The organism is Lysinibacillus sp. NPDC056232, from assembly GCF_042267565.1.
Classification (GTDB): domain Bacteria; phylum Bacillota; class Bacilli; order Bacillales_A; family Planococcaceae; genus Lysinibacillus.
In genome coordinates, this window is sequence record NZ_JBHJTF010000002.1 from 115,343 (window position 1) to 173,013 (window position 57,671).

Sequence of the window (57,671 nt, forward strand, 5' to 3'; positions counted from 1 at the left end):
TCTTTAAGCCTGATGAATTATTTGTATAAAGGTTGATTCATTTTGTGGTTCCGTGCTATATGTTTCAAGAGAGGTGAATGGGTTGGGTTGATTAAAAGAAAATTAGATAATTAAAAGTAATAAATACTAATTCCTTATTCAATTAAACCAGCTAATAGAAGTTAAAAGTTATTCAATAATCGGGCGCGATTATGTAACAAGAATCAGCGCTCGTTTTCTGGTTTGTTGTTTAACCTTTTGAAGCGAATTCAACTGTTGAATTCGCTTTATTATAGAGCGAAAATATCAATACTAATATGCTGCTTCAACGAGGAAAGGGGCTTTCCGCCATTGCATTAAAAATCGAAAAATCCCCCTACCATCCTTGGGCGTTTCTTAAGTTTGTATTCATCAGAACTTCGCACTAGCTCAACAAAGTTTAACGCCGATATTAGGCATACACTCTGCCTTAGGTGAATATCTTAATGGGAAATTACTTTTTAATAAATGGGGTGATACACTTGGGATACTTTGTAACTGTCGAACCAGGCGTCAACGTATTTATCGAGGACATCAATCCAAAGGGAAACAAAACGATTCTGTTTATTCATGGGTGGCCGCTAAACCATAACCAGTTCGAATATCAGTTCAATTTCCTTCCAACGCTTGGATATCGTTGTATTGGAATGGACTGGAGGGGATATGGCAAATCGGATAAACCTTTTAGCGGGTATTCTTTCGATAGATTAGCAGATGATGTCCGCATGGTCATCGAGACGTTACAGCTAAGCAACATAACACTGGTAGGACACTCTACAGGAGGTGCAATCTCGATCCGTTACATGGCTCGTTACAAAGGGTATGGGGTATCTAAACTCGTCCTGGTCGACGCTGCCTCTCCATCTAGCGTTCCAAAAGAATTTACAAATAAAATCATCGTAGATACAAATCATGACCGACCGCAAATGCTGCAAGACCAAACGCGAATTTTTTTCTTTCAGTATATTTCCGAACTGAAATCCGATTGGTTCGTTTTAATGGGATTACAAGCGGCGAATTGGGCGACTTCCGCCATTATGGTCACGCTTAGGGATGAAAATGTTTACAACGATCTTGGTCAAATGGATGTACCCACATTAATTATTCACGGAATTCACGATAAAGTCGTTCCGTTTACTCAAGCTGAGGAAACAAATAAGCTGATCAAAAATTCAACGCTAGTTCCGTTCCAATACAGCGGCCATTGCGCTTTTTTAGAGGAGCGCGATAGATTCAACCAATTATTATCTTCTTTTGCATAACGACTCGGAATAGCAACATTGTCGCAAATAATACGTAAGCGTCAATTAGCCCCCATCATAAATAGATGAGGGCTAATTTGAGGAGCAGGTGAGATTATTCGGGGCTTTACTTGTATAACATTGAGTTGCATATGCAGCTCTTTTTTACTTATTGAACTCCCATGAAAGAACGTAATAATCTTTCATTTTCTGTGGTGTAGCAATGACTTTATGCAACATTTTTTAATTAAGCTCCTCCAATTTTGTAGAGATCCCAATCGTCATTTCTTCTGTTACTTTAGGAAGATAAGACTTTAATACCTCATTAACCAGCGGTCCCAATGCACCACCAGCATTGATCTCAAGAAAGCCTGTTATCCTCGTTTTATTTTTAGCTATTACTTCTGCCAGGAAATAGCCACCGCCTGAAAGTTCCTCATTTAAACCCTTTAAATTAAAAGTAACCCTTGTCGGTTCAATCCATTCTTCTATAGTGGCCATTAGATTAATCTTTTTCTTTATGAATCCGATGTTACTATAAAATTCCCAAGTGGACTGGCGGTTAGTAATTTTTCGGTGTTGAATATATCCAGGAATAAGTGGAGCCCAGTTATCCATATCCTTAACAAAATCCCAAATCTTATTTATCGGTAACTCCACCTCAACCTGATGCGTTCCGCTTGGCATTGATTTTCCCCCTTTCCATCTCAATAGTAAGTACTTTATATATGTATATGTTACTTCCAACAAAGCGGGATTTGTCCCTCGTGCCTGGCTGTATGACAACCAAATAGTTTCTAATCGTAACTGAACTGAATACTATAAAAATACAATTAATCATTTGAGGTGAAATATGGATTTCAATCCTTTATGTTATCTGGGGATAGGCGATTCTCTTACGGCTGGTATCGGGGAATAACGATCTTCAACAATCGGGCGCGATTATGGAACAAGGAAAAGCGTCTTTTTTACGAAAAAAAAGATTGAGTCGAACGTCTTCTTTTGAAATAATTGGTACTAATGAATATGTTAATTAATGGAATAAGATTCGTTAGAAAAAGAATTTTTAAAATATAGGAGGGTCGCCCATGGATAAAAATGAATTAATCTCACTATTCCACAAAGAACTTCGACAAGAGGCTCAAGTAAAAGGTTACATAAGAGAGGAAACAGAACATGTCGTGCGTCACATTTCACAGTTTGGTGAAAAAGGGTTCATTGTCTCATCTAATGTAAACGAAGGCGATGTAAGAGAAATTATTAAGAACGAGTTAAACTATTTTAGTAACCTTGAGCAGGATTTTGAGTGGAAGGTGTATAACTACGACAAGCCTGCTAGTTTGAAAGATATTCTTGAACAAGAAGGATTCACAATAGATGACCCTGAAGCACTAATGGTCATGAAGTTAGATGAACAGCACCCCTTGCTTAATAATGACCGACACTTCAATTTAAAGGAAATAACAGATGAACAAGGCATTCAAGACATTATTGTTCTAGAAGATGCCATCTGGAATGTACCGCATGCTGAGCTGGGAGAAAGACTTTGGAGAGATAAACAGAATAATCCTGAATCCCTATACCTTTATGGAATTTATGAAGATGGTCAGCTTGTAAGTGCAGCTTGGATGTATTTGGAAGAAAACTCCTCCTTCGCCAGCTTATGGGGAGGTTCAACACTACCGTTGTTCCGAGGAAAAGGGTATTATACAGCACTTTTAGCTACTCGTGCAAAAAAGGCATATGAAAATGGGCATCCTTTCCTTACTGTTGACGCCAGTTCAATGAGTAGGCCTATCCTAGAAAAGAGTGGTTTTCTATGTCTTGCATACTCTTATGGCTGCCAGTCAACTTCTACCAAGTAGTAGAGCCTCTTATTAAAAAACTAGCTAATAGAAGCTCATGTGTTATTCCGTTAAAGGGTGCGATTGTTGAATAAGCGTTTCTTTTCTTATTCAACTCCCATGAAAGAACGAAATAATCTTTCATTCTCTGTGGTGTATCGCTGGTTTTTGAGCTACATGGATGGCTAACGGGGTGCGTTAGTTGAAGATTCGCTTTCCGAAATAATCAATCTTTTTTACAAAATAATATTCAAATGTACTAAAAAAGCTCTCATTTTGATCAATGTTTTTTCAAAATGATGGTTTTTCTTCTGTAATTAAGTCAATGTTTGTAGCACCTTCTTAATCAATATTTTTTACAAAGCAACAACAAAAGAGTTCGAACATATTTGATATATATAATATGTTTGAACTCTTTATTTACATATGTTTGAATGTCGTTATCCTAAGATAAACAAATAATAAAGTTTTATAAAAATCATCTCTTCAGTTATCCTTTGAGATGATTTTTTTATTGGACATTTATGTTAAAACTGATGTTTATCTTGTGAAGAATTTCTACCAATCCTTCCACCGTATGGTCCACTTTATCAAACAAACTTAACAATTGACCAAATGATTGCTATTCAACGCTATCATAAAATTGGCGTCAAGAATTTAAATAAATGGAGATTACCGGTGAAGGGAGAATAATTGGGGATTTGTGGTATTATATAGTGAGCGAAGAAACAGAATAAAATTTTCCAACGAGCTTCGCAAACAATTGAAATTACCAATAGGGGGTCCTGCCGACAAAATTTAGAAGGATAAATCAGTTCCTACTTTTATAGAATAGGCTGAAATGGTATTTACTTAGGTTATAGTAACAGCTAGGTTTTAATAGCTGAGAATTAAAAGGAGAGATTTCATTATTTATGTTTAAAATTTTTTTTGGAAAGTGCTTAGTAACTTTTTTTGTTTTACTTTTACTTATTCCTGTTTTTACAAATCAAAGGGCTACAGCTAATTCACTACCTCAAAATGAAATGCGTGCAGCCTGGATTGCAACAGTATCTAATATTGATATGAAGGCAGGTATGAGTAAAACCCAATATACGCAATGGGTTCAAAGTACCTTAGACAAATTAAAAGCTGATAACTTTAATACAGTTATTTTTCAAGTTAAGCCATTAAATGATGCACTGTACCCGTCTAAGCTTGCTCCATGGTCATCGTATATAACAGGCAATACACAAGGGACCAATCCGGGTTTTGATCCATTGCAAATAATGCTGGACGAAGCACATAAGCGAGGATTAGAACTTCATGCTTGGGTAAACCCATATAGGGTCACTATGCCTTCGCAATCTTTGACTAATCTTGCTGCCGATAATGTAGCCCGTAAAAATTCTAATTGGGTAGTGAAATACGGTAAACAATACTATTTAGATCCTGGTTTGCCGGAAGTTCAAAATTACTTATTATCAACCATAGAAGAATTAGTAAGCAACTACGATATCGACGCTGTACATATGGATGATTACTTCTATCCTTATAAAATAAAAGGAGAGACTTTTCAAGATCAACAAACTTTTAAAAAGTATGGTGGCTCATTCAATAATATTGAAGACTGGCGCAGAAATAATGTTAATCAATTAGTAAAAAAGGTTTATGCAAGCATTAAGGCAATTAAACCTCATGTTCAATATGGAATATCTCCGTTTGGAATTTGGCGAAACAAAGGGCAAGATTCTACTGGTAGTAACACGAATGGAATGAGTAACTACGATGATCTTTATGCTGATACAAGACAGTGGATTAAAGATGGAAGTATCGATTATATTGCGCCTCAAATCTATTGGTCCAGAAATCATAAAGCAGCAAATTACTCTGTTTTATTAGATTGGTGGGGAAGGGAAGTTCAAACATACGCAAAAGTCCATCCTGTTAATTTATATATTGGCATGGCCAATCATAAAGTTGGAAATGATTCTGATACTGCATGGAATAATAAGACGGAACTTATCAGCCAAGTAATCGCCAACAGAGCAAATAAAAATACTCAAGGGCAAATGCATTTTTCTCTAAGAAGTATTAACAATAACGCTCTTGGATATGCTTCTTATCTAAATCAGCAACTATACAATTATAAAGCTTTAACACCTACAATTTATTGGAAAGGCTCTGCAATACCTTTATGTCCAACTGATGTTAAATTGAGTAAAGAGTCTTTCGGCATGAAGCTTACTATTACAGATGAAAATAGTACTCAACCAAGGAAATATGTAATATACCGATTTGATGGAACAAAAGAAGGATCATATGAAGACGTTAAAAATATAGTAGACGTGGTTTATAACACACAAGGTAATACTGTTTATGTAGATACTATTGCAAATAATAGTAAAGTATACACATATGGTATAAAGTCTATATCTGCTACAGGTGTGGAAAGTAAAACTGCTTTTGTTCTAAAAGACGGAAATTATTACCGGTAGCAATAGAGCCAACACCTGAAGGGCCAGAGCAACCAGAAAAACCTGTAGATTCAAAGCCTGTTGGTAGAAAATAATTGATCTTTTTTATAAAAACCAATCTTAAATTTGAGGGATAAGAATCCATTTTGATCAATCTTTTTACAAAATGGATTCTTTTTATTTATCGTAAAATGCTTGTGAAGAATTTTTGAACAAACTTTATTTTAAAGCAACATTTTAATGAATTTTTATTAAAAGACTACACTTAATTTTATATGAGTGTCTGCATGTTCTTGTCCGAATTGAAAATAAATTAAGATATGTCAGTGGGTGTCCGGAAGTTCTTGTCCAAAGTGTCTGCAAGTTCTTGTCCATATACAGATGTCCATGTACAGTAGTAGACGAATCCAAGCCCTCCTCCACGCCAAATAATTTTAGTTTACATAATATAAATTATAGGAAGTTATATATCAGTGAAAAGTATACTAATAATAGTGAGACGAAACAGCCATAAATGAACAAATTATCTTTAATAAATATAAAAAAGAATCCAATTAAAAATTCCAACTTGGATTCTTATCTAATTTCTACTTTTGTTTTTTTAATTATTATTTTTAGCTCTTTTTACTTATCCCACTTCACCAACTCATTTTGAGTCCATAATTTAGAAAAAAGTATCGTCCATTCCTTCGCCAGTTCCTCATTCGATAAAGTGAGTAATTGTTCGATATTTTCATAGGCGGAGGCTTCAGTGTAATTATAGGAACCTAGCACAATCATTTGTTCATCAATGATTGCCATTTTTAAATGCATTTTCCTAGATGAAGGAACCTTTACTTCAATTTGATACTGCTGAAATTGCTCCAAAATTTTTACTTGGCTTTTTTTTGTCGCTTTACTGGCATCAGTGATCACTCTCACTCGTACCCCGCGCTCCTTCGCATCAAGGATAGCTTGGGCAATCTTTGGATCTTCTATATTATAAATGGCGATGTCTAACGTCTTATTCGCTCGATTGATTGCTTGAAGTAGCAAAGCTTGTGGATCGTTTGCCATTTGGCTAAAAGCAAAACTAACTTCTCCCTGATTGAAGGCGAACGGTGAAGACTGTTTCTTCATTATTTGATCAAACAGCAAAATATTAACGAGCAAAGAGCCAATGAGTCCTATAAGTAAGACCGCTTTTGAACGGGTCATGGCCACCCCTCCTGTTGAAATTTCTTTACTATTATATAGTATGCACTAAATAAGTCGAAAGGATGTCAACAAGGCGTCTTGCTACAATTTTTCCAACAATTATATTATATAGAATCTCTAGTAAAATGTTTTCTAATTTTGATAGTAGTTATTTGCATCTTGCGAAACATATGATTTTGGGATCCTTATAGTTGAATAAAAAAGAATCCATTTTTACATACTTGATAAAAAAATGGATTCTTCTAAGCAATTTTACATCTAATTTTGCTATACGATTCTTTACCGTTGATCTGGCTACGATCACCCAGATATTTGCTATATTCTTCAAGAGTAAATTGGTTCATGTCTTTTAGAAAAATCTTTGTTTTTACGATCTTTTTAATTAAATCTGTCGGGATTCTAAAATAGCCCATATGTTCTTCATAACTTAATTGATTGAATCACAATATCATTCACAACGACTTCATTTGATAACGGATTAACAGAAATTTGACCAGATAAAAATAATAAATCTCCTACTTGAACTTTAGAGATTATAGTCCGTTTACTTTTGGCATTTTTCATATAAAAAATATTCAGAAAATACAAACTATGCTATAAAATGTTTTCTACTTTTTTCTCATTAGTAATTCCATCATTTTTAATATTTACTTTCCTAGTTAACGCACTAACTATCAAACTTACTAAAATATTTACAGTCAATGCAAGGAAACCAATGTTGATATCTTGTATGTAAGATGGCCAGTTTGGAAACAGCTTACTTAGATGAGCACCTGTAGCTGCTTGCCAACCTACAATCGAGACACCCACAATAATCCCAGCAAAAACACCTTGTACAGTTAAAGGATTTTTCTTCAAAAGGCTACATACAACTGCTGGTACAAATTGAGTAACTAGACCATAACCCATTAAGAATAATAACGTAATTGCTCCACCACCACTAAAAGTAAAGTAAAGTGCAACTAATGCAATCACTGGAACTGAATAGCGAGCAATGATACCAATTTGTTGATCGGTAGTTTGAGGTCGAATAGGTTTTACAACATTTTTCGCAAGTAATGTAGCTGCAGACATCAAAATCAATGAACCTGGTACAATTGCAGTTAATAACCCTGCTGCTCCAATAAAGCCAACGATGACTGGATTAAATGTTTGCGTGGAGATTTTAAATAAAGCTAAATCCACAGCGCCTCCTTCTAACTCTGGAACTTGCAAAATTGCTGCTGCTCCAACAAATAAAATAAATAATAAAAATAATGCATAGATAGGAAGCATAATCGCATTATTTCTTAGTGCATTTCCACTTTTCGCTGAAAAAGTAGCAACAAATGTATGCGGCCACATATAAAATCCTAACGATGTTAACATCATCGTTGAAATATACCATGAGGCGCTAAAACCTGAGTCTGGAAGTGTTAAAAACCCTGGTTTAACAGCTTCAATTGCTTCCCACATTGGTTGAATCCCACCATAATAATGTATAGGTAAGTAGATACCTAGGAATAACACGACTCCAAGAATAAGAAAATCTTTCATTACAGCTGTCCAAGCTGAGCCATGAATTCCTGAAACCATAACATAAGCAATCATTGCAATTGTGCCAATCCAAATTGTTATTTTCGGATCAATCGCTCCATAGGAAGCTTCGGAAACGATAATGCCAAGACCTTTTAATTGAATGATTAAATAAGGAATTAGCGCTACTAACCCTACAACGGCTACGAGTGTGCCGAGAATTTTACTATTATATGCCTTTTCAATAAAGTCAGATTGTGATAATAAACTATGTTTCTTTCCATAAGCCCATATTTTGGGTGTTAACCAGTAAGCAATTACATAGTTCAGCATCGCGATATTGTAAAATGCTACGCCACCTTTTCCGTACATCCAACCACTTACCCCTAAAAATGCATTAGTTGTATAAATTTCACCAGCCATTAATAAGAAAATAAAAATAGATCCGAATCCACGGCCTCCAACACTCCATTGTTCAAGGCTCATATCTTTACCTCTACTTGCCATAATGCCTAAAAATAAAGCAATCACTAAGAAAATTGCAATGATTCCAACTGAAATTATCATATTATTCCGTCTCCTCTTTTGCACTAGGATTTATACGGTGAACTATAATCATTAAACTAGTTCCTAAAAAGATCCATAAAACCATCCAAAATAATAGAAACGGAAGACCCAAAATATAAGGTTCGACACTTTTAATAAAAGGAATTCCTAAAGGCATTCCAAAATATGCAATGCACGAGAGTAAATAGCAGAGCCTTTTTTTTGTCATTTTCCCTATCTCCTTTTTAATCAATTATGCCTCGGCATAATTGTGTCTAGAATCGGCTTTGTGCTTAGGCCTGCACGATGCAGGTCAGTTAGCCGTTATCGCATGGATGCGATGATTTTAGGCTAACATCCCCTAAGAACTCCTTTCCGATTCTGTGACATCCGCCGGAGGCTTTAGGCCAACAGATGTTTTTTGCGCGAAAGCGTAGTGCTAACGCAGCGTCAGCAGCACCGAAGTTGGTCACTCAGTCGTTGCCACAGGACGTGGCGTTCTTAGACTGAGTTCCTCTATTTCAGCTGGTGTTTGGACATCCGCTGAAAGAAGCTTAAATCAGCATTTATCTCACCACCTATAGAGGTTGGAGACTTCTGTAGCTGACGCTTCACTTTCGGTACAAAAGACATTTGTAGCTGACGCTTCGCTTTCGCTACCAAAACACTTGCTGAAAGAAGTTAAATATATTTTATTCATTTATTAATTGCTGGAATCCGTTATCAATAAATAGACTAGTTATATCTCTTTTATCAGGAGTAAAATGAACTTGTTTTTCATTATCTAGAAAATCAATTGTGTATTGTACAGTAGCCGCCACACCTAGTTTTAAAGCATCTTCATCTAGGTCGAAGTAAACATTATGGTGTTCGGCCCCAATCCCTGCTTCGAGGTTTTGTATGCCAACGAATGCAAACACACCTGGGAAGTATTTTTCATAAAACGCAAATGATTCTGATGCCATCCATGCTGGGATTGAATGTAATGCATCTATACCAATTGCATTTTTCACGGCATCCATCGCAATTTGTGCACAATCTTTTTGATTGTAGACAATTAAATCCGATTCTTTAGGTTCTATCATAAATTCATAGGTGCAATTATGCAGGTCACAGACTTTTTCTAGGATTCTCTTAAATTCTTTTGCAGCATGGGCACCTTGGTGATCATCTAAATATCTGACTGTTCCTGAGAACTGTAAACTTTCAGGAATAATATTTGCTGCGGAACCCGAATTAATCGTTCCAATTGAATAGGTAATTGTTTTAAAAGGGTCTAGAGTATTTAACCTCATCGCTTTTAAATTGTTATAAAAATCGGTAAAACAGTCTAATGGAGCAACTGATAAATCTGGTCTTGAACCATGTCCACTTTTTCCTTTTATTAAGACATCAAAAACAAAAGAAGCTGCCATTCTTGGGCCTGGTTCAACAGATATTTTCCCAGTCGGAAGATCAGATTTTAAATGGATACCCCAAATTCCGTCTCCTCCAATTTCGTGTAATCGTTTACAGAGATTATAAATTCCTCCGCCCATTTCTTCCCCTTGTTCAAAAGCGAGAAGCACTCTCCCTTTAATATTGTCTAGGTGTTGAGTTAAGATTTTCGCTACACCTAAGAGCATCGCTGTATGTCCATCATGCCCACATGTATGAGCTGCTTGGTCAGACTCAGAAATTACTACTTTCTTCTTTTTTAAATTATTTTTCTCTTCCTTCATCGGAAGTGCATCTAAATCTGCCCTAAGAATTAAAGTTTTTCCCGGTTTTCCTCCTTGAATATAACCAATAATTCCGCCATTAGGGACCATTTCATAATGAATGCCTAATTTAGTTAACTCCTCTGTAACCACTCTCATTGTTCGCACTTCTTGTAATCCGATTTCAGGATGTCTATGGAGATCTCTTCTTATCTCAATTACATAATCTTCTATTGCTTTTGCAGCTTTTAATGCACTAAGCTCAAATTCAATTGTTTTCATTCTCTATACACCTCTTCCAATTGATTTTTAGATTCGATTTCTTGAAATTCTAATGCGATTCTTTCAAGCGCTTCTTTTATAAGTGGTCTTGGTGATGGGATACAGATTCTTTGGAAGTCTTCACCTTCAATTCCAAACAAGTGACCATCCTCAAGTAACACATTGGCTTTGTTATAGATACGATCATGAACCTCTTGAGCCGGAAGACCATATCCACTAAAGTCCATCCACATCACGTATGTTCCTTCAGGAATCCTAACTTTGACTGTAGGCATTTTTTCAGCTAAGTAATTTTTCACATACGCCATTGTGTCGTCCATATAGTCTGTTATTTGCTCTAACCACTCTTCTCCTTCGTTGTAAACAGCTATCAGGGCTGCAATTGTAAACGGTGATGGTAACTGCATCCCCATTGTGTCACTAAAGTTTTTTCTAATTTCTGGGTTAGAAATAATAACATTTGTACAGTGCAGACCTGCAACATTAAATGTTTTGTTGATCGCTGTGCACGTGATGATATGGTCGGTACTTTTTGCAACTTTTGCAATGGGTATAAATTTTTGTTTTTTTCTAATGAGATCCCCATGAATTTCATCAGCTACAATAATCACATTATTTTCCTCGCATATATCTGAAAGCCTTTTTAATTCCTCGTATGCTAAAATCCTTCCCGTCGGATTGTGTGGGTTGCAGAGAATGAACATTGTTGTATTTTCTTCTTTTGCCTTGGCTTCAAAATCCTCAAAATCAATTGTGTAATACCCTTCTGCGTCATATTTCAACGCATTATTTCGAACAACTCTTCCATGTCCTTCTATCACAGCTGTGAACGGTGGATAAACAGGACGTTGAATGATGATGCCCTCACCAGGTTTAGTTAATGCTCTTACGGCTATATTCAAGGCATGTACTGTTCCAGGGCTGTATACAATCTCTTCTCTTTTGATTGTCCAATCATGTCTTTTTTTAAACCAATGCTGAATTGATTCAAAGTACGCATCTGGAAAAACAGAATATCCAAAAATTCGATGATCAACTGTTTTATGTAGTGCATCTATCAATGGTTGCGGTACGGGTAAATCCATATCTGCTGTAAATAGTGGAATGGTCTCATAGTCATACCTTTCTGTATAACCCATTGTTTTGATTAAATCTTCGCCATCCCATTTTAAGGAATAAGTATTTCTCCGATTAACCACTTCATCAAAATTATATTTCAATGGTCTCCCCCTCTTGTTGTGTCATCTTTCTACTTAATCGCAATTTTCGACACGTTTAGATTAAATTTTTCTCAGTTTAACACCTTAACTGTAAAATCGTCAATATTAATTTCAGAATATTCATAAAATTAATTAGATTCAAAACAAAAGTTAAATATAGATTTCCTATATGTTAAAATGAAGTTAAATTCGCTACCAATTATGGGGATGGTGATGCATTGTGGATAAAGAGAAGGTTTTTTATGAGCTAATGGAAACGATTTACGAGACATCTAGGCTTATTAGTTCATATGAAAATATTCCAAGAAAATATGGCACAGAAGATGAATTGTATATGATAGAAGTTCATACACTCAACTTAATTGGAGATCAAGTAAAAACTACTACTTCTGAAATTGCAGAAATTAAAAATTGCACAAAAAGTGCTGTCTCTCAAATGGTTGATAAACTAATTAAAAAAGGTTTAATAATTAAATATAGAAATGTGGACAATTATCGAGAATTGAATATTGAATTAACACCAAAAGGCAAAATCGTTTATGCATATCATAAAAATCTAGATTTAGAGGAATATCGGAGTCATTTGAAGAACCTTGAGCAATTTACAACTGAAGATTTTCAAAAGTATATAACAATCTTAAACTTAATCAATCAAAGGACACAAAGCGTGCTAAATGACAAAAAATCGAAGGTGTAGTTAATTATCTTTACTACTATACACTATTGGATAATATGGCAGAAAAGGAGGGTCTCAAAGTCTAAATTTGAACTTTGAGACCCTCCTTTTTACGTTATAAAGCTGTCATTTTTGCGCGAATATGGTCATAGCCTTTTTTAGATTCTCTGCCACTTGTTTTCCCTCCTGGTGGCCGCTTCTGCTGCAGTTCCCCCCTCATTTCTTTAAATTAACATAGTATATTTATAATTTTCTGTTGAGCATCTTGGGCTTCAGGGATTGGCATAACAACAAACACATGATTCATTTTAGGATAAACAAAAGTATTGATTTCAATTCCCTGTTCTGTTAGTTTTTCATCAAGTCTTATTGCATCTGGATATAAACATTCGTGTGTTCCTATAAAATGAGTAATCTTCCCAAGTCCTTTTAAGTCACCGTATATTGGACTAATCAATGAGTCTTTTAAATCTTTATCAGCTGCCCAAAGCTTTGTAATGACTTCCATTCCTTCACTAGCTAACATCGGATCCTTTTCTTCATATTCAGATATAAGAGGATTTTTAAAACTCATATCTACACATGCTGATAATAAAATAATATCTTTCGGTTGAGACAAATTGTTCATTTTTAAAAGATGAGCCAGGCCAAGTGCTATATTACCGCCTGCCGAATCTCCCATAATCGTTAATTGATTCGAATTTTCAACAGTTGCAAGCATTTCTTTATATAGGTTTAAAATTTTTGGATACGTATCTTTATAGTTAAAATGAGGTACTTTAGGATAAATGGGAGCAATTATTTTCGCATTCAAAGATTGCGCCATTTTATCTAAGAACCACCAATGGAAATTTAAAGGTTGATTCGTCCAAGCACCCCCATGAATATATAGAATCACTTTTTGTTTCAGGGACTCTTGGTCATTTAATGTGAAAACCTGTATGCCCTCAAATGCCTGCTCCTTAACATCACTTAAAAATTGAACATCATCCCCTATAACAATGGCTTACTATTTTCAGTTCCCATTTGCTCTACAAACTGTTTAGTGTTTTCAATACTAGAAAAACTCTTTTTATTACTTTCGGAAGTTAACCATTTTTCAAATTGAACACTTTCTTCTGAACGTTCTCCGTTATAAATTTCTAGACTCATTTTTGATTTTCTCTCCTTTAAACATTTTTATTGTTCATCTTGTTGTTTCATAACATGGTATGATTTGAAATAGCCTTGTATCGCTATCAAAAGTATTTAACACGTTGGATAGAATGTCTTCATTGAACGAAGGCGTTTAAGATCTATACTGCATCTGGTTACTTTATTTACAGAATAAAGGTTGAACTATGCTTCGAAGTCAAAATAAAAAACCTTTTTCATCTCATAAAAAAAGTGAAAATGGGCCTCCATTTCAACTATTATAACAGACATATTCCCAAAACTTTCCTATTCTATACTTGATAGCCATGCTTCTTTTAATTGTAGTTGCTCAAACTCTTTACGTTTCTGTATGTAATCGACTTACTTCCCTCTTAACTCGAATTTTTATAAACCTAGATACAGAACAAATGTTCCCCACCCGTAAAATTAGCATTTTTCTTGAAAACTTTTTAACAAGTCAACGAGCTAAGCATTCACGCTAACATAATTTTCGTTAGAAAGTGTAGTGCGCACTCCCCAATCATACTAAGCCTTCTATGAGATTCGTGATCCTCAGGCCTGTGCTTTGCCTTCAGCTTCCTTCTGATTCCACGTACCACAGACACCCTTGCTATCGGCTAACCAATGCTGCTGTCTCTCCGCTTCTGAAGCTTCCCCTCTATAATTCCTACGTATGCCGACCGTACAATAAAAAAGAGACGAATTTCTTCGCCCCGATCCATCTTCCCAAACACGATTATCCTTTTATTTAAAGGGAGTCCTCGATTTATTGTATTAATTATGCCTTAACTTCTTTTCTTTCACTATAAACAAGCAAGAAGATCTTTTTATTTGGCTATTTTCTCAAAGATTGTTGCTATTTGTTTGGCTATCTTCTTCTACTAAAGACCCAATAGTTTAAGTACAATGTTTCACAATCTTATTCTATCTTTTTCACTAACCCACCCTGAAATCCCAACAAAACAATAGAGGGACTACTTCTTTTTTGAGGAACCCATCAGTAGGTAAGCAACTATATTTAGTTGTATTTATAAATACTAACGAAATAGTTTCCTTCAGGAAAGTCACCTATATATTCTAAACCATTCCTTGAATAAAACTGTTTTAACTTTTCATTTCCAGCCCAACAGTCTAAATATAGGGTTTTATTTAATTCTTTTGCAAAAAAACAAGCAAATTTTGTTATAGCGGAACCAATGTTTTTTCCTTGAAACTTGGGTGAAATGGCAATTTGAGATAGATACTTACCTTTTTCATCAAGGGAAAAATGTTCCTATTATTTCTTCCTCTACTAATAAAACGTACAAAAAGTTATTCTTTAATTGGTTTATAATTTTATTTTTATCCCAAGGGTATTCCCATTGGTGTATTCCTTTTTGTTGTAAATTTAAAGTAACCTCATTCAATATATACAACAATTGCGAGAAGTCATCGATTTTGGCTAATCTTATATCCACTATTTAGGTCTCCTTTCGTGGTTTTAGTTTTCAACAATTCCGCACCGTTAGTTCAATGAGAAAGATCTGCCTATACTACTCAAAAATCTTCAAGTAAAGCACCCCGTTAGCCATCCATGTAGCGCTAAAACCAGTGATACACCACAGAGAATGAAAGATTATTTCGTTCTTTCATGGGAGTTGAACAAGACGAACACAACCTTTTTACTATATTATCAATTGTATCCTTCTTTATCGTAAGTGTTCCTTGTAAGATTAAGCTTTGGCATATAAGTACCCCCTCCTGCTACCATTTTTTTTGTTTCAACATCATAAATTGCATATCTACCTCTAAATTCTTTTTCTGTGTCTTTAAAGGAATAAAAGAAATAAACTTGCCTATCAGGGCTAACGGTCTGATGGTAGTTGATATCTATATCGGGGTAGGTACGAAGAATATTGCCATCAATAGTTATATAATTTAATCCTTCCACCTCTTTAAACAATAACTTTTTCTTAATATTTACAGATGAGTCGGAGATTTCTTTAAAAATAGCAGTATCCAACTCTTGCTTTAATTTCTGCTTATATCTTTGATGTACAGGATACTTAAGGTCCCTTAATGCCTGATAAAATTCATCTACAGTTTCATCAAAAACTTTTTCCTTATTTGCAGGATATAAATATTCATTCTTATCTGATGGTGTAGTTTGTGCATAAACAGGATTTCCTAATAACATAGAAAGACTGAACGAAAAAATAACCATAGATAAACTGATTAAGATTGGATTTTTCATTTAGGTTACTCCTTTTTAGAAGTAGCGTATCCTAAATGTTCTTTACTATTCTGTCAAGTTAGTATCATCTTGTATCCAATTCAGTGGCCGTTAGTAATAACCATCAATTAATTCAAAACGTATTAATAACAGTCCAACGGGAATAATATTGGTAAAATGGAGGGTTCGAAAGATGAAAAGAATTTTTGTATTAGTATTAATAGCTTTTGCTACCTTGAATTTAACTGGAAATGTTGTTGGAGTCTTTGCTAATAAAGACAACGAAAAATTTAAAGATATTTATGAGAGAAAGGTTCCCCAAACATTCCATTATAAGTATGATTACGATGAACTTTACCAGTTCCTTAATATAAGTGAAAAAGAATACAGGTCTGAATGGAATAACGGAAAAACGATATCTGAAATTGCCGAAAAACGTGATATCTATCCCCAACAATTGATATTTTACCTAGCAGAAAAACAATTTGAAGCACTAGATAAAGCATTAAATAATGGGGAAATTGACCGTTACTTTTATTACGATTATGCTATATCTTATATGAAAAATGATATTATTGAGTTTATCGATCGAAATCCAAATAAATTAGGATTAAAATAATACATTCATTCAAATGATGGTGAAAAAAACTTCCTAAAACCAGGTTAGGAACAAAGCGCCAAAACAAAATACTCAATCTTCAATAGGGTATTTCGATACCTAACTTTGATTTGGGAATGCTTATAAGATTTATTTTGTATACTTTATAAATCTTTGTTGACGAAGCACCCGTAAGTTTAATAAAGTAACTCAATGATATTAACGCCCGTTTTATAAGGCCACTAATGGATTTTAATTGAAGAAGTTAGTCAATTGAAATAGCTATTCTGACTAATATGTCAGGTGTTTCTGTATCTGCTACTTTATTATATATCCCCAACAAATACTGCAAATTATTTTTTTCAAAGACAAAAAAATTAAATAATCGGTCTTCGAAATAAATACCTTTGGTACCATCCTGAAGTGTATACTCCTTACCATTAAAGTTCAGTTTATTTTTGAAGTTCAGTTTATTTTTTGAAGGACGAATGTCAATTTTAAAGATATTTTCTCTTATATCTTTGTTAACAAACCTGATTTCTAAGGAATCATGAATCATTTACATTATAGTTCTTATCTTCAACAAACCTTCCAAATTTATGTGTGAAAGAAATTGAAGGTAATATTTTAGGTAACTTTACATCACTTTTAAAATGATTTTCAAATTCCTTTACTGCTACTTTTACAGATTTATATCCAGCTTCTGTGTACCCCTCCTCAAAAGAAGGTGGAGTATCGTTCGGATTTGCATTTACTGTTCCGTAATACAATCCACAAATAAATATACTAAATACAACCAATAGAAGAGGAATAATTTTATTCAATTTCATCACCCCTAAATTATATTTAGAGTTAGTGTGTCCTGTTCAGTTTACATTAATTCCTTTTTCGACTATCCTGCGACGTTAGTGAAATAAGAAACCCTTTTAACATTAAAGCAAGTGAAAGCAGATCCATAGAAAGTAAAATTAAAGCTTAACAATCATTTTTCACTAAAGAAGTCGATTTGCTAAAAAAGAAATCGACTTTTTGTGTTTATTCAAAAAGACGATCTTAAATCAGTGCATAAAGTTTTTTCAAGATAAATTCACCTCTTTTCTAATCTTCCCGAATTAGAAAAGTGTTATCCATCCTTCTTCAAGTAAACTGCTCCGTTAGTAAAAATACGTATCCATTAGGAACGCTAAGGAATGATTTTTTATGCAAAAAATGACATATCTTAAAGCGGTGTCATTTGTCAGTTGTTAATAATAATTTTTCAGTTTGTCCCTCCCACATTATTTCCACTTCAATTTCATCATCCTTTTGGATAATTTCGCAGTTTCCACAAGTTATATTTTTAAATTTAACGGCTCCAAATTTCAATGGGCTTTCCTCATCGCTACTTCCTTGTCCCAAACTGTTATATTGGATTTTATAGTCTATCGTTTCTGGTGCTTTGTTATCTCCTATATATTTAATACTCCCAGCAGTTTGTTGCTCAACATCGTTTGTAACTACTACTTCATAAAGAATGTCCCAGTTATCTCCACTTCCTGAAAAACTATATCTGTCCCCATCCACACAGCCACTCATTAATAACACTAAAGTAACCAATAGTAAAATCTGTTTCAACACAATCCCTCCTAATGGTTTTTAATATTCGCACTATTATTCATACGTAAGTTTGACGATATCTATTGGCAAATGTTTCTAACTATAACAAAATTTTATTGAACTAACCTGCTCCGTTAGCCATCCATGAAGCGCCAAAAATCAACACTTCACCACAGAAAATGAAAGATGATTAAGTTCTTTCATGGGAGTTGAATAGCAACAATCTTTTCGAAAACAGCCTTTTATTTAAATGTTTCTAAAAAATTGAGTTCTTGTGCTTTTAAGGTTTAATCTATACTGTCCGTGGCTCTTTGATAAGCATTCAATCGGCCTTCCATTTATGTACTATTACAAAATATAAAAAAGTTTGCAACGTCTATAGTCCGTGATTACTCACTTCATGACGTTGCAAACTTAACCGATGACGGTCCTTGAACCATATTTTAAACTTATTGTGTTATGCGTGTACCTGCATTTCCGTCTAATGCAGCTACTGCTTGATCTATTGAACAGATGATGGACTCTTTCCCTAATTTTGCAAATTCGATAGCTGCTTGCATTTTTGGTAACATACTACCTGCTGGGAATTGTCCTTCTGCAACATACTGTTCAGCTTCTGCTACTGTAATACGGCTTAATTTTTGCTCATTTTCTTTACCAAAATTGATATAGACATTTGGTACATCTGTTAACATCATGAAAACTTCCGCATTCACTTGTTGTGCAAGCTTTAATCCTGAACGATCTTTATCAATGACTGCTTCAATACCATGTAATTGACCACTGTCTTCACGATATACAGGTATACCGCCACCACCAGATGAAATCACAATCGTTTCATCAATTAACCGTTTAATTTCATCTATACCATGAATCACTTTTGGTTCTGGTGAAGGGACAACGCGTCTATATCCCCGTCCTGCATCTTCTGCCATCGTAAAGCCTTGTTCTTCTAAACGCTGCGCTTCTTCTTCTGAGAAAAATACACCGATTGGTTTAGTCGGATTTTTAAAAGCTTGATCGTCCTTGTCCACTTCAACCATTGTTAGCAATGTCACCACATTTGTAGCAATGCCTCGTTCTTTAATGTGGTTTTTTAACGCTGTTTCCATCATATAACCAATGAAACCCTGTGATTCTGCGTTACAAACATGGATTGGTAGTGGTTCAATAACATTTTTAGCTGCTTCATTTTGGGCAATAATATTCCCCACTTGCGGACCATTGCCGTGTGTAATGACAATTTTATGCCCCGCTTCTCGAATCTCTACCATATGGCGTGTTGCCGACACTACGTTTTTGAATTGATTATCATAAGTTGCTTCTTGTTTTGGCTGTAAAATGGCATTACCACCCAAAGCAATAACTACACTTTTCCCCATTTCTTTCACTCCTTAGTTAATGACATGTAAATGCCATATAACGTATCCATCCCAGATGATGATCCTACTTCTATAAGCCTGTTCATGCTTTCTAAAGATGGATCATGTTGCAATGCTGTAATCTTCGAACTAAATACACCTTCTATAGCACAGGTTAAGAAACGCTTACTGACAATGGTTGTTAAAGGTTCCTTGATAAGAGCTTTTAGTGTTTCTAGATGTTTATGTTCGATAAAATTTTTAATAAAATGTCCGTACAATATGCCGACTAGTATATCATCACCTGTTGGTGTTAAACCTTGTCCACGTCCAATAAAATAACGGAATGTCTCGTCAAGATTTTGGGTTGGATCTTGTAATCGATTAATCAAGGATAATACACGTGCTCGTTCAAAATCTGATGATTCATATGATGTAAATGAAATGTATTGAAAATTTTCTTTTAATTTATTTATATTTGCATGTTCAAAATCCATATATAACGGTAGTATTTTTACATTAAACACCATTTCGAAGCGGTTATGAAAAAGACGATTATTACGAAATATTAATGTATCGCCTACCTTAATATTGGTCTTTACTGTTTGTCTCGTTTGAGGATCAAGCAAGATCCCGAATGGAAATGTACCATTTTCATCGGTACCAACAAATATCAATTCTCCATCTTGATCAACCATATTTAAACCTTTTTCAAACATACTGTGCACGGTAAAGGTTTTTCCTTCATTTAATAATTGAAGTGCGATTGAACCAACCGCACTTGCTTGTAAAATCATCCCTTAAAGCCTAGCTTTTCAGCATATGCTGTGATAGCTTTCTCAAAACATTCGATTGGCGGATGTACTGTACCGGCACCAATTTGTCCGTACCCCGCAATTTTATGGGCAATACCAGTGTTGATAACTGGTGTGATCCCTGTTTCAACAACTTTCCGTGCATCGATACCTAAACATGCGCCTTTAAAGTCCCAAGTTGGGATAACAAAGTTCGGATTTTCGCTAATACAGATTTCAGTCATTTGATTACTTGTTTCAAGCGCATCATTAAATCCACCCGAACCAACAAAGCGTGTTACTGCAGGTGCTGCAATCATCGCCATACCTCCGACACCGATTGTTTCTGTAATCGCTGAATCACCGATATCTGTGTTTGCATCTTCTGCTGAGTAACCAGTGAAATATAATCCTTGCGGGGTATTAACAGGACCAGTAAACCATTCGTCTCCCATACCCGCAATACGGATACCAAAGTTTTCACCGTTTCGGCACATTGCGGTAACAACTGTACCGTGTTCGATTGTACGTGCTGCATCCATCATCGCTTTACCAGTCGCCATAGCAATATTTAAGAAAAATTGGTCTGTGTCAGCTAAGAATTGGATTACTTCTGTACGTTGATCTTTTTCAACGTCATCTAATGAAGCAATTACTGGAGATAGTTCTTTTAAAAATGCTAGTGAAGCTGCAATATTACGCTGGTGGAACTCATCACCCATTGCAATAGCTTTAGCAATCAATACGTTGACGTTTAAGCCTCCATCAAATGTTTTTAAGGCTTTACTTAATACTGGACCTAATACATCTTTCATCCAGTGTAAACGATTGATGACTTGCTCATTATAAGCGCCGAAGCGTAATACTGCACCAATCCCTTCGTTCATTTGACAATACGCTTCATTACCACTCTCCTTGTTAATAACCACAAGGACTGGCATGTTAGGTGACGTGATACCACCCATTGGTCCAACTGCATTCACATGGTGACATGGAATGAATTTGATCTTATCGTTTTCAAGTAATGCACGTGCATTCTTTTCGTCTTCTGCCCATCCTTCAAAAAGGATTGCGCCAACACAAGAACCTTGCATAGGATCTGTCATGTTTTCATATTTAATTGGAGGTCCAGCATGTAATAACACGTACTCTTCTAATTCAGGAATCACAGATTTAGCAGGTACAACATCAGTTAAAAATGGTGCTGCTGCTATGATCTTCTGGATAACGGCTTCGTTTGCTTCATTGATTGTTTTGTAACCCATTAGATTGTACCTCCTTCATAATAGTTTAAGAATTGAAGTACTTTCATTAACTTCTCATCGCCACCAGCAATTGGACGCCAGTTAAATTGAACACACTCAGAGCCACTGTTTTGAATAGCTTCCGTAAAGCTTTTTAGCCCAATATTGATTACACTTGGTTTCATATTAATGAAGGACATAATTTTCTCATCGACTGCCAAATTTTCTTCTGTATAATCAAATTTTTGTACATCAACGATTGGTTGTTCCACTTTTCCGCCTACAAGTTGGATAGCTGTGCGAACCATTTGGTCGTTTGTCTTACAAATAATTGCGCCACTCTCTTTTAAAATCTCAATTTGTTTATCATAACCTTGGATGTCTTGTGCTGTACCTACAACCGTTGCAAGTACTGCCAGTTGACGACCATCTTGACGTGCACTATCCAAAATACGTCTGATTGTTGGTGCTAGTTCACTGGCCATATCTTCATGACCGCCGTTACCGATCACGTTATCAATCATAATGACTGCAGTTTCAGGGTCGTTCATAGATTTTTCAAGCATTTCGATACGTTTTTCAGGATCAATCATCGGATGTGGTTTACCTTTTGTATAAACATCATCACCTAAATCAATGATTTCATGTATGTCTGTTTTTAAAACATAGCTATCGCTTTTCTCTTCAGTCATTGTATCTTTGAAAGCATCTCTCACTAGCATAGCCGCTTCAGATGCTAATGTACCGCCTGAATAATAACCTTTAATACCAACTTGTGATTCTTTTAAAACAACGTTTACATCAGCTGTTGTCGGTTCAAAATTTGGTTTGTCACCATTTGATAATTGGACAGCTACAACCGCTGCTTCTTCAAGTGTATAAGCATGATAGATGTTCTCTTCTTGGTATGAAGGTTTGTCACCTAAAAATAGTGTTACAACTGGTTTATCAATATTTCTTAGTACGTTTAATACTTTGCGCTGTACTTCCTCTGCAGGTGGTTTAGAGATCACTGTAATGACTTTTACTTTCGGATCTTGGTTTAACGCTTTGATGCTATCTAACATCGTAATCGCACCAACTTCCGTCGATAAATCACGTCCCCCTGTACCAAGAGCGTTTGTAACACCTTTACCATAACGGTCAATAATTGTTGTTACTTCTTGAATCCCTGTACCTGATGCCCCAACAATACCGATATCGCCTTCGTTTACGTTATTTGTAAAAGCAAGGGGTACGCCGTGAATAAGTGCAGTACCACAGTCTGGACCCATCACTAATAACCCTTTTTCATGCGCTTTTTGTTTCAGTTTCACTTCGTCTTCTTTCGAAACATTGTCACTGAACATAAACACATGTAAACCTTCGTTCAATGCGTTTTCCGCTTCCATTGCAGCATATTGACCAGGAATTGAAATTAACGCTAAATTTGGATTGTTCGCAAGCTCCATTGCACGTTGCCAGTTGTGAGCTTCTTGACCTTTAGACGTATTTTGTGAATCTGATTCACCTTTTAAAGCGATCTCTACTTCTTCTTTCACTTCGTCTACTTTTTCTTCTTGATCTGTATCTACAACGATGACAATATCATTTGGCTTTGCTTTTTCTAATTCATCCGTGCCTAAGCCAGAAGATTTAAAAATGTCTTTGTTCGCTGGTGTTCCCATCATGATCGATACTTTGTTTACACCATCAATTGCAGACAACTTGTTGGATAAAAGCATTAACACGATGGAATCTTTATAAGTGTTTTCTTTTATAATTGTGTATAACATGATGATCCTCCAATTTATTATTCTGCAAATCTATTTTTTCCATGATAACGATCGTAATGAACGTCGTCTGACACAAGATAGTTGTAAATGTCGTCTACGATTTCAATACCTTCCTTATCATATTCCTTACTTCTTAATATACCGCGTTCACCTGGATAATAAATTTCTCCATAGCCCTCTGCCGCTGGCTGTGTTTTTAATTCATTGAGCATTGTTGTAATTTGTAGCTTGAAAGCATTCAAATCTGTGAAATAGGCAGGGTTAATGACGATATGAATTTGACCTAAATCGCGTCCTTTAGTTAAGTCTTGATACATAGAAGACACATGTATACCATGTGGGACTCCTAGAAGACTACCTGATAAAATATCTACCATCATCATCAAGCCGTATCCTTTTGGACCTGCAATTGGCAGAAGTGCATGAACATCTCTTGCATTCGTCGTAGGTGCACCAGTAGCATCAACAGCCCATGTATCTGGAATCGATGCATTTTTACTTCTTGCATCTAAGATTTTGCCCCATGCTTGAACAGTAGTCGCCATATCAAATGTAATGATACGGTCATCAGCAGACGGTGCACTATAAGCAATTGGGTTTGTCCCAAAATATGGTTCAGTTCCGCCAAACGGCACGACCATTGGATCTGATTGACACATACTTAGAGCAACCATATCTTGTTCTGCTGCCATTTCAACAAAGTAACCTAAAGCACCACTATGGGAGATGTTTTTCATACCAACAACGGCAACACCTGATTTTTTAGCCATTTCAATCGCTTTTTCCATCGCTTGTTTTGCTATTTGGTGACCTGGACCATTATCCCCATTAAAGACCGCAGATGCTGGTCCTGTTTGTTCAAATGTATAGTTTGGATTGGTTGTAATACCGCCTTTTGCAATTCGTTCAGAATAGTATTCAACACGTACAGCACCATGTGAGTGAATACCTCTATGATCAGCGTATGTTAATACGTCTGCAACATCATGTGCTGCTCCTTCATTTAATCCCGCTTTCATAAACTTTTGCTTCATTAAATTAAATAGTTCTTCTTTAGATACACGCATCTTGTTTACTCCTTATTTAATTAATATTTTGTGTCAGATTCTAAATAATCTAGAATTTATTCTTTTGTAACTAAGATGCCTAATTTATCTTTGGATAACTATCGGAGATACTATACTCACTTTTTATAAATCAATATCTCTGTTTGCATCTTTAGAATAAATGTATGAGAATGGTTCATCTAAACCAATCGCATATGTTGCTTGCGGTACATAAGCGCCCATAAAGATATAATCACCTTTATCAACCGGCATCCATTCGTTGTCTAAGTTGTACATGCCTCGCCCACTTAAAACATAAGCGCCGTGTTCTTGAACGTGTGTTTCAATGTAACCATGTGAAGCACCTGGTTTGAATGAAAGAATATGAATGTTCATGTCATATCCGATTTCTTTTGGTAATAAGTCTTGGATTAATACTTCTTTCATACCTTCATATGCCTCTTGTTCGATGTCGTTCACATTACCTGTAACGACTTCTGGTGTATACCCTTTAAGAGGTTGATAACGTTTTTTGTATAAGAATAAGCGGCTATCTTCACCGTTATTATTATTTTCAAAAGTCAACTGTAAGTGGGGCGGTACATATAAGTACCCACCTTCCGTTAATTCGTATTTTTTACCATCTGCATAAGCATTAATTTTGCCATAAACAACATATACAAATGATTGAATACCATCACCAGCGAAACCAGTTTTGTTTCCGCCTTGATTTTTTACTGTTACTAAGTAATCTACAAATCTTGCACCTAAACGTGGGGATCCTAAGATTGTTACGTCACAATCTTTGAAACCAGGTACAACATTATTAACTAAGCCATCTGGTGTGATTACCGCATAATTGTCTTTTTTAATGACAGAACGTGTTTCTAATAAACCTTCTCTGTATCCTTGAACTTGATTTAAGTAACCCATAAGTATCTGGCTCCTTTTTCATTATTTTTATTCTTTATATGCTAGTTCATAAAGTACATCGCTTAATACTTCAATACCTTTAACAAGGTCTTCTATCTTCGTCTCTTCACTAATGTTGTGACTAATTCCATCAATAGAAGGTACAAACAACATCGCCGTTGGAACAAATTGAGCAAAGATTTGTGAGTCATGTCCTGCACCAGATGGCATCACTTTATATTGATCCCCTACATTGTTCTTTGCTGCTTGTTCAATGATTTGAACGATTTTTTTGTCCATCAATGTTGGTGCCTCATCCATCCATAAATTAATGTCGTAAGTCATGCTATTTGCTTCAGCGACTAATTTAATTTTGTCTTCGATTTCTGCTGCAAAATCATTTAATAGTTGCTGATCAATATGACGACAGTCTACTGAGAACGTAATTTCACCAGGAACTACATTTACTGTGTTTGGTACAAGTGTGACATGACCGAACGTTAAAACAAGTGGTTCCCCAATTTCTCTAGCACGTTTTGTTAAGTCAGAGACAATTTCACTATAGGCAACAACTGTATCACGACGTAACGACATTGGCGTAGTGCCAGCGTGGTTTGCTTCACCTTTTAAGTTGATCGTGAAGCGTTTTTGACCAACGATGCCATTAACAACACCGATTGTTTTGTTTTCTGTCTCTAACACTTTACCTTGTTCAATATGAATTTCAACAAATGCTTTAATGTCATTACGAACGTCAGTCGTTTTTCGATAATCGAAGCCTGATTTACGCATCGCGTCTTCGAACTTAATGCCCTCAGCATCTGCGATTGTGTCAACATCCGATTTTTTAGCTAAGTTAAAGAAGTTTTTGCTACCCCAGAATGTGTAAGGGAATCGACTACCTTCTTCTTCTGCAAGCGATAATACTTCTAATGAGCGTAGTGGTTGGCCATGTTTAGCTTTTAAATATTTCACAGCCACCAGTGCAGCTAAGATACCGAATTGTCCATCTAGATGACCACCTTCAACTACTGTGTCGATATGTGATCCTGTTAAAATGGTTTCTTCCGGATATTTACTTCCAACAAGACGCCCAGTTAAGTTACCTATATCGTCGAAACTTGCTTCTAAGCCTTCTTCTTTGAATGTTGCTTCCAGCTCACGAACGGCTTCATTCCATTCTTGAGAATATAATAGGCGTGTAATCCCACCTTGTTCTAAACCACCAAAACTTGTGAATTTCTTATCTAAAGATTGAAAAGTTGATTGAATATCCATTACTCTTTCACTCCTTCCTTCTAGTACACTTTTATTATAGGTCCATACTCATAACCATTCATTGACACAATGAACAATAATGGATGGTCTTTTTATGCACTTTAGACAAATAATTTTTCATAAGGAGCAAGTAGCTCGGAGTAAATAAGAACGCTGTTAGCTATTGATTATGGAAAGGGTCTAAGAAGGCGTGTGAGTGGAGTAAATAATCAATTTTATCCTTACTAAAAAACAAAAACCACATGGTAAATCTATGTGAAAACTTAGATTTACTATGTGGTATAGTCATTATTAAAATGATTAGAGGATAAAAGATAGCCCGAGTGTCATGATACATACAAGTAAGAGCAAGCCTAAGCTATATCGTATTGTATATTGAAAGATTTTTGACTCATTCCCGGTTTGATTAACGGCGGCTGCTGCAATAGCGATAGATTGTGGTGAAATCAATTTTGCTACGCTTCCCCCAGCAGTATTAGCTGCCATTAGCAATGATGGTGAGATGCTGATCTGCGTCCCGGTAACTACCTGTAAGCTACCGAATAGTGCGTTATTATTTACAACCGATCCCGTTAGAAAGACACCAATCCATCCTAATACTGGACTAACAAATGGGAAGAATTCACCCGTTTTGGCAAGTGCAAGTCCTAGAGAGGTGCTAAGCCCAGAGAAGTCAGAAAGATTTGCAAAAGCCATTACAAGTACGATTGTAAAAATCGGTAACCATAGTTCTTTAATCGTGTCACCGAGCAAATGAACGGTTTGTTTGATGTTTAACGCAGGAAACAGGACACTCGTTAAAATGATAGCCAATAAAATCGCCGTTCCCGTTGCCGAAACAAAGTTAATATTTAAGATAGCTGGTATAGAATTGGCTTCTGTTACGATCGGTGGTATACGCATGATTTGATCATGTAATCCGGGAATTTTCAATGCGACAGTCGTAAAATCAAGTGCACCACCATCTACAAATAATTGTTTAAATGCAGGCAAGCTCCAAACGGCTATAACACCAGTGAGGATATAAAATGGTGACCAAGCTACCAAAATCTCTTTCATAGAATAGTTTTTTAAATTTCCTGATAGTTCTACCCCAGGTTCATGGTAAATCGTTTTTGGTTGCCATTTCCTTAAGAATAAGGCTAAAACCACCATACTAATTAAAGAAGGAATAATATTCGCAAGCTCTGGCCCAATCGTAGTAATCGTAAGTAAATGAAGCCCTGAATAGACACTACTGACGACCAAAATGGCTGGGAATATCTCTTTTATTCCTTTGATACCATCTAAAATAAAGATGAGGAGAAAAGGAACGAGAAATGAAATCAAAGGTAAAAGATAGCCTGTCATTCTTGACAGTTCTAACGTTTCCATCCCACCGACTTCAGCACCAGTAATGACTGGAATTCCAACTGTTCCAAATGCGCCTGTAGAGGCATTGGCGATTAGGCAAAGTCCAGCAGCTTTAATGGGATTGAAACCAAGCGTCACTAGTAAAGCTGCACAAATAGCGATTGGAACACCTAATCCGGCCGCTCCTTCCAAGAAGGCATTAAAACAAAAACCAATAAGCAATAATTGAAGTCGTTGATCCTCGGTAATATTCGCTATACTCCCTCGGACGATCTCGAATTTTCCAGTTTTCACAGAAATTTTGTACAACCAAACAGCCATAATGACGATATAACCGATGGGCCACAATGCTTTACCTGTTCCGAGAATAATTGCTCCAAACGCTTTAGTTATCGGCATATCGAAGACTCCGACTGTAATGATAATGGTAACACCTAAAGTTAATGCTGCTGCATAAATCCCTTTTAATTTAAAGATTGTTAAACTAAGAAGAAATAGGAGTATAGGAAGAAAGGCTATGATGCCACTCACTATTTCATTTCCAAGTGGATTGTATTGTTGATCCCACATCGTTATCACTTCTTTCTAACGTAGTTATTCTTAGCATGGTTTAGTTGTGCAAAGGTGAATTTCTTTGTTCAAGCTACTTTAGCATGCTATCCTTGTTGTAACCCGCTTTTCAAAAAACAAAGCATCACGTAGAATATTCTGACCTAGTTCAAGCATATGATTCTCCTTTACTATTTCGAAATAAAGAATTATACGTATAATAACTTTCAAAAATAGTATACAATCAGAGTGATAGGTTATCCTTGTAGCATCTCACATATTTAATTCATATTTTGGCTTTTTCTAACAAATATAAAGGAGATGATTCTTATGACAACATTAAAAGAAATCATGTCTGTCCAACAATTTTCTGATTTAACATTATTAAATGATGAGGGAGATTTAGAAAGAGAAGTAGAAATGGTCGATATTACGGAAACGCCTGATATTCAAAATTTCACAGCACCTCATTCATTTATCGTCACTACGGGTATGTGTTATCAACACGACCAATCCGGATTAAAGGATCTCATTCGAGAATTAAATGATATACAAGTTGCTGGCATAGGCGTTAAATTATCGCGCTTTTTAGAAAAAATTGATGATGAAGTAATAGAATATGCAAACGAGTTAAAATTCCCCATTATTAGAATCCCTGATAGTTGGAACCTTGGATCCATTACGCATCATATGTCATCCTATATCTTGGATGAAGAAACTGAAAAGTTATATTTTGCATTAGATATCCAACAAGAATTAAATACAATGCTTATGAGAGGTTTGAGCTTGGAAATGATGATTGAACGAATGAGCAGACTCCTTAGAGTCCCTGTGATGCTCTTAAATCCTTTTCATCAAATTAAATCGATGAGCCATCACTTCCAAGAACATTCAGAGCAAATTCAGAAAAATCTTAGTTACTTCAAAAGATGTGTTAATTCCAAGCAAATTTCACCTAATAATAAAGCATCTTTCCAAGAAGAACATATTATATTTGAAGTTCCAGCATTTAAATATTTTCCGTATTATTTGATGGTTTCAAATGTTAATACGCTCACTTATCCATTTAGTCTGCTTGCCATAGAACAAGCCGTAAATACACTTAGTCTCGCCATTTATAAAAATAGTAAGATCAAAGAAGCGGAACAACAAGATGTAAACCGCTTTTTCGAAACATTGATGTCTGAACATCCTGATAATCTTATTTCAGTCAAACAGCACCCTGAGTTTTTAAAAAAACACCTTATTCAACCATCCAATTTCTATCAAGTGATCGTTTGTGCGATTGATCAAGAAAGGGATGTGGAAAATAATATCTATTTGAATGAGCGCTATCAAATGACTTTTGAATGGCTAACACATAAGTTGACTGACATTGATCCTTCTATAAGTGTTTATAGGTCTCCAGGTAATCATCGGTTTACGATACTATTACAAACTAAACATCAATATTATTTAGATTACTGCAAATATATCCAAAAAGAGTATCAAAAACTTTTTAATAGCACACTGTCATTCGGTATTGGGAATGAAGTTACTGAATTCTCACATTTACCACTCTCTTATTTTGAAGCGAATGAAGCTTTTGATCATAAGTCTGAAAGTAGTAAAGTTGAATTTATAGAACTCTATAAATCTAAAAGTGTAGAAGAATTGTTACAACTCATTCCAGCCAATAAATTAAAACCGTTTATCACGTATACACTAGGTTCATTAGCCTATCCGAAAACGACAAAAGAAAAAGAACTAAAACATACATTGAAAATCTATTTGGCGAATCATTGTGATCTGACAAAGACTTCTGAAGATATATTTATTCATCGGAACACGGTAAAATATCGTATTAAAAAATGTGAAGAGATTTTAGGTCAGTCTATCGAATCGCCTGATATTTCATTGGATCTACGATTAGCATTATTTGCGTCAGAGAAAGTAAATTTTTAAACTAAAAAATCCCGCTAAAAAGCTGTTATGAATGCTTTTTAGCGGGATTCTTTTTGCCTATTTTACCGAAACACTTGCTTCCCCACCTCAATTATGAGCAAGCAAATAGTGTAGCTCCTACTCACGATGTTATCATGAAACCGGCGCTTATTCGATTGAATCCACATATACGTTTAAATGAATTCTCTTTTAGGAGACCCATTAATTAATGACATGAAGCTGCTTTAACACCCCTTCAAAGAACATCGCCGCTTCCACCCGCATCGTATGATCCTAGGGTGCAAATTGATTAGCATTACTCCCCTGAGCCCTCAGCCCCATTGGGCACCGCAGGACTCCTGCTAGTTGCCACTCAGTAGACGCGTGTCAATTGCGACGAGCCGTACGCTCTATGCCATCAGCGATTACTTCGTACAGTTGGTGCGGCAGGTCGTGACCCATGCCGTCAACCAACATTAGCTCGGCGCCCTGGATGGCAAAAGCTGTGTCCTCGCCACATGCCTGGACGAACAGAGGATCCTCTACCCCATGAATGACAAGTACTGGTACTTTTATAGTTGCCAGCCGCGGACGACGGTCACCGGAGACAGCCATTGCAGCAATTTGTCGTCCGACACTGCCTGGATCGTAGGCTCGCTGGACTTCCTCCAGAATGAGCGCCCGATAAGCATCCTCTTCAAACGGATAGCCGGTGCCGGCGATGTGTTTGGCAAAAAATAGACTGTGCGCCAAAAATCCTGCTTCATCCTCAAATGGGTTCGGCGCCGGTTTAGTCATCATCGCTATGACATCTGGGGAAGTTTGCGGAAGTGCTGGATTACCGGAACTGGACATAATGGATGTGAGCGATAATACCCGTTCAGGATACTCACTAGCTGCAACCTGGGCGATCATTCCGCCCATAGACCTGCCAACGAAGTGTGCCTGGTCAATTGACAGGGCGTCAAGTAGTCCGATAGCGTCGTTGGACATGTCATCGAGAGTGTAAGGGATATCCGGTTGCTGGCCCGACATGAGAGCAGTGGCTAGTGCGTCAAAATCCAACGTCGGATAATCGCTAAAGTGCGTTGAGCAACCTACGTCGCGATTGTCAAAGCGGATTACGCGAAAGCCCCGCGCCGCTAATATCCGACAAAACGAATCCGTCCATCGGATCATCTGGGTTCCCAGCCCGGCGATTAGAATAATAGCCTCGTCATTTTCGTTACCGAAACTGTCATAGGCCAAATTGACATCGTTGACTTTTAGGATTTTCATATTTATGTTCTCCTCTTTTTATTTTGATATCATAAGTTCTGTCATAGGCAGAAGGCGTGAATCTTCAATCGCTGCGGTCCGATGACCGATACCCGCCATGTAGTTCTGATTACTTAAAAAAGCAAGAAACGACTACGCGCAGCTCTGGCGAATCATCATGACAAGATCCTATATTTCGTCTTCGGATCCAATAAGAAACTCACCACCATCGCCAAGAAACATCACTTCACCTCGCTTTCAAGTGGTGCCGGAGCTTTTAACCACTATATCGAGCACACCCTCCCATTTCTAATTGGAATCTCCGGTGTTAGCTCAGGATGTGCTATGTAATCAACAATTTCACGAAGACGCAATATTGGTGGTAGTCCCCTGCCATAGCTGTCATTATATACGGATAGTATTCATTTCAAAAACCGCCAACCTACAACAAACATTATATTATTATGTTTGTTAATAATCAAACGTTTTCAATTTACGTTTATTTTTTTCCGAAAACAACATAGTGATGAATAAAAATAAGCAATTGAAACAAATTCAATCTCTTAAGAATGAGAAAATAAAATTAATAAATCTAGCTACAATGTATATGAATACATCAGTAACACCTATTACCTCCAAGAAGTATTATAGCTTCTCTTGTTATACCAGACCTAAGTCCTAACCAACCTCAAACATATTTTTACAAGTAGGGGGTGAACAGTTTAGTTGACGGGATCAATGTCCCACTCCCCCGTATGTTCTACTCTGGCTACTGATAGATTAAATCTAAATAAAAAAAGTTCAACCAGAAAGTCCTGGCTGAACTATGTAATACGAACGCACTCTTTAGTTGAAGAACAAAAAATTAAAAGAATTCATATAACCCATTTACAAAATAATCATATACGTTATCATTAATAATCTTTTCCCCGTATCCTTCAAAAAAAATCTCTTTATCTATTTCATTTTCAAAGGCATTGGGTTTTGGGCGTATAGCCAATGATACGTCATATCTTGGGTCTCCATAAGCTCCACTTCCCCAATCAATTACTCCTGTAATTACTCCGTTGGAAACTAAAACATTATCAATTGTAAAATCTCCGTGAATTAAAGTTTGTTTAAAGAAGTTTGGTTTATTTGTTTTAATTTTTTCTAATAATTTCTCATTTCCATCCACTTTATAATTTTTCAAATTATATTCAGCTTGATTTAACATTTGGTCAATCCATTTTCGTTCAAAAATTAGCTCTTTTGGACAAGGGGTTGTATGGATTTGAAATAGGAGTGCACCAAAATTAAATATCATTTCTTGCCGTTTCTCTTTATTTTTCTCGGTGAATAAAGCAGTCCTTAATGTCTCCCCCTCTAAAAATTCAAATAGAGCCCAGGAATCCCTTTTGTTTTGTTGTTCAACAAATTTCTTTACTTTTGGAACAGGTAGTTTTGTTTGATTAGTCAAACAGTTTAGTACAGATATTTCTCTATTAAGCCAAGAACAAAATAATTCTCCCTTTGTCCTTTTCAATGCATACAATTAGCCCAACATCAGAGGTGTAACCTTGCCGTGGAAATCTTATAGAATTAATTTTGTTAAGATATTCTTTTATTTCACTTGGAATTTCATCGATATGTATTGGTTGCATTGAGTACACCTCGTTTAATAAGCATTTTTACTATTTAATTCTTAATCTATAATCATAATCCCTTCTTCACTTAACTGCTCCGTTTGTGAAGTATTTATTTTTCTATGTATACTCTTTCTAGTAAATTGGAAATAATTCCTCTATAAAATAAAAATCATATTTTTGGAGGAATATATTTTGTTAATGCCAAAAGCATGGAAACATATGAATCTGAAATAGATCCAGCAATTTTTGTTACTGAAAGAAATCCACATTATATTAGTCTTGCAAATAAGGCATCTCATTAAACGAATATCCAGACGTGCTTGAATTAATAAAGATATACACCCCAATGCATTAAGACAGAGAAACACCATAATAAATTTTTCTCCGTTCAATTAATACTCCTGTTAGTTTAAACAAATTTTATATTTCTCTTGAAGGAATTTTCCACCAAAGCATAAAGTGTACCTGTAATACCAAAAATGATAATTGAAGTAATAATGCTAAAATTATATTTCTCCATAAAAAGAAAATCATATATTTTTTCAAAAGCAACCACCCCTATTACTCCACTAAGACAGGTGAATATTACCACTCTAAACAGTAAGGATTCTACAAACTTACTTACGACAAATGTTAGTGGTAAAAATGAAATAGGATATAAAATAAACGTAAAAGATGCCGCAACAAACAAATAAATAAGTGCATATCCCGACGTTATGATTTTATTTCCTTCTACTACATCTAATCCAAATGCTGCAAAGGAAAACAACAATCCAAAAGGTATCCACATTATTAAACAATGATAAAAAGTTTTCATACTATTATCCTCCTATGAATTTAATAATATTGACTTCATAGTAGCCAGACGAAAAAAGTGGAATAAAGTTACAAACCTTCATTTAACTACTCTGCCCTGTTCGTTCAATAAGAAAAATGAAGTGAAAGTAATTCCGGCTAACCTTTTTCAAAACCGTACTACTTTCTTATTAACGGAGCATCTTTGTTTCAAACTTACACCTAGAGAAGTATGAATTTATCCATGCTGGGGTTGGTGATCCAGTCGAAAAACACTGTTAAACTAAATACACACTAACTAGTGATTCAATCGAAAAGGCAGTAGTGACAAGGATTTGTTCCTTGTTACTACTGCCTAATTCAGTCGTTATATCGAACTCGGATTGCATGGAGTTGTATAATTCATCTAGAGAATTAGCTTCTTCATGGGAAGACCACGCTGCCTTTGGACAGCAATAACAAAACTACCTATCAGCAGGAGATGTATTAAACCTCCACTGATAGGTAGTTTTACTTTATTCATTAGTTAGGGGATTGATTGTTTTCTTCTCTTTCACCATCACGGCAAGGAAGAATAAAATCGCTGCTGCTGCAAGAAGTATTGCTGCAATATAGAATGCTAATACTTTCGAACCAGTGATATCTCCAATATAACCTGTAAGAGTTGGCGCAATAACTGATGAAGTCATTCCAAAGAAGTTAAAGATACCTAGTGCTTTGGCCATGCTGTTGGAAGGTACTGAATCCGTTACATATGTGATTAAAACTGGATCAATGGCAAGTTTACCTAATAAACCGTATAAAACTAATGCTGCATAAAGGACAGAAGGGTTAGGTGCAAATACGGTTAAACTAATTGTTACGGCTGCACCAATTAACAAGAAGATAATTAATTTCTGACGCATATGTGCATTTTTGTCAATATACTTAGAAAATATCAATGCACCAGGTACTGCTGTGACTGCAACTAAAGCAGCTACATATCCTACTGAACCTTGTTCGAATCCTTTTTCTGCGACAAGGAATGATGGTAACCATGTCACAATCATGTAATAACCATAACATGTTGCAAAATAGACGAAATAAATAACTAATTTTTTTAGCGAGAATAATTCTACGCCTTGAGATACTGTGGCTTGTGTTGTTTCCTTATCTTCAGAAGTTTCATTTGTAGCTGTTCTTTTGTCTTGTTTAACAAATAACGCAAACACAAATGTTACTGCTACTATTAAGACTGCTATAATATAAAGCATGTAATTCCATTGGATTTCAAGGCCACCTACTAATACTGATGAGCCTACTAGACCAATAACCATCCCTAATGCCGAACCACTGTTGATGATTGCATTAGAAAAGCTTTTCTTATCTTTTGGCATATATTTAGCTGATAGAGAGAAAGCCGCACCATAGTATGAGCCAGTCGAAAGACCTGCCATTAAGGCGCCTACATAAACTTGAGTGATTGTCGTGCTTGATCCAATGACGATTGCTGCTAATGCAAAAATGATAAACGCAGGGATTAATACTCGTTTTTGTCCAAATTTATCAACGAGTATTCCTGATGGAATTTGCATACCAGTATAGGCAAAGAAATAAATAGAGGCAATAAGTCCTACTTGAGTATCGCTAATATTACCAAGCGATTCTTGAATTTGTGGATATATTGGTGTAAGTATTGTACGATAAATCCAAATAGCTACCCAACCTAAACACAGTGCAAAAATGATTTTTTTGTAATAATTCGGGTCATGTTTAACTTTTTGTTCCATGCTTGACACTCCCATTTTTTTGTATTTACTTATGTTGTTACTTATGTTATTACTAACTTGATTGTAGGTTACGAGCAACTAAATAACATTGTTCACTTTGAACAAAAATAAAAATAACTTTGCACATTTTAGACAAAAGGGAATTTTTAAAATAGTTTCAATTTTGTCCAAACGTACGAATCCTATCTTTGTTTTACTGTTGAACTTCGAGGGACTGTCTAAAAAGACTAATAAAAAAAACGGATTGAGGAATTTTTTTATTTCCTCAATCCGCTTCCCTAGTAAATTTTGTTGGACATATAATAAAAGGCTGCCAAAAAATCAGATGTAAATCTGACTTTTTGGACAACCTCATTGTAAGATCCACTTATTCCCGTGAAATCGTGTTAACCTCTCTTTTTTACGATGAAAACTAGTTAATCAACAGACGCGATAGTTAACTCTATACTATTAATGCGGAATAAAACCAATTGGTGTTGGACCCGCAATTCCTAACATTACAAAATCTTTATCAGAAGTATTAGTCATACCGTGCTTTTCACCCGGACGCGCAACAACAATATCACCGGCTTTAATTTGGACCATTTCACCACATTCTGGATAAAAATCTGCTGTTCCTTCAATAACAATCCAAATATCATCCGCTTGCTTGTGCGAGTGAATGGGCAAATTTTGTCCTGGCCGCATACACCAAACAGCTCCTACAGTATTAGGTGTTTCATAGAAAATATGTTTTGTCGCTTCTTCTTCTCTAAACTCTTGAATATCTGGCCAATGGAAAATACGGTTTTTCAAATCATTTCTTGCTATTTTTTTTAATGGCATTGTATTTTCTCCTTGTTTCAAATTTCAAACTTCACCATACTCAAATGATTTAGTGTGTATTAGACAACGAATAAAAACTTCTCGGATTTGCTAGAAAAATAGCAAAGAATTATCTTTTAATAATATTTTGAGGTTTACCTTCTAAAAATGCCATCGTGTTATCGAATGCAATTCTAGCTCGCAATTCCATAGCTTCATTAGTAAGGAACCCTACGTGTGGTGTTAAAATTACATTTTTGGCGTGTAATAGTTTATAGTCTCCAGGAATAGGCGGTTCCATATCAAATACGTCGATACCCGCTCCTGCAATTTGCCCTTCATTTAATGCGTCCGCCAATGCATCATTATCAACAATCGGTCCTCGCGCGCAGTTGATTAGAATAGCTGATTCCTTCATTAATTCTAATTTTTCTTTCGAGATTAATCCCTTAGTACTTGGTAGCAATGGTATATGTAATGACACAATATCAGATTGTGCTAATAACTCATCTAATTCCATATACTCGATACCTAAATCTTCAGCTTCTGGATTTCTTCTGGATTGGTCTGAAGCTACTAATTTTGCACCAAATGCTTTAAACAAACGAGCGGTCATCATACCAATCTTCCCTGTACCAATCAAACCAACTGTTTTCCCTTTAATTTCACTACCTTGGAATGCTCCTGGGAAATGATCAGCACGAATTTCTCTATCTCCCTGAGTAATGTGACGATACACATCTAATACTAAACCAATTGTTAATTCCGCAACTGCTTGATTCGCATATCCAGCTGCATTACATATCATAATATTTTGGTTTCTAGCTTGAGTCATACCTACGTGATCAACACCTGTAAAGGCTACATTGATTAATTTTAAATTGTCATTTTGATCAATCACTTCTGTAGAATAAGGATTATTAGCAATCATAACAACATCTGCACCTTCACTACGTTTTGCTAATTCTGCGGAATCAGTTGTTTTCTCGTTGTAGTAAACAAATTCATGACCGGCCTGTCTGATTGGCTCCGCTAATTTTTGAATAATCGAATCTGAAACATTTAATGGTTCTAATAATTTAACTAACATTCAATTCATTCCTTCCTTTTTTTCAAATACGTCTGTTGATTAACTAGTGACCATAGTTTTAAAAGAGAGATTCACATTTCTGCAAAACTGTTATTCCACACAGCAAAAGGCGGATGAAATTTCAGTTTATCATTTTGTATACTTTGCACAAAAAATGTGGCATTTTCATTTTTAATCACTCCCTCTTTTTATTTTTTCTTATGTTAATTGCTTAATGTAATTGTATTATAGGAGTATTTAAATAACATTGTTCACTTTAAACAAAAACAGAAACAATATTACATGTTTTTGACAAAAGCTAATACTTAAAATAACTAAGAAATTATGCTTTATCTATCTTAATGAGTACTTTCTCTTTCAGCTCTTTGCGCGGTATTTTTGTATCTACATACAATAAAAAAGCCCGTCTACCTCTAAGGTTAACGGACTGATTCGATCTATAAAGAAGTGCTAAAGTTTCGATAATATCTATATAGTTCTCTTCAAAATAAAAGAAACATAAGTGGTATTCACCTTTTCTAATTTAATTATGAGGTAAATGACAAACGCCACTTTCACAAAAGTGAAAATGGCGTTTGTTTGGTCTGAAGCAACCATTTATAGTTGCTTTCTAAAAAATTCTTTTAGGTTTCAGATTCTTCTATATTTACTTTGTTACATTATTGAATAAATTTAGGATCTAATATTCCTAAACCACTGCCTTCCATTTCAATCTTCACTTTTGTAGCACCGTCTAAATTAACATTAACCTTTACCTTGCCTTTTATCGATCCACTATCATAAATCAATTTATTATCTGCGTAAATTTTCATATAACCTACACCGAAAGAGCCCGCCGCTAACTTTTTAACTGGTGCTAAATACGTTTCGAATCCTTTGTAATTTCCATTCGCTAAGTATTCAACTGTATGATCTTGTACTGCCCCTCCACCATGATATCCACCAAGTTGATAGGATTGTTCAAACTTTTCACCAGTACTAATAACAATAGAGCTTGGGTTATGGAAGAAGTGGTCTTCATCACTCCCAATAGGTTTTACATCTTTTAAAGAGACGAACTTTGGAACATCACCTATATATATGGATTTTGATTTTCCATCCCATGTCACTTTTTTCCCTAAAGATTCAGCAATGAAACGCATTGGAACATAAGTAGTACCTTCATAAATAAAGCCAGATTGACCCTCTTGTGGTTTTTTTTCAACCTTATCTACATAGTAATTGATTGCATCTTGAAATACGCTAATCTTTTTCAGATTGCTTGCTGCTTCCGTTGTTGAGAGGTAAGTAAAGGTTAAACCTCCTAATATAAAAAAGCCTAAATAACTTGTTACTATAAGTAGTTTTTTCATATAATCACTCCTTCATATATATAGTTATATGTAATTATACCAAAAATTACATACTATAATCCATGATATTGGTCAAATATTGACTATAAGTTATAGTATTGAAAATTAAATTATTTCTTCTCTCTACTTTTACCTGGGTATGTTATTGATAAAACTCAGAAAACCTTCTTCTGATTTTTTAAAATGTGAATTTTCATGACAATTAAGCGCATTTGTTAGACAACACTCAAGGTTTTTTGCACAAATAATGCGGCAAGTGTTGAGGTGTATGCGATTGATGAGAAATGGTGATTTATATATCTAACATACTTTCACCTGATAGATCACCGGTTGGATCATCACAAAGTAAAAGTAAGGAATTTTTGCAACCGCTCTAGCTATAGCAACTCTTTGTTGTTCTCCTCCAGAAAGCTGCGAAGGGAAATTTTTCATACGATTTGCTAACCCGACTTTATGTAAAATCTATTTAGCATCCAGAGGGTGTTTACATACTTCAGTAGCAAATTCAACATTTTCAAGAGCGTTTAAATTCGGAATTAAATTATAGAATTGAAAGACAAAACCAACTTTCTCACCACGATAGTCTGTTAACTTTTTTTCATTCAATCTTGTTATTTCTTGATTCCCAACAAACACTTGACCTGAGGTAGCCGTATCCACACCACCAAGAATATTCAAAATCGTACTTTTACCCGCTCACTCGCACCCAAGATAATGACAAATTCCCCTTCATAAAGTTTTAGTCAACGTCAAGTAACTCTAAAATAAACAACTGTTGTCGTATATTTTAGAGTTACATTTTTTTCGCTTCATTCTTGTCGAAATCTTTATCATGAAGCCATTGATCATGCAAAATAGCTGCGCTTTAAATCGATATTTAAAAGCGTTTCAAACGACCGTTTTCTGTAGCAGTTTCACCCGTACTGAACATGAAGGACCTTCCCTTCCTCACGGCTTCAAGATGTTTCCATCGCGTTTGATGTCGTTATGTCTCGGCATCATTTTGTCCAGAATTGACCGAAAGCAGTTAAATCTTTCTAATAATATAAAAGCCGATAGAATAAAATATACATTCAAAATCCCGCGAATTACAAGGTATTTTAGTAGACATAATAAAATTATTAAATAAAAAATAAAAATTGATGAGTCACGAGATGATGATGGCTATTTCACCACCACCCATACCTATCCCCAAAAGCATTTTACGTGTTCTAACTGTTCTTTCTATAAATCGTCCATAAAGCCACTCCAATTGCGGTTAGTTACGTCACACGAAGCGCTTGTCTTTTCTTCAATCCGTATAATCATCCTACTCGAAGAAGACTATTTTATTTTTTCGCAAAATACAGTTTATTTAATCGTAAATATGGTATACTTTTCCTTACCCCAAAAAAGGAGGTGCAAGTCCAATGGTGAAAAAATAAAAATGAGAAAATCTCAAATTATTTTATATTTTTTAAAATACACATGTAGATTTTCTCTTTCATAGAATGAATATCTAAAGAAGAGGAGAAAGAACATGTTAAATAAATTAAGTGATACTATTTATTATTTATCCAATCAAGAGGATAGAGAACGACCAACATTAGGATTGGTATGTGGTGACCAATTTAGTCTAATTATAGATTCTGGTAATTCAGCTCAACATGCTAACGATTTTTTACTAGAAATTGAGAAACTCGATGTACCACCTATCAAATATTTGGTCATTACCCATGCACATTGGGATCACTTCCTTGGTATGAATGAATTTGATGTAACTGTTATCGTTAATAGTCAAACAAACGAACTATTAAAAGAATGGCAAAATTATAGATTTGATGATAATTCCCTCCAAAAGTATGTGAATACTAATCAGATGAGTGCTAAGTGTATGGAGATTATACAAACTGAAATACCAAATAGAGATAGTTTTAAATTGAACTCTCCAGACGTAATCTTTGAAAATGCATTAACCATTGATTTAGGTAATAAAGTTTGCCTAATTGAAAGAATCAAAAGTACTCATACAGACGACTCTACAATTATTTATATTCCTGATGAAAAAGTTGTTTTTTTAGGTGATGCTGCATATTGTACAACCACAAATTCTCTTTATCATTTCAAGCAATCATTGTTATTGCCTATGATTAAAGACATTCAAAAATATGATGCTGAAATGTTCCTACTTGGTCATGAATCGATATGTGATTCTGATGAAATGAATATCTATTGGGAAGAGTTAACAACAGCAAGTCGAGTTGTAAAATCTACCTCACTAGAAAATGCTATTGAGTGTTTCAAGGTAGAAAATAAAAGGGACCCTAATGATAATGAATTATTTTTCATACAGGCATTTGTTAATGACCGTATAGTTCAATCATAGTAATTCTATAAATTAGTAGCCACCTCATTTAGTTGAAATGAGGTGGCTAAAAAATAACTCAAAAGTTCCTTCAAACCTCTGAGTTATTGTTTTTTATTTAGTTAAGACCTTCATATCTGCCACAATCGTCTCAACTGGTACGTCTGTGGTACCGTTATAATCCTTCACAACCACACCATCAGCATCCACTAAGTAATAACTTGCCATATGTGTGACTTGGTCAGAATTCGGATCATTCATTACTAATGAATTAAACGATTTCTTTGCAAACTGTTCAATATACTTTTGATCATAGCCAGTTAATAGCTGCCATTTGCTTGCATCGGGCACTGAATACGTTTTTAAATAATTCGTTAAAACTTCTGGCTTATCCACTTCAGGATCAACACTAAAAGCTACAATTTGATAATCTTCCACGCCTTTATCCTGAAGTGCCTTTTGCACCTCTGTCATGTTATATGTCATTGGCGGACAAATGGAATTACAATTAGTAAAGATGAACATCGCTAACCATGGCTTGCCTTTTAAATCATTCAGACTAACTGGTTTATTTTTTTGGTTTGTAACCGAAAAATTCTGTACTTCTATGTTCATTTCTGGTTCAAATTTATAGCTTCCGCAAGCGGTAAGTATGGTACTTAATGTTAGTATCAAAACGAGTATGACACTTTTCTTTTTCATTTAATTGCTCACTTCCCTTCAATTTACCATCCTTGTTTATTGTATAAATTATAGTTATTTAATACAAGATATGAGCTTATCCTTTCATTTTTTTATGCCCATTAAATGTATGTTGTAAAATTTTAGTATAATGAATACCGTCTATATTCCAGACAATTCAAACTTTTTTAATATTTTTTTAAAGCTAGTTTTTTACTATTTCGGTTATTTCCCAAGAGATCAACTATTTGTTATATAACAAAGTTTCGTTGCTTTTCAGGTTCCCCCTCATCGGATGACACAATAATAAACCTCTCAAAAATTCTCTTTCATACCCAAATCTTCTATCACATTCAAAATTATTATTATTAAACTATTATAGGAATATTATTCTTATAGACAATTCCGTTCTCTTCTATACGGTTTATTTCTACTAAATCCTTATTATTTCTATGTTATTTCCGCAATCTGAAAATGATTAAAAATTATAAAAACTCAAAATTTAGTATTGCATTATAAGAATCTTCCCCATAAAATAAATGAATATACGACGAAAAGAAAAGAAATATGTCGTCTAAAACAGAAATATATCACTTTAGGGGGAATAATAATGGCAAACATTTCTGAGCACAACAATATAGAATCAATTGATTATAATGCAATTGAAGCTATGGAATCGTTCAACATGTTCGTAAAAAAGAAAAATACCTTTCTTTTCTCGATCACAGCAGTCTTTTTAACACTTTATATTTTGTTACCAATCCTCGCTTTCCAACCTGTACTACAACAAAAAATCTTCGGAAATATTACGGGTGTTTGGGTTTATTCAGCTGGATTATTCATTATGACTATCGTACTTTGTACAGTATATGTGAAAAAAGCGGCTTCATTCGATAAAGCGGCCGCAGCAGTACTAGCTGAGTATCAGGCGAAAGGTGGAAAATAAATGAACTTCGTATCCGTTGGTTTCTTTTTAGCAATCGTTGGTTTAACGCTTGTAGTAACATATATCGCAGCGAAACGTACGTCTTCTGCGGCTGATTTCTATACAGCGGGCGGTGGTCTTAAAGGTTGGCAAAATGGCTTCGCGATCGCTGGTGACTATTTATCTGCAGCTGCATTTCTAGGGGTGTCAGGTGCGATTGCATTAACTGGTTTCGACGGCTTCTTCTTCTCTGTAGGCTATGTAGTAGCTAACTTAGTTCTTCTTTATGTAATTGCAGAACCTATGCGTAACTTAGGTCGATATACTTTAGCAGATATGCTTACTTCCCGTTTTAATGAAAAACGCATTCGTGGCGTTGCTGCGTCAGGAACAATTATCATCGTCATCCTTTATATGATTGCACAATTAGTAGGTGCAGGTGCTCTTATTAAACTATTATTTGGTATTGAGTACTGGATTGCGGTTTTAATCGTAGGTGTCATGATGACTACTTATGTTTTATTCGGTGGAATGACAGCTACTTCTTGGGTGCAAATTATTAAAGCTAGCCTTCTATTATTCGGGACAGGCGTATTAGCTACATTAGTATTAATGAAATTCGATTTCTCTCTTATGAAAATGTTTGATACGATCGCTGTGGATCATGGTGAGAAATTCCTTGTACCAGGGATGAAATATACAAGTACAATTGATTCTGTTTCAATGATGATGGCGCTTGTATTAGGTACATCTGGGTTACCACATATTTTAATGCGTTTCTTCACAGTGAAAGATGCTAAAACCGCTCGTTCTTCTATTTCATGGACAACTTGGATTACAGCTATTTTCTTCTCATTAACTATTTTCTTAGGCTTTGGCGCATTAAACTTTGTAGGGATCGATAAAATTCTTGCTGAAAGTAAAGCTGGTAACACTGCAGCCCCACTTCTTGCTAATTACTTAGGTGGTGATGTGTTAATGGCATTTATCGGTGCAGTAGCATTCGCAACCATTTTAGCCGTTGTTTCGGGCTTAGTTTTAACAGGAGCTTCTGCCATTTCCCATGATATTTATGGGGAAATCATTAAAGGTGGTAAATTAACAGAAAAGCAACAAGTAGTAGCAGCTCGTACTGGCTCGATTTCTATTGCCATCGTATCCATTATCCTTGCGTTATTTGCGCAAAACTTGAATGTATCATTCTTAGTATCCTTTGCATTTTGTATCGGTGCTTCAGCAAACTTACCAGTTATTCTCTACACAATTTACTGGAAAAAATTCAATTCAACAGGTGCTATAACTGCGATGGTAACTGGTTTAGTATCATGTTTAGTGTTAGGTGCTATGGGGCCGAATGTATGGAGTCCTGTTGAAGGTGCAGCTATTTTTGTTGGTAATCCTATCGTACCGTTAGCAGTTCCCGCGGTTATTACGATTCCACTTGGCTTTATCGCAGGTTATTTAGGCTCTGTTCTATCTTCTAGTAAAGTACCTCAGGAAGAAGCAGAACGTATTTACAAGGAAATTCGCGTTAAAGCAAACACTGGTGTATCCGTTTCTGATATCTCTCATTGATCGCTTTTAACCATCCAAATTATTGAAAAAATATCTATCAATCATCCTATCTATATTAATAAAAATATCAAGTTAAAGAACTCGATTTTTCATCGGGTTTTTTAACTTTTTATTATAAAAAATTTTCCAATTTATTTATCGAACAATACTATTCTCTTTCAAAAAAAAACGATTTTCACTGAGTAAATAGTGTTTATTTTTTATAAAAAATCATTTCCCTTTTGAAATTTTAACCATATTTTCCGCTCGGAAATCTAGAATTGACCTAACTTCATTTATTTATCAGAATTTTCCAAAACCCTTTTATTTCTTACATTTGTCTTGTATATTCTCTTTTAAGACTATTTTTCCAAAAACTATTTTTTTATAATTTTTTTCTGAAAAGTATTGCAATTTTGTGAACTCTCTCATAAAATGAAGATGTGAATTCACTAAACTAGCAAAATCAAGTCTTTAAGCAGTAAAAATAAACACAAAATGGGGAATGTTAATGGGGAACAATCAAGCAAATAAAGGCGTTGTGATTGACTATGACGCGATTGCTAATCAAGAATCGTTTAAAGCGCTTGTGCGAAGAAAGAATTCTTTTCTTTGGTCAATGACTGCGATCTTCTTAGCAGCATATATGTTGCTACCAATTCTTACTTCGTTCACGAAAGTTCTACACCAAAAGGCAATCGGGGAAATTACTTGGGTGTGGATATATGCAGCAGGGCTATTCATCATGACTTGGTGCTTTTGTCACTTATATGTAGCGAAAGCGAATAGATTTGATAAAGAGGCAAAGGCGATTATCGCAGAATACGAGAACGGAGGTGGCCGCCGATGAATAACGGGATGAGTTTTACAGCCATATTCTTCTTCGTATCCATTGTTGGTTTAACATTAGTTATTACATGGTGGGCATCTAAAAGAACTTCTTCTGCAAGTGATTTCTACACTGCAGGCGGTGGATTAACAGGCTGGCAAAATGGACTAGCCATTGCTGGTGACTACTTATCAGCAGCATCTTTCTTAGGGATCGCTGGAGCAGTTGCATTATTTGGATTTGATGGATTCTTCTTCTCTATCGGTTATTTAGTAGCTTACTTAGTGGTTCTATACATCGTCGCTGAGCCATTACGTAATCTTGGTAAATTTACATTAGCTGACATGATCACAGCGCGTTTTGATAGCTCTAAAGTTCGTGGTACAGCAGCTTTAAGCACTATTACAATTGTCTTATTCTACATGATTGCACAACTAGTTGGTGCAGGAGCACTTATTCAATTACTTTTAGGAATCGACTATTGGGTTGCCGTTTTAATCGTAGGCTTTATGATGACGACTTACGTACTATTCGGTGGTATGACTGCAACATCTTGGGTACAAATTATTAAAGCCTGTCTTTTAATGTTAGGTACAGTTATTATTTCATTCTTAGTATTAAAAGAGTTCGGCTTTAGCATTGCAACGATGTTCAAAGAAATGGAAACTGCAACTGATAGCGGTGCAGCTTATTTGAATCCAGGTCTTAAATATACAAATGGTATTGATACTATTTCAATGTTAATCGCTTTAGTATTAGGTACAGCTGGTCTTCCACATATCCTAATGCGCTTCTTTACAGTAAAAGATGCGAAAACTGCTCGTTCTTCAGTTATCTGGGCTACTTGGATTGTAGGTATCTTCTACATTCTTACAATCTTCTTAGGCTTCGGTGCAGCTAAATTTGTTGGTAAAGAAGATATTATTGCTGCAAACGCTGCTGGTAATATGGCTGCTCCACTTCTTGCGGAAGCACTTGGTGGGGACATCTTATTCTCATTCGTATGTGCGGTAGCTTTCGCAACAATCTTAGCGGTAGTAGCTGGCCTTGTACTTTCTGGCGCATCTGCCCTATCACATGATATTTACGGTCAAATTATTAAAAAGGGAAAAATTACAGAGAAAGAGCAAGTACTTGCAGCTCGTATCGGTTCCATTACAATCGCTGTTATTTCAATCCTTTTAGCACTTGGTGCACAAACATTAAACGTAGCGTTCTTAGTATCCCTTGCATTCTGTATTGCAGGTTCAGCTAACCTACCTGTAATCATCTATACAATCTACTGGAAACGCTTTAATACAGCTGGTGCTATAACGGCAATGTTAACAGGCTTAATCTCTGCTTTAGCTCTTGTTGCAGTTTCACCAAACATCTGGAATCCAGTTGAAGGAAAAGCAATTTTCGTTGGTGATCCGTTAATTATGTTAACGAACCCAGCTATCATCTCTGTTCCACTTGGCTTCCTAGGAGGCTTCATCGGAACAATGCTTTCTAAGGAAACAGATGATAAGAAATATCGTGAAGTGGATGTTAAAGCAAACACAGGTATTTCTGTACAAGACGTATCACACTAATAATAGAACAATCGCCTCGTAAGTTAACACTTACGAGGTTTTACTTTTTCTTCCGTATTCGGTACGATATTTACAAATGATAGTTGGAGGTAAGGTAACATGACAAACTCAAAAGCAAAAAAGAAACGCATGCATATAAAACGCACAAAAGGGAAGGACGTTGAAAAAAATCGTCAATCTTCCCCTTTCAGTACACATGAGCGTGTAACGAAAACGAAAAAAGAAAATATTGAACAAAATTTTACAAAGCACAGAAAACACAACCACGCTGAAGATGATTAGTGGTTGTGTTTTGCTTGTAATGAGACATTTTGATGTTTAGAAGTAATCAGTTTTGGTATAAAGTGCAACGGATACAGTAAAAGAAAAAGGTTAGGTATCCACCACATAAGATCAAAATCAAGCTTTATTGTCCAAAAAGCAATCGCCTGCAATCCAGAACAAGATGTTAGTGTCAGAGATAGTAAGGCAAATGCTCTCCACTTTTCATTTTTTATTTTAAATAGATAGAGACTAATAAAACCAGTAACTGAAAATCAATTATGCCTCGCATAATTGCGTCTGGAATCGGCTTTGTGCTTGCACAAAGAAACTCCTTTCCGATTCCGTGACATCCGCCGGAGGCTTTAACTTCTTTCAGCGGGTGTCCAAACACCCGCTGAAAGAAGTTAAAATATCTAGCGGGAAAAACGACCAATTCCATATAACTAATAATTCATTTTGATAATCCTGATATAAATACTCTTCTGGAATCAAATGAAAAAAAGTGACAAGCCAATAGAGTATAAAAAAGAAATCTGTACCTAAAAATAGCATTCTTAAAGCTTTACTGCCCCCATTTAGTTTTCTTCGTTAACGTTACCATTTAGAATACCAAGCATAAGGATGTCCACCATTTCCTGCATTGTATCCTGAAGTGAAATCATATTTCTGTTTTGGGATGCATGTTCCATCAATCGATAAAGCCCGCCAATATAGACTTCTATAAAGATCTCTTTATTAAAGGGACGTATTTTATTTGTTGCAATTCCTTCATCTATTAACGAAAAGATACCTGCCCATTGTTCATGAATAAAATCATCAAGAGTTTCCCATTGCTTTGGATAATATCGTTGAAGTTCCTCTAAATATTTGAGCTGAGCAAACTTAAAATCAGCCGGAATTAGTACAAGACTTTTTTGTAGTTTTTCTACAAGATTTAACGTTGAATCATGCAGAATTTCTTCCTCTTTCATTTTCAGCTCTTCAATTGCTAGATCAATCATTTCATTCAGTAGTTCTTCCTTTGAGGGATAGTATCCATACAATGTTTTAGTACTCATACCTAGTTGCTTTGCTAAATCCCCCATCGTAAACCGGAATCCTTTTCGTTCAGCTTCACTTATGGATACCTTTAAAATTCTTTCTTTCAACACTTTCACCTACTTCTAGGAAAACAAAAAAAGTTTTTTATTTTCCATATTTTACATTAGTGCAGAATGAAAATACTGTCAAATAAAAAAACACAGCTGCTTTTTAAAAGAAACAGCTGTATTTTTTGTTATAAAATATAAAATGTTGTCGTATTTCTTGTAATGGTGTGCACCGCTTCCTGTGTTGTAAGCCCTTTTATCGAAGCAATAACCTCTATGGAATGATTCATCATCCAAGGCGATGTTCGTTTATTGTCAAAAGGACCTTCGAACGGCCATGGACCATCTGTTTCTACCATTATCAGTTCGATTGGATATTTTTTAATAAGCTGTTGAATTTCAGCCTCATACGTACAATCAGGCGTCACAGAAATGAAATACCCATTATGAATCATCCGTTCAACTACTTCCTCATCGCCTTTAAACCAATGAAAATGCGCTTTTTTTACATGATGTTTTTCTAGCAAATCACAAACAATCGCCGCATCCTCATAAACAGCATGTAACACTATCGGTTTATTTAACTCCTTTGCCAATACTATAAACCGTTCTAACAATGCCACATACGGACGATCATCAATCGCCTTCTCCTGCCTCAAATAATAAGGCAAGCCTACCTCGCCAATTGCCACCATTTCATGAGTGTGTTGGCGTATCCAATCGAATAAAACGTCTTCCTCCACATCACTTGGTAACGGTTGTTCAGGATGAAAACCAAACGCTGCCTTTACCTTTGCATAGGCTTTCGACAGTTTCAAAGTCTTTTCACACGATGGAAGATTCATGCTAACGGCAATAACATGTTCAGCCTCCTCTAGCAAAGTAGGTACGTCATTTTCCTCATACTGATCTAAATGAATATGTGCATCAATCAACATTCTCTTCATCCTTTTCTTCTTTTAAATACGTGAATAACTGTTGCTTTAAAGCCGTAAACGAAGCGGAATGACGAATTTCTTCTTGGCGTGGCCTTGCAAAAGGTACGATTATTTCCTTTTTCATTGTCGCTGGTCGTTTCGTGAGTACAATGATACGATCAGCTAAAAACAGAGCTTCCTCGATACTATGTGTAACGAATAATATTGACTTTCGATATTCCTCCCATATCGATAAAAGCCACGCCTGCATTTCAAGCCTTGTAAACTCATCAAGTGCAGAAAACGGCTCATCTAAGCATAAGATGGGCTTATCACTAACAATGGCACGAATAAAAGATACACGCTGTTGCATACCCCCTGACAGCTCATTGGGATACGCATTTTCAAACGCTGCAAGCCCTACTTTGTCTAACCATTCCTTGGCCAAGTTCACGTTTGGTTTTCCATGAAGCTCCTCGACCATCGTGACATTTTCTACTATCGTACGCCATGGTAATAAACACGGCTGCTGAGGCATATAGCCAATCGTCCCTCTTTTTTGCTGGATATCTGTATCGTTTAATAAAATGGCACCCTTATCAATAGAAGAAACACCGCCAATTAATTGAAAGAGTGTACTTTTTCCACTGCCTGACGGACCAATAATCGCCACAAATTCCCCGTCCTTCACCTCAAAAGATAAATTACGGATGACAGGAAGAGCATCAAAGGATTTATCAATGTTTTGAATGCTTAGCATGCTGTCTTCTCCCCTTCACAACAAATTTTTCTAAAAGTCGAATAGCACTAAATAATAGTAAACTTAAACATACGATGGCAAAAATCGCTACAAATACTCGATCCGTTCGAAATGAAGATTGTGCTAATGTCATATAAACACCAATCCCCATTTTCGCACCTAGCCATTCCGCAATGACAGCCCCCATGACGCTATAGGTTGCCGCAATCTTTATGCCTGAAAAAATCGCTGGATACGCATAAGGCCATTCAAGCTTCCAAAAGGTTTGTGCTTTCGTTGCACCAATCATCTCAAAATAATGCTTCAGCTCAGGCGAAGTTTGACGAAAGCCATCCATTGCCGAAATAACAATAGGGAAAAAGCACACAAGACAAATAATAATGAGCTTTGGCAATAAACCGAAGCCAAACCAAATGATTAATAACGGTGCTAGGACAAGTATTGGGACATTCTGCGACATAATGAGAATAGGATAAAATAGCTCCCTGACAAACGTAAAACGATGTAATAGCACAGCAACCGTTAGCCCAAATGATATCCCGATGGCAAGACCTAGAAGTGCTAATTGAACAGTCGCTAAAGCATGTGGCACAAACGTCTCATACGATTGAAAACCTTCTTTCAAAATGGCACTCGGTGCAGGCAAAAGCCAATGTGGAGTATCAGCAAAACGGACAATTAGTTCCCATATGAATAAGAGGAAGGCGATAAAAATTATCGTCCTTCCTTGTTTGAAAGCTTGCTTCATCACTGGTATTTCTCCGTCAATGTACCCATTGTAATACCAGATGGCTGATATAAAATTTTCACTTGCGTGATGACATTGATCGCGCCCAGCTCAATCATCTTGTCATTCATTTTTTCAATGATTTGTAGCAAAATCGATAGTTCACCCTCCATTGTCGTTTCTAGTGGGTGAACTTCATATTTAACTCCTGAAGCGTCGATAACCGCAATCGCTGCATCGACATATGGGATCACATCCTCATATTTTTCAGTTTTCGGTATAATTTGTACACTTATTAATGAGTTTGCCATATTACTTTGTCTCCTTTTTCGGTAAAAAGTCGTTTGTAAATGCTTGTTCTGCGTTAAATTCGCCCTCTAAAACTTTGTTGTCGGCCATCCATTTCGCGTAATTTTCCCAGACAGCTAGCTTTTGCTCGCCCCATTGTGCAGCGTCGTCTTGATACTTATCTGCTAGCCATTCCTGACTTTTATGCACAAGGTTCTTATCTAAATCAGGTACCGCTTCTAGTAAAATATCAGCTGCTTCATTTGGATGATTTATCGCATATTCATAGCCCTTTGCTGCAGCAGCGACAAATGCTTTGACCGTCTCAGGATCATCCTTAATCATTTTTTCATTTGTAGCAAGTACAGGTGTGTAATAATCTAACTGCTCGCTATAATCTGTTAAATAAAGCATGTTTAGCTTTTCGCCACGAAGTTCTGCTTCAATACCTGTCCATGCATAATAAATCCACGCAAAATCAATATCTTTTTTCATCATTGTGAAGAAATCTAAATCACCAGCATTGACGATATCTAACTTATTAATATCCGCATTTTTTGTTTGCATAAGTGATTGTAGTACAGCCTTTTCAAGTGGTGCACCCCAGCCACCGTATGTTTTACCTTCAAAATCCTTTGGTGACGAAATGCCTTTCGATGCAATAGATGCGAAGCCAGAAGTATTATGTTGAATAATCGCTGCAATCGATACTAAAGGTACATCCTGCACACGAGCCTGTGTAATTCCTTCCTGATAACTTACGCCAAACTGAGCCTTCCCAGATGCCACAAGCTGATCTGCACCGGTTTCGCCAGGTAATAAAATATCAACATCTAAGCCCTGATCCTTAAAGTAGCCAAGCTTTTCCGCTACATATAAACCGGTATGATTTGTATTCGGTGTCCAATCAAGAACGACTGATACTTTCGTTAACCCTTTAGCATCCTTTTTAGCCTCTTTTTCGCTACAACCCACTAATGTTAAAAGTGCAGCCATCAGGATCAATAACCATTTTTTCATGTTGAATCCTCCAAGTAAGTAGTGTGAAAGTGTTCATGAATGAATGTCTTTACCAGCAGAAACCGTTCACGGTCTGTTTACACGTAAGGTATGTGCATGCAACAAAAGTCTGAAAACATAAAAAAACGCCCAGGATTCCTCCCAGACGTTTTACAATCAGTATCAAAAACTTTCTTTTTTTGAATAGATGTTCCCTACGCTGGTACGAGCCAAATCAGGTTCAAAGGGTCAGCGTCTATCGGACACAATCTCAGCTGGCAACTACCAGCCCCCCTACATTCTTTCCATATGAACTTTTCGTGATTATTATACCCATATCTATCACGAAATGACAAGTGGCTGTTTACCGATAGCGCTGAATTATTATTAAACAGCCACACCAAAGCACAAAGCTGATTGGTTTCAATTTACTAAAAAAGCCCAGCTCTCAAAAGGAGCTGGGCTAGAAAACTAATTTTACTTTTCTTCTTTTTTGACCGTGAACACATGTGAAATGGCACCGTCAGCAGCTATATCTACTTTAAAGGAGCCGTTGGAGTGTCGATCTGCTCGCGTTAATGCTTGTACGTCAAGAATCTCTTGCACGCCTTTTTCCGTCTCGATCGTTAGCTGTTCCCCACCAGTTACCTTAACTACAGCCACGATACGATGTGGGTTCGCTTTTAACTCTGTTAATACTTTTAAGCCGCGTTTTGCACGACTAGCCAGCTCTACCTCGGCTACATTCATTTTCTTCACCGCACCGCGCTGCGTGACAATCGCCACATAGGCCGTGTCATTTGGCGGTAAAACATTGATACCGACTAATGCTTCTCCGTCTTTCAGCGTAATCCCTTTGACGCCGCCCGTTTTCACACCCGTTACTGGTAATTCCTCCATTGGGAAACGAATAGCATAGGCAGTATCTGTCGTTAACATTAGTTCTACCTCGTCCGTCACGATACCTGCAAAAATCATTTCATCTCCCGACTTGACATTCATCGTTTTTATCGGTTTCGAATAGCGTGTTACAGCATAATCTGCTACAGATGAGCGTTTAATTTGTCCATCTTTCGTAGCCGTTAAAATATACGTATTAGCCTGTTCGAATGTCTCAAAACCGTATACAGCAATAATAGATTCATCTTCTCCGGTCGGCACAATACTTGAAATATGCTGACCAAGATCCTTCCAACGAATATCTGGTAGCTCATGGACAGGCTGATAAATATAATTGCCTCGGTTTGTGAATAGCAATAGATGATGCTGCGTATTTAAATTTTCTTCATATAACAAATAATCGGAATCCTTCATCGCAAAATCCTGACCATTCGAAGCTGCATGTGAACGTGTAGATGTACGCTTAATATAGCCATCCTTTGTGACAGTCACTACGACCTCTTCACTTGGGACAAGGACATCTAACGTAATTTTGATTTCTTCAATTTCTTGTTCGATTTTTGAACGACGTGGCTCTGCAAAGCGCTTTTTAATGTCAAGTAGTTCCTGTTTAATAACACGTACAAGCTTTGCTTCACTATTAAGAATACCTTCAAGCTTGGCGATCAGTTTATTTAGTTCATCCTGTTCATGGCGAAGCTCTGTAATATCTGTATTCGTTAATCGGTATAATTGCAAGCTAACGATTGCCTCTGATTGTACTTCTGTAAAGTCAAATTTCACCTGTAAATTCGTTTTCGCATCTCGTTTATCATTAGACGAACGAATCGTTGCAATAACTTCATCTAAAATAGAAAGCGCCTTTATCAAGCCATCAACGATATGCGAACGATCTTTAGCTCTTTGTAAATCATAAATGGAGCGGTTCGTCACAACTTCCTTTTGATGGACAATATAAGAATCCAGTAACAATGGCAATGTCATCATTGTCGGACGACGATTATGGATAGCGATCATATTAAAATTATAGGCTACTTGTAAATCAGTTGTTTTGAACAAGTATTGTAAAATCCCTTGTCCTGGAACATCTTTTTTCAGTTCAATGACAACACGTAGGCCGGTACGATCCGATTCATCGCGAATTTCTGCAATTCCTTCAAGTCGTTTATCTACGCGTTGCTCATCGATTTTCTTCACAAGATTTGCTTTATTGACATCATACGGTAATTCCGTAATAACGATTTGCTCTTTGCCACCTTTAATTGGCTCCACGGCTGCTTGAGCGCGGACGATAATTTTACCGCGACCAGTCTCATACGCCTTTTTAATACCATCGACACCTTGAATGATCCCACCTGTTGGGAAATCAGGCCCTTTAATAACAGTCATTAATTCATCAACAGTAGAGTTCGGCTTATCTAAGCGCATGAGAACACCGTCTAGCACCTCATCAAGTGCGTGAGGAGGAATGTCTGTGGCATAACCGGCCGAAATACCTGTTGAGCCATTGACTAGTAAGTTCGGGAAACGAGCTGGTAAAACAGTCGGCTCCATATCCTGATCATCAAAGTTCGGTACAAATTCAACGGTTTTCTTGCCAATATCACGGAGCATTTCCGCTGCAATTGCAGAAAGTCTTGCCTCTGTATAACGCATCGCTGCCGGTGGGTCACCATCAACAGAGCCGTTATTCCCATGCATTTCAATAAGCATATGGCGCGCCTTCCAATCCTGACTCATGCGCACCATCGCTTCATATACGGAGCTGTCACCATGTGGGTGATAATTACCGATAACATTACCGACAGTTTTGGCTGATTTACGGAATGGTTTTTCGTTCGTATTGCCCTCTGTAAACATCGCATATAAAATACGTCGTTGCACAGGCTTAAGACCGTCACGTGCATCAGGCAACGCGCGGTCTTGTATAATATATTTACTATAGCGACCAAAGCGGTCACCCATCACTTCTTCTAAGGGTAAATCTTGGAATTTTTCCGTACTACTCATGCTTGGTCCTCCTCTTGTTGGATGAATTCATTTTCTAAAATATTTGAATCATCCTCCATACCGAAGTCTACATTAGCTTCGATCCATTTACGGCGCGGCTCTACCTTATCGCCCATTAATGTTGTCACACGTCTCTCAGCACGTGCACCATCCTCAATCGTTACACGAATTAATGTACGCGTTTCAGGGTTCATTGTCGTATCCCACAGCTGGTCGGCATTCATCTCCCCAAGACCTTTATAGCGCTGTAATATGTAACCCTTGCCAACTTTTTTAATGGCCATTTGTAAATCTTTTTCGGTCCAAGCATATTCAATCACTTCTTTTTTACCAGTACCCCGTGATACTTTATAAAGTGGTGGTAATGCGATAAATACCTTTCCAGCTTCAATCAATGGTCGCATATAGCGATAGAAGAACGTTAATAGCAGCACTTGAATATGCGCTCCGTCCGTATCAGCATCGGTCATAATCACGACTTTGTCATACGATGAATCCTCGACAGAGAAATCTGTTCCGACGCCAGCACCAATGGCATGGATAATCGTTGAAATTTCCTCGTTTTTCATAATATCCTGAAGCTTTGCTTTTTCTGTATTAATAACTTTACCACGCAATGGTAAAATCGCTTGGAACGTACGATCTCGTCCTTGTTTTGCAGATCCTCCAGCAGAGTCACCTTCGACTAGATACAGCTCGTTTTTCGCCGCATTTCGAGATTGTGCAGGTGTTAATTTTCCGGAAAGAATCGTACTGCCTTTTTTGCTTTTCTTGCCGTTTCGTGCATCTTCACGTGCTTTACGAGCCGCTTCACGTACTTGCTGCGCACGAATAGCTTTACGCACAAGAGAGGCAGACAATTCAGCGTTTTCCTCAAGCACATATAAAATTTGCTCCGAAACAACACTATCTACTGCCGAGCGTGCCTCACTTGTCCCGAGTTTCCCCTTCGTTTGACCTTCGAATTGCAATAAATGCTCTGGTATACGAACAGAAATAATCGCTGCTAAGCCCTCTCGAATGTCTGTCCCTTCAAGATTTTTATCTTTATCTTTTAACAGACCAATTTTTCGTGCATATTCATTGAAAACACGCGTTAACGCTGACTTGGCACCTGTTTCATGTGTTCCACCGTCCCGTGTACGTACATTGTTAACAAATGAAAGGATTGTTTCAGAGTAGCCATCATTGAATTGGAAGGCGAATTCTACTTCAATATCGTCTTGAATCCCTTCCACATACTTAACGGGATGAAGAACATCCTTTTCCTCATTCAAATAAGCAACGAAAGCTTCAATGCCGTTCTCATAAAAGAAAACATCACCTTTGCCTTCCTCGCGTTCATCGATTAACTCAATTTTTAAGCCTTTTAATAAAAATGCTGACTCTCGTAAACGTTCTGCAAGCGTATCATAATTGTATTTTGTTACAGAGAAAATCGTGTCATCCGGTAGAAAATGAACAAGTGTTCCTGTTTGTTTTGTTTGTCCTATTTCTTCTAATGTTGTTACAGGATGGCCACCGTTTTCAAAGCGTTGACGATACTTTTTACCGTCACGATGAATCGTTACTTCTAAAAAAGTGGATAAAGCATTAACAACAGAAGAACCTACACCATGTAAGCCACCGCTTGTTTTATAGCCACCTTGCCCGAATTTACCACCAGCATGTAAGACAGTAAAGATAATTTCGGGAGTGGGTTTCCCCATCTTATGCATACCTGTTGGCATTCCACGGCCGAAGTCTCGAACGCTGATACTTTGATCTTTATGAATATGGACAATGATATGAGAACCAAAGCCAGCCAGTGCTTCATCCACCGCATTATCTACGATTTCATATACTAGGTGATGAAGTCCACGGCCATCTGTAGAACCGATATACATGCCGGGTCGTTTTCGTACCGCTTCTAATCCTTCTAATACTTGAATGGCGTCATCATTATAGACGCTTGGTGACTGTTTATTCGCCAAAAAATTCCCCTCCAAAAAACAAAACGCATGTTCTATTTATGTTCTCTTCCTAATAATAATAGCATTTCCTGTCAATAGCTAGTGACAGACCTAATAAATTTTTAAAATTTCCTCACAGCTTTGTCGTTTTGAGCTTTTTACCGAAAGAAAAAGTTGCAATAGTTGCTTTAATATGTATTACTAACTATCCTATTCCCTTGACGCAGGATCGTAAACATTAGTTGCATAAATAAAACAACATAGGGCTATCTTCTGGTCATTACTCTCATTTCAAAACGATACCGATCGCTATAGGTTTTGGTCTTCCATACAGAAGCATTTGAATATCCCCTGAAAAATATACAATTCAGTACTTAATAGGTTCCTTCTGTCTATTAGAAAATTCATACTAACTTACTCTAGAAATTAAAGATAGACTTCTATTCTACCAAAGGAATGGATGATTGACAAAATTGCCTTTATACCTATATTTTTAGAAAGGGCTTTCATGCAACCAACATGAATCATGTCAAAAAGCCTAACATATATTAAACTACATATAAAAATCCTTGAAAAATAGTTATCTTTTATAATGAATTCAAGATACACGAAGAAATCTCCTTCATGACATTGTAGATTGTAGAGAAAAAGTGTAGAATATTTATTACATATT

The 57,671-nt window shown here is 36.2% G+C and carries 48 protein-coding genes, 5 pseudogenes and 1 riboswitch; of the genes and pseudogenes, 12 read left to right on the plus strand and 41 right to left on the minus strand.

The genetic code is table 11. The features are described from left to right. The first annotated feature begins 500 nt into the window (after positions 1–500). Positions 501–1,280 (plus strand): alpha/beta fold hydrolase, encoded by a 780-nt coding sequence (locus ACFCYJ_RS02635; RefSeq protein WP_376070612.1) that lies wholly within the window; start codon positions 501–503, stop codon positions 1,278–1,280. Between the two features lie 222 nt (positions 1,281–1,502). Here ACFCYJ_RS02635 and ACFCYJ_RS02640 read toward each other — a convergent pair whose 3' ends face one another. Then, entirely contained in the window at positions 1,503–1,946 is a 444-nt protein-coding gene (locus ACFCYJ_RS02640) for an SRPBCC family protein (RefSeq protein WP_049665349.1), read from the minus strand. A gap of 401 nt (positions 1,947–2,347) precedes the next feature. Here ACFCYJ_RS02640 and ACFCYJ_RS02645 point away from each other — a divergent pair, with 401 nt between their 5' ends. Then, a complete protein-coding gene (locus ACFCYJ_RS02645; RefSeq protein WP_376070309.1) occupies positions 2,348–3,124 on the plus strand; it encodes a GNAT family N-acetyltransferase in 777 nt (258 codons plus the stop codon). Between the two features lie 893 nt (positions 3,125–4,017). Continuing rightward, positions 4,018–5,580 (plus strand): glycoside hydrolase family 10-like protein, encoded by a 1,563-nt coding sequence (locus tag ACFCYJ_RS02650; RefSeq protein ID WP_376070312.1) that lies wholly within the window; start codon positions 4,018–4,020, stop codon positions 5,578–5,580. Positions 5,581–6,183: 603 nt separating this feature from the next. Here the strand turns inward: ACFCYJ_RS02650 and ACFCYJ_RS02655 are convergent. The 6 genes from ACFCYJ_RS02655 to ACFCYJ_RS02680 form a co-directional block, all read right to left on the minus strand. Continuing rightward, the gene (locus tag ACFCYJ_RS02655) at positions 6,184–6,756 is read right to left on the minus strand and encodes a phospholipase D-like domain-containing protein (protein ID WP_376070315.1); all 573 of its coding nucleotides are present in this window, start codon (positions 6,754–6,756) and stop codon (positions 6,184–6,186) included. A 594-nt stretch (positions 6,757–7,350) separates the two neighbouring features. Then, entirely contained in the window at positions 7,351–8,832 is a 1,482-nt protein-coding gene (locus tag ACFCYJ_RS02660) for a sodium:solute symporter family protein (protein WP_376070615.1), read from the minus strand. 7 nt (positions 8,833–8,839) lie between these two features. Beyond that, a complete protein-coding gene (locus ACFCYJ_RS02665) occupies positions 8,840–9,046 on the minus strand; it encodes a DUF3311 domain-containing protein (protein ID WP_376070318.1) in 207 nt (68 codons plus the stop codon). A 287-nt stretch (positions 9,047–9,333) separates the two neighbouring features. Further along, complete coding sequence (locus ACFCYJ_RS02670; RefSeq protein ID WP_376070321.1) at positions 9,334–9,480, minus strand: hypothetical protein; 147 nt, start codon at positions 9,478–9,480, stop codon at positions 9,334–9,336. A gap of 29 nt (positions 9,481–9,509) precedes the next feature. Next, positions 9,510–10,799 carry an amidohydrolase gene (locus ACFCYJ_RS02675; protein ID WP_376070324.1) on the minus strand — a complete coding sequence of 430 codons (1,290 nt, stop codon included), beginning with the start codon at positions 10,797–10,799 and terminating at the stop codon, positions 9,510–9,512. Further along, positions 10,796–12,019, minus strand: a complete 1,224-nt coding sequence (locus ACFCYJ_RS02680) for a MalY/PatB family protein (protein ID WP_376070327.1) — start codon at positions 12,017–12,019, stop codon at positions 10,796–10,798. The genes ACFCYJ_RS02675 and ACFCYJ_RS02680 overlap by 4 nt, the downstream gene beginning before the upstream one ends. A gap of 220 nt (positions 12,020–12,239) precedes the next feature. Between ACFCYJ_RS02680 and ACFCYJ_RS02685 the strand changes: the two genes are divergently transcribed. Continuing rightward, complete coding sequence (locus tag ACFCYJ_RS02685; protein ID WP_376070330.1) at positions 12,240–12,716, plus strand: MarR family winged helix-turn-helix transcriptional regulator; 477 nt, start codon at positions 12,240–12,242, stop codon at positions 12,714–12,716. A gap of 208 nt (positions 12,717–12,924) precedes the next feature. Here the strand turns inward: ACFCYJ_RS02685 and ACFCYJ_RS02690 are convergent. From ACFCYJ_RS02690 to ACFCYJ_RS02705, 4 genes and pseudogenes are all read right to left on the minus strand, one after another. After that, positions 12,925–13,847, minus strand: a pseudogene (locus ACFCYJ_RS02690) (alpha/beta hydrolase fold domain-containing protein). A gap of 1,021 nt (positions 13,848–14,868) precedes the next feature. Beyond that, positions 14,869–15,090, minus strand: a pseudogene (locus tag ACFCYJ_RS02695) (GNAT family N-acetyltransferase); the annotation flags it as partial. A 16-nt stretch (positions 15,091–15,106) separates the two neighbouring features. Next, a complete protein-coding gene (locus tag ACFCYJ_RS02700; RefSeq protein ID WP_376070333.1) occupies positions 15,107–15,307 on the minus strand; it encodes a hypothetical protein in 201 nt (66 codons plus the stop codon). A gap of 215 nt (positions 15,308–15,522) precedes the next feature. Next, positions 15,523–16,083 (minus strand): hypothetical protein, encoded by a 561-nt coding sequence (locus ACFCYJ_RS02705; protein WP_376070336.1) that lies wholly within the window; start codon positions 16,081–16,083, stop codon positions 15,523–15,525. A 172-nt stretch (positions 16,084–16,255) separates the two neighbouring features. Between ACFCYJ_RS02705 and ACFCYJ_RS02710 the strand changes: the two genes are divergently transcribed. Further along, the gene (locus tag ACFCYJ_RS02710; protein WP_376070339.1) at positions 16,256–16,681 is read left to right on the plus strand and encodes a hypothetical protein; all 426 of its coding nucleotides are present in this window, start codon (positions 16,256–16,258) and stop codon (positions 16,679–16,681) included. Between the two features lie 244 nt (positions 16,682–16,925). On the opposite strand, the gene ACFCYJ_RS02715 is transcribed toward ACFCYJ_RS02710, so the two are convergent. The 11 genes from ACFCYJ_RS02715 to ACFCYJ_RS02765 form a co-directional block, all read right to left on the minus strand. After that, a complete protein-coding gene (locus tag ACFCYJ_RS02715; RefSeq protein WP_376070342.1) occupies positions 16,926–17,219 on the minus strand; it encodes a hypothetical protein in 294 nt (97 codons plus the stop codon). Beyond that, positions 17,209–17,484 (minus strand): hypothetical protein, encoded by a 276-nt coding sequence (locus ACFCYJ_RS02720; RefSeq protein ID WP_376070345.1) that lies wholly within the window; start codon positions 17,482–17,484, stop codon positions 17,209–17,211. The genes ACFCYJ_RS02715 and ACFCYJ_RS02720 overlap by 11 nt, the downstream gene beginning before the upstream one ends. Before the next feature lie 406 nt (positions 17,485–17,890). Next, positions 17,891–18,274, minus strand: coding sequence for a hypothetical protein (locus tag ACFCYJ_RS02725; protein ID WP_376070347.1), 384 nt, complete (start codon positions 18,272–18,274; stop codon positions 17,891–17,893). 431 nt (positions 18,275–18,705) lie between these two features. Continuing rightward, on the minus strand, positions 18,706–19,638 hold the full coding sequence (arcC, locus tag ACFCYJ_RS02730) for a carbamate kinase (RefSeq protein ID WP_376070349.1): 933 nt from the start codon (positions 19,636–19,638) through the stop codon (positions 18,706–18,708). A 5-nt stretch (positions 19,639–19,643) separates the two neighbouring features. After that, positions 19,644–20,414: an oxamate carbamoyltransferase subunit AllH family protein gene (locus ACFCYJ_RS02735; RefSeq protein WP_376070352.1), complete on the minus strand. Its 771-nt coding sequence runs from the start codon at positions 20,412–20,414 to the stop codon at positions 19,644–19,646. Then, a complete protein-coding gene (locus tag ACFCYJ_RS02740; RefSeq protein ID WP_376070354.1) occupies positions 20,411–21,676 on the minus strand; it encodes a YlbE family protein in 1,266 nt (421 codons plus the stop codon). Before ACFCYJ_RS02740 ends, ACFCYJ_RS02735 begins: the two co-directional genes overlap by 4 nt. After that, complete coding sequence (locus ACFCYJ_RS02745; protein WP_376070357.1) at positions 21,676–23,430, minus strand: acyl-CoA synthetase FdrA; 1,755 nt, start codon at positions 23,428–23,430, stop codon at positions 21,676–21,678. Before ACFCYJ_RS02745 ends, ACFCYJ_RS02740 begins: the two co-directional genes overlap by 1 nt. Positions 23,431–23,447: 17 nt before the next feature. Then, positions 23,448–24,497 (minus strand): ureidoglycolate dehydrogenase, encoded by a 1,050-nt coding sequence (gene allD, locus ACFCYJ_RS02750; RefSeq protein WP_376070360.1) that lies wholly within the window; start codon positions 24,495–24,497, stop codon positions 23,448–23,450. A gap of 123 nt (positions 24,498–24,620) precedes the next feature. Then, the gene (gene allE, locus ACFCYJ_RS02755; RefSeq protein ID WP_376070363.1) at positions 24,621–25,409 is read right to left on the minus strand and encodes a (S)-ureidoglycine aminohydrolase; all 789 of its coding nucleotides are present in this window, start codon (positions 25,407–25,409) and stop codon (positions 24,621–24,623) included. A gap of 27 nt (positions 25,410–25,436) precedes the next feature. After that, complete coding sequence (gene allC, locus ACFCYJ_RS02760; protein WP_376070366.1) at positions 25,437–26,666, minus strand: allantoate deiminase; 1,230 nt, start codon at positions 26,664–26,666, stop codon at positions 25,437–25,439. Between the two features lie 300 nt (positions 26,667–26,966). Then, the gene (locus tag ACFCYJ_RS02765; RefSeq protein WP_376070369.1) at positions 26,967–28,589 is read right to left on the minus strand and encodes a lactate permease LctP family transporter; all 1,623 of its coding nucleotides are present in this window, start codon (positions 28,587–28,589) and stop codon (positions 26,967–26,969) included. A 309-nt stretch (positions 28,590–28,898) separates the two neighbouring features. Between ACFCYJ_RS02765 and ACFCYJ_RS02770 the strand changes: the two genes are divergently transcribed. Beyond that, positions 28,899–30,512, plus strand: a complete 1,614-nt coding sequence (locus ACFCYJ_RS02770; RefSeq protein ID WP_376070372.1) for a PucR family transcriptional regulator — start codon at positions 28,899–28,901, stop codon at positions 30,510–30,512. Positions 30,513–30,878: 366 nt separating this feature from the next. Here ACFCYJ_RS02770 and ACFCYJ_RS02775 read toward each other — a convergent pair whose 3' ends face one another. The 8 genes and pseudogenes from ACFCYJ_RS02775 to ACFCYJ_RS02810 form a co-directional block, all read right to left on the minus strand. Continuing rightward, entirely contained in the window at positions 30,879–31,769 is an 891-nt protein-coding gene (locus ACFCYJ_RS02775; protein WP_376070375.1) for an alpha/beta fold hydrolase, read from the minus strand. 844 nt (positions 31,770–32,613) lie between these two features. Further along, positions 32,614–33,207, minus strand: a complete 594-nt coding sequence (locus ACFCYJ_RS02780) for a phosphotransferase family protein (protein ID WP_376070378.1) — start codon at positions 33,205–33,207, stop codon at positions 32,614–32,616. A gap of 578 nt (positions 33,208–33,785) precedes the next feature. Further along, the gene (locus tag ACFCYJ_RS02785; RefSeq protein WP_376070380.1) at positions 33,786–34,193 is read right to left on the minus strand and encodes a hypothetical protein; all 408 of its coding nucleotides are present in this window, start codon (positions 34,191–34,193) and stop codon (positions 33,786–33,788) included. A 493-nt stretch (positions 34,194–34,686) separates the two neighbouring features. Next, complete coding sequence (locus tag ACFCYJ_RS02790; protein WP_376070383.1) at positions 34,687–35,940, minus strand: MFS transporter; 1,254 nt, start codon at positions 35,938–35,940, stop codon at positions 34,687–34,689. A gap of 450 nt (positions 35,941–36,390) precedes the next feature. After that, positions 36,391–36,765, minus strand: a complete 375-nt coding sequence (locus ACFCYJ_RS02795; RefSeq protein ID WP_376070385.1) for a cupin domain-containing protein — start codon at positions 36,763–36,765, stop codon at positions 36,391–36,393. Between the two features lie 109 nt (positions 36,766–36,874). Next, entirely contained in the window at positions 36,875–37,834 is a 960-nt protein-coding gene (locus ACFCYJ_RS02800) for a 2-hydroxyacid dehydrogenase (protein WP_376070388.1), read from the minus strand. Positions 37,835–38,493: 659 nt separating this feature from the next. Next, the gene (locus ACFCYJ_RS02805; RefSeq protein WP_376070391.1) at positions 38,494–39,186 is read right to left on the minus strand and encodes a stalk domain-containing protein; all 693 of its coding nucleotides are present in this window, start codon (positions 39,184–39,186) and stop codon (positions 38,494–38,496) included. 295 nt (positions 39,187–39,481) lie between these two features. Beyond that, positions 39,482–39,917, minus strand: a pseudogene (locus tag ACFCYJ_RS02810) (ABC transporter ATP-binding protein); the annotation flags it as partial. Between the two features lie 788 nt (positions 39,918–40,705). Here ACFCYJ_RS02810 and ACFCYJ_RS02815 point away from each other — a divergent pair. After that, positions 40,706–41,551 carry an MBL fold metallo-hydrolase gene (locus ACFCYJ_RS02815; RefSeq protein ID WP_376070393.1) on the plus strand — a complete coding sequence of 282 codons (846 nt, stop codon included), beginning with the start codon at positions 40,706–40,708 and terminating at the stop codon, positions 41,549–41,551. A gap of 93 nt (positions 41,552–41,644) precedes the next feature. Here the strand turns inward: ACFCYJ_RS02815 and ACFCYJ_RS02820 are convergent, their stop codons facing one another. Continuing rightward, the gene (locus ACFCYJ_RS02820) at positions 41,645–42,232 is read right to left on the minus strand and encodes an SCO family protein (RefSeq protein ID WP_376070396.1); all 588 of its coding nucleotides are present in this window, start codon (positions 42,230–42,232) and stop codon (positions 41,645–41,647) included. Positions 42,233–42,821: 589 nt separating this feature from the next. Here ACFCYJ_RS02820 and ACFCYJ_RS02825 point away from each other — a divergent pair. From ACFCYJ_RS02825 to ACFCYJ_RS02845, 5 genes are all read left to right on the plus strand, one after another. Further along, the gene (locus ACFCYJ_RS02825; RefSeq protein ID WP_376070399.1) at positions 42,822–43,157 is read left to right on the plus strand and encodes a DUF485 domain-containing protein; all 336 of its coding nucleotides are present in this window, start codon (positions 42,822–42,824) and stop codon (positions 43,155–43,157) included. Then, the gene (locus tag ACFCYJ_RS02830) at positions 43,158–44,711 is read left to right on the plus strand and encodes a solute symporter family protein (RefSeq protein WP_376070401.1); all 1,554 of its coding nucleotides are present in this window, start codon (positions 43,158–43,160) and stop codon (positions 44,709–44,711) included. Between the two features lie 490 nt (positions 44,712–45,201). After that, positions 45,202–45,540, plus strand: a complete 339-nt coding sequence (locus ACFCYJ_RS02835; RefSeq protein ID WP_376070404.1) for a DUF485 domain-containing protein — start codon at positions 45,202–45,204, stop codon at positions 45,538–45,540. 8 nt (positions 45,541–45,548) lie between these two features. Beyond that, a complete protein-coding gene (locus ACFCYJ_RS02840; protein WP_376070618.1) occupies positions 45,549–47,093 on the plus strand; it encodes a solute symporter family protein in 1,545 nt (514 codons plus the stop codon). 99 nt (positions 47,094–47,192) lie between these two features. Next, positions 47,193–47,375, plus strand: coding sequence for a hypothetical protein (locus ACFCYJ_RS02845; protein WP_376070406.1), 183 nt, complete (start codon positions 47,193–47,195; stop codon positions 47,373–47,375). Here the strand turns inward: ACFCYJ_RS02845 and ACFCYJ_RS02850 are convergent. The 10 genes and pseudogenes from ACFCYJ_RS02850 to parE form a co-directional block, all read right to left on the minus strand. Next, positions 47,372–47,629 (minus strand): annotated as a pseudogene (locus ACFCYJ_RS02850) (DUF5360 family protein); the annotation flags it as partial. The gene ACFCYJ_RS02845 and the pseudogene ACFCYJ_RS02850 sit on opposite strands and share 4 nt — an antisense overlap. A gap of 133 nt (positions 47,630–47,762) precedes the next feature. Beyond that, a pseudogene (locus ACFCYJ_RS02855) lies at positions 47,763–47,909 on the minus strand (DUF5360 family protein); the annotation flags it as partial. Between the two features lie 23 nt (positions 47,910–47,932). Continuing rightward, positions 47,933–48,505, minus strand: coding sequence for a TetR/AcrR family transcriptional regulator (locus ACFCYJ_RS02860; protein WP_376070412.1), 573 nt, complete (start codon positions 48,503–48,505; stop codon positions 47,933–47,935). A gap of 128 nt (positions 48,506–48,633) precedes the next feature. Then, complete coding sequence (locus ACFCYJ_RS02865; RefSeq protein WP_376070621.1) at positions 48,634–49,383, minus strand: TatD family hydrolase; 750 nt, start codon at positions 49,381–49,383, stop codon at positions 48,634–48,636. Next, entirely contained in the window at positions 49,373–50,122 is a 750-nt protein-coding gene (locus ACFCYJ_RS02870) for an ABC transporter ATP-binding protein (RefSeq protein WP_376070414.1), read from the minus strand. The genes ACFCYJ_RS02865 and ACFCYJ_RS02870 overlap by 11 nt, the downstream gene beginning before the upstream one ends. Next, a complete protein-coding gene (locus ACFCYJ_RS02875; RefSeq protein WP_376070624.1) occupies positions 50,100–50,870 on the minus strand; it encodes an ABC transporter permease in 771 nt (256 codons plus the stop codon). Before ACFCYJ_RS02875 ends, ACFCYJ_RS02870 begins: the two co-directional genes overlap by 23 nt. Further along, on the minus strand, positions 50,870–51,160 hold the full coding sequence (locus ACFCYJ_RS02880) for a thiamine-binding protein (RefSeq protein ID WP_376070416.1): 291 nt from the start codon (positions 51,158–51,160) through the stop codon (positions 50,870–50,872). The genes ACFCYJ_RS02875 and ACFCYJ_RS02880 overlap by 1 nt, the downstream gene beginning before the upstream one ends. A 1-nt stretch (position 51,161) precedes the next feature. After that, entirely contained in the window at positions 51,162–52,157 is a 996-nt protein-coding gene (locus ACFCYJ_RS02885) for an ABC transporter substrate-binding protein (protein WP_376070418.1), read from the minus strand. A gap of 174 nt (positions 52,158–52,331) precedes the next feature. After that, positions 52,332–52,442, minus strand: a riboswitch (TPP riboswitch). Positions 52,443–52,613: 171 nt separating this feature from the next. Continuing rightward, positions 52,614–55,046: a DNA topoisomerase IV subunit A gene (gene parC / locus ACFCYJ_RS02890; RefSeq protein WP_376070421.1), complete on the minus strand. Its 2,433-nt coding sequence runs from the start codon at positions 55,044–55,046 to the stop codon at positions 52,614–52,616. Further along, positions 55,043–57,019 (minus strand): DNA topoisomerase IV subunit B, encoded by a 1,977-nt coding sequence (parE, locus tag ACFCYJ_RS02895; RefSeq protein ID WP_376070424.1) that lies wholly within the window; start codon positions 57,017–57,019, stop codon positions 55,043–55,045. The genes parC and parE overlap by 4 nt, the downstream gene beginning before the upstream one ends. Positions 57,020–57,671: the final 652 nt, after the last annotated feature.

Excerpts from the sequence above, each read along its gene's own strand:
- ACFCYJ_RS02640 (WP_049665349.1), bottom strand. The coding sequence starts at position 1,946 with ATGCCAAGCGGAACGCATCAGGTTGAGGTGGAGTTACCGATAAATAAG.
- ACFCYJ_RS02645 (WP_376070309.1), top strand. The coding sequence starts at position 2,348 with ATGGATAAAAATGAATTAATCTCACTATTCCACAAAGAACTTCGACAA.
- ACFCYJ_RS02650 (WP_376070312.1), top strand. The coding sequence starts at position 4,018 with ATGTTTAAAATTTTTTTTGGAAAGTGCTTAGTAACTTTTTTTGTTTTA.
- ACFCYJ_RS02655 (WP_376070315.1), bottom strand. The coding sequence starts at position 6,756 with ATGACCCGTTCAAAAGCGGTCTTACTTATAGGACTCATTGGCTCTTTG.
- ACFCYJ_RS02665 (WP_376070318.1), bottom strand. The coding sequence starts at position 9,046 with ATGACAAAAAAAAGGCTCTGCTATTTACTCTCGTGCATTGCATATTTT.
- ACFCYJ_RS02675 (WP_376070324.1), bottom strand. The coding sequence starts at position 10,799 with ATGAAAACAATTGAATTTGAGCTTAGTGCATTAAAAGCTGCAAAAGCA.
- ACFCYJ_RS02705 (WP_376070336.1), bottom strand. The coding sequence starts at position 16,083 with ATGAAAAATCCAATCTTAATCAGTTTATCTATGGTTATTTTTTCGTTC.
- ACFCYJ_RS02710 (WP_376070339.1), top strand. The coding sequence starts at position 16,256 with ATGAAAAGAATTTTTGTATTAGTATTAATAGCTTTTGCTACCTTGAAT.
- ACFCYJ_RS02715 (WP_376070342.1), bottom strand. The coding sequence starts at position 17,219 with ATGATTCATGATTCCTTAGAAATCAGGTTTGTTAACAAAGATATAAGA.
- arcC (WP_376070349.1), bottom strand. The coding sequence starts at position 19,638 with ATGGGGAAAAGTGTAGTTATTGCTTTGGGTGGTAATGCCATTTTACAG.
- ACFCYJ_RS02735 (WP_376070352.1), bottom strand. The coding sequence starts at position 20,414 with ATGATTTTACAAGCAAGTGCGGTTGGTTCAATCGCACTTCAATTATTA.
- ACFCYJ_RS02740 (WP_376070354.1), bottom strand. The coding sequence starts at position 21,676 with ATGGGTTACAAAACAATCAATGAAGCAAACGAAGCCGTTATCCAGAAG.
- ACFCYJ_RS02745 (WP_376070357.1), bottom strand. The coding sequence starts at position 23,430 with ATGTTATACACAATTATAAAAGAAAACACTTATAAAGATTCCATCGTG.
- allD (WP_376070360.1), bottom strand. The coding sequence starts at position 24,497 with ATGCGTGTATCTAAAGAAGAACTATTTAATTTAATGAAGCAAAAGTTT.
- allE (WP_376070363.1), bottom strand. The coding sequence starts at position 25,409 with ATGGGTTACTTAAATCAAGTTCAAGGATACAGAGAAGGTTTATTAGAA.
- allC (WP_376070366.1), bottom strand. The coding sequence starts at position 26,666 with ATGGATATTCAATCAACTTTTCAATCTTTAGATAAGAAATTCACAAGT.
- ACFCYJ_RS02765 (WP_376070369.1), bottom strand. The coding sequence starts at position 28,589 with ATGTGGGATCAACAATACAATCCACTTGGAAATGAAATAGTGAGTGGC.
- ACFCYJ_RS02770 (WP_376070372.1), top strand. The coding sequence starts at position 28,899 with ATGACAACATTAAAAGAAATCATGTCTGTCCAACAATTTTCTGATTTA.
- ACFCYJ_RS02775 (WP_376070375.1), bottom strand. The coding sequence starts at position 31,769 with ATGAAAATCCTAAAAGTCAACGATGTCAATTTGGCCTATGACAGTTTC.
- ACFCYJ_RS02785 (WP_376070380.1), bottom strand. The coding sequence starts at position 34,193 with ATGAAAACTTTTTATCATTGTTTAATAATGTGGATACCTTTTGGATTG.
- ACFCYJ_RS02790 (WP_376070383.1), bottom strand. The coding sequence starts at position 35,940 with ATGGAACAAAAAGTTAAACATGACCCGAATTATTACAAAAAAATCATT.
- ACFCYJ_RS02795 (WP_376070385.1), bottom strand. The coding sequence starts at position 36,765 with ATGCCATTAAAAAAAATAGCAAGAAATGATTTGAAAAACCGTATTTTC.
- ACFCYJ_RS02800 (WP_376070388.1), bottom strand. The coding sequence starts at position 37,834 with ATGTTAGTTAAATTATTAGAACCATTAAATGTTTCAGATTCGATTATT.
- ACFCYJ_RS02805 (WP_376070391.1), bottom strand. The coding sequence starts at position 39,186 with ATGAAAAAACTACTTATAGTAACAAGTTATTTAGGCTTTTTTATATTA.
- ACFCYJ_RS02815 (WP_376070393.1), top strand. The coding sequence starts at position 40,706 with ATGTTAAATAAATTAAGTGATACTATTTATTATTTATCCAATCAAGAG.
- ACFCYJ_RS02820 (WP_376070396.1), bottom strand. The coding sequence starts at position 42,232 with ATGAAAAAGAAAAGTGTCATACTCGTTTTGATACTAACATTAAGTACC.
- ACFCYJ_RS02825 (WP_376070399.1), top strand. The coding sequence starts at position 42,822 with ATGGCAAACATTTCTGAGCACAACAATATAGAATCAATTGATTATAAT.
- ACFCYJ_RS02830 (WP_376070401.1), top strand. The coding sequence starts at position 43,158 with ATGAACTTCGTATCCGTTGGTTTCTTTTTAGCAATCGTTGGTTTAACG.
- ACFCYJ_RS02835 (WP_376070404.1), top strand. The coding sequence starts at position 45,202 with ATGGGGAACAATCAAGCAAATAAAGGCGTTGTGATTGACTATGACGCG.
- ACFCYJ_RS02840 (WP_376070618.1), top strand. The coding sequence starts at position 45,549 with ATGAGTTTTACAGCCATATTCTTCTTCGTATCCATTGTTGGTTTAACA.
- ACFCYJ_RS02845 (WP_376070406.1), top strand. The coding sequence starts at position 47,193 with ATGACAAACTCAAAAGCAAAAAAGAAACGCATGCATATAAAACGCACA.
- ACFCYJ_RS02865 (WP_376070621.1), bottom strand. The coding sequence starts at position 49,383 with ATGTTGATTGATGCACATATTCATTTAGATCAGTATGAGGAAAATGAC.
- ACFCYJ_RS02870 (WP_376070414.1), bottom strand. The coding sequence starts at position 50,122 with ATGCTAAGCATTCAAAACATTGATAAATCCTTTGATGCTCTTCCTGTC.
- ACFCYJ_RS02875 (WP_376070624.1), bottom strand. The coding sequence starts at position 50,870 with ATGAAGCAAGCTTTCAAACAAGGAAGGACGATAATTTTTATCGCCTTC.
- ACFCYJ_RS02880 (WP_376070416.1), bottom strand. The coding sequence starts at position 51,160 with ATGGCAAACTCATTAATAAGTGTACAAATTATACCGAAAACTGAAAAA.
- ACFCYJ_RS02885 (WP_376070418.1), bottom strand. The coding sequence starts at position 52,157 with ATGAAAAAATGGTTATTGATCCTGATGGCTGCACTTTTAACATTAGTG.
- parC (WP_376070421.1), bottom strand. The coding sequence starts at position 55,046 with ATGAGTAGTACGGAAAAATTCCAAGATTTACCCTTAGAAGAAGTGATG.